Genomic DNA, 57,671 nt, shown 5'->3' with positions numbered 1-57,671 from the left:
AGAGATCACCGAGATGTGCCTCGATTTTGCGGTGCGCGCCCACAACGCTCTCGGGTGCCGGGGCGTAAGTCGAACTGATTATCGCTGGGATGAAAGCAAGGGCGCGGCTGGTCTTATCCTATTGGAGACCAACACACAGCCCGGAATGACCCCGACGTCGCTGACGCCTGAACAGGCGCAAGCGGCGGGTATCTCGTTTCCAGAGCTGTGTGCTTGGATGGTGGAGGATGCGTCGTGTCACAGGTGAACCGCCGATCTGATCCAGCCCCGTCCCGCTGGTCATGGCGCATGCAGCGCCTGATGCTTACGCCAGTGTTCCGGTTCGGACTGCGCGCTGGTCTGCCCTTTGCGATCACATTGGGTACGGCAACGTGGTTCCTGTCGGATCCGGTCAATCAGGCCGCCATCCGTGATACGGTGGCCGAGGCTCGCACAAGCATTGAACAGCGCCCCGAATTCATGGTGAACCTCATGGCCATTGATGGGGCCGACAATGCACTGGATGCTGCGATCCGTCAGGCTGTGCCGCTGGATTTCCCTGTCTCCTCATTCGACCTTGACCCCAATGCCATGCGGGCCCGTATCCTTGAGATGCCTCCGGTTAAAGAAGCGACCGTGCGTATCCGCCCCGGCGGAGTGCTGCAAGTGGACATCACCCCGCGGGTGCCCGTCGCGATATGGCGCACGGCCGAAGGGTTAACCCTTGTTGACGGAACGGGTGCCAAGGTCGGATTGATCGACCGCCGCGGGTTGCGCCCGGAACTGCCCGTAATTGCAGGTGAGGGGGCTCCGAAACATGTGGGCGAAGCACTGGCCCTGATGGAAGCAGGCGCGCCTCTTGGGGCGCGGTTGCGCGGACTAGTCCGGCTTGGGGATCGCCGTTGGGACGTGGTGCTTGACCGCGATCAACGCATTCTTTTACCCGCAGAAGATGCCGTTCGGGCGTTTGAACGCGCCCTTGCGCTGGATGCGGTCGATGAAATCCTGGCCCGTGATGTGGCGCGCGTTGACTTGCGCCTGTCGGACCGACCCACCGTCCGTATGAATGCCACTGCCACTGAAGAATGGTGGCGTATCCGGCAAATGAATTCCAACCAATGAGTAGCCTCAATGACTGACCTTTATGAAAACCAACGCAGCATGCGGAACATGCGTAAAATTGCGATGCAGCGGGGCGTTGTGGCCATTCTGGATGTCGGCAGCTCGAAAATCGCCTGCCTTGTTCTGCGGTTTGACGGCACGACCAAGCTGGGCGAAGAGGGCGAGATTGGCTCACTTGCCGGACAATCCGGTTTCCGCGTTATAGGGGCGGCCACCACGCGGTCGCGCGGTGTCCGCTTTGGCGAGATTTGCGCGATGCAGGAAACCGAACGCGCCATTCGAACAGCTTTGCAGGCGGCTCAGAAGATGGCCGGGATCCGCGTGGATCATGTGATCGCATGCTTTGGCGGGGCGGAACCGCGCAGCTACGGTCTGGACGCACAGGTGCAGTTGGACGGGCAGATGGTGTCCGAACAGGATGTTGCCCAAGTGCTGGCGCGCTGCGATGTGCCCGATTATGGCGAAGGACGCGAGGTACTCCACGCGCAACCTGTGAACTTTGCCCTTGATCACCGGTCTGGCCTATCTGACCCTCGCGGGCAGTTGGGTAATGAGCTGGCAGTGGACATGCACATGCTGACCGTGGATGCGGCAGCCGTGCAGCATCTGGCGCACTGTATCAAGCGTTGCGATCTGGAATTGGCTGGTATTGCCTCATCCGCATATGTGTCGGGCATTGCGTCGCTTGTTGAGGATGAGCAAGAGCTTGGTGCGGCCTGTATTGATATGGGGGGCGGGTCCACAGGCGTTTCCATCTTTATCAAGAAACACATGATTTTTGCGGATGCTGTGAGGATGGGGGGGGATCACGTGACCTCTGACATCTCCATGGGATTGCAGGTGCCGACGGCCAATGCGGAACGGATCAAGACCTTCTATGGCGGTGTACATGCGACGGGCATGGATGACCGGGAGATGATCGAGATCGGTGGCGAGTCCGGTGATTACGAACATGACCGGCGCACTGCGTCCCGAGCCGAGTTGATCGGCATCATGCGCCCGCGCGTCGAAGAGATTCTGGAAGAAGTGCGCCAACGTCTGGATGCGGCCGGATTTGACCACCTGCCGAGTCAACAGATCGTGCTGACAGGTGGGGCCAGCCAGATCCCCGGCCTCGACGGGCTTGCCAGCAAGATTCTGGGCCAGCAGGTGCGTCTGGGACGCCCCTTGCGGGTGCACGGGTTACCTCAAGCAGCGACCGGGCCTTCGTTTGCTTCGGCTGTCGGGTTAGCGTTGTTTGCCGCACATCCACAGGACGAATGGTGGGATTTTGACATCCCTCATGACCGACATTCGGCGCGCTCCTTGCGCCGCGCGGTCAAGTGGTTCCGCGAGAACTGGTGAGCCAAAGGCAGATCACTGGATCAATTTGTTTCCATTGAGCCGAAGAGACAGGAAATCCCTCTTTGTCGCGACTGAAACGGCCACTGCAGCGCGTCTTGAGAAATGGATTTTCAGGCATCGAATCGCTTGGGTTTTTGTGTGGCTTCGCATACACTTATCCACAAGGCCCGCGAGAGGCCCGGCGGCACTGTCGAGCAGTAGCCCCAGATTCTGAAACTACCATTGCGTGTATTGCGCAGTGTCCTCGTCATGGGTGATTTGCCTGTGCGCGTGGTAGCTTTGTCTTCTAAGCCCCCCACATCTGGCCATTTTTGCCAAATCACGTGTGCACTGGCAAAGCACCGCCTGTATTTTGTAGGGAAATTGCGTTTTTTAAGTGACCTTCGCGCGCTTCGGCGATAGGATTGGCGAAATTTAGGCACAAAAACACCCGCGAACGCGGCTAACATACAGGTGGAATTGACCCATGACGCTGAATCTCACGATGCCCGGCAATGAAGAGCTGAAACCCCGGATCACGGTCTTTGGCGTTGGGGGTGCGGGCGGCAATGCGGTCAACAACATGATCGAAAAGTCGCTGGACGGCGTTGAATTCGTTGTGGCCAACACAGACGCTCAGGCGCTGCAGCAGTCTTCCGCCGCCAATCGGGTGCAATTGGGCATCAAGGTCACCGAAGGTTTGGGGGCAGGGGCCCGGGCAACAGTAGGTGCCGCCGCCGCTGAAGAGAGCATCGAGCAGATCGTTGACCACCTTGCCGGCGCGCACATGTGTTTCATCACTGCAGGCATGGGCGGGGGCACTGGGACGGGTGCAGCGCCGATCATTGCGCAGGCCGCACGCGAGCTTGGTGTGTTGACCGTTGGTGTTGTCACCAAGCCCTTCCAGTTCGAAGGCGCCAAGCGGATGAAGCAAGCCGAAGACGGTGTCGAGGCCCTGCAAAAGATGGTCGATACGCTGATCATCATTCCCAACCAGAACCTTTTCCGCCTTGCCAACGAAAAGACAACCTTCACTGAAGCGTTTTCGTTGGCGGATGACGTCCTGTACCAAGGTGTGAAGGGTGTGACCGACCTGATGGTACGTCCAGGCCTGATTAACCTCGACTTTGCTGATGTTCGCGCCGTGATGGACGAAATGGGCAAGGCCATGATGGGCACGGGTGAAGCTGAGGGCGAAGATCGCGCCATTCAGGCTGCCGAAAAGGCGATCGCCAACCCGCTGCTGGACGAGATTTCCTTGCGTGGTGCAAAAGGCGTGCTGATCAATATCACCGGCGCCCACGACCTGACCTTGTTCGAACTGGACGAGGCGGCCAACCGCATCCGCGAAGAAGTCGATCCAGATGCCAACATCATCGTCGGTTCAACACTGGATACTGCTATGGAGGGCATGATGCGGGTGAGCGTTGTGGCCACAGGCATCGACGCAACCGACGTGCAGACTGATTTGCCGGTTCCGCGCCGTTCTATGGCAGCCCCGCTGCCTGCGTCCTTCTCGGCGGACGAAGCCGAAGAAGCGTCTGCGCCGATCCCGATGCCTGAACCAGCGCCCGCCCCGGTGGCCGCTGCCGCTGAAGAACCTTCGCTGTTCGAAGAGCTGGATGTGAATCAGGCTGCTGCTGCCGATATGGCCGAAGACATCTTTGCCGAAGAGGCACCTTCTACAGCAGATGACGATCTGCCACCGCCAGCCTATCAGCCAGAAGTAGCGGCGTTTGAGCCAACGCCAGAGCCCGAAAATTTTGTCGCTCCACAGGCGCCGGCTCCGGGGACACCTTCACCAGAGGCGCTTGCCCGTCTACGTGCAGCCACCCAAAAAGCTGCACCACACCGCGCTCCATTGGCCCCTGAAGAAGCGCCCGCAGCGGCACCAGCCGCAGCAGGTGAAAAGCCGCGTTTTGGCATCAATTCCCTGATCAACCGCATGACTGGTAGCCACGAATCTTCCGGTGGTGAGGCGCGCCCGGCGCGCCAGCAACCTCCAGTTCAGTCAGGTGCAGCCGCCGCGCCAGCGCCTGCACCAAAGCCTGCTGAGGCAGTGGACCCGGATCAGGAACGGATTGAAATCCCGGCCTTTCTGCGCCGTCAAGCGAACTGATTTATCTTACCTTAAGACAGAAAGGGCTGCTATTTGGCAGCCCTTTTTTTGTTTGAGAACAGCGTGTTGCACGACCTGATTCTTGACGTGACATCCATTGTGTCACGATGTTTCAGACCGTTGCAAAGATTGAGTTGTGAGTCTGGACCCCAGCCCATAGGTCTATTGCGTAACAAAGGTGTAACGGGGTGGGCCCAGTGCAGGCGACAGTCAAAGGACCAATCACATTTACAGGACGTGGGCTTCATTCCGGCAAGCCTGCACGCCTGACGATTCGTCCCGCGATGGCTGAGCACGGAATCTGGTTTTGCCGTACGGACATCGAAAATGGCGATACGATGATTCCTGCGCGATATGATGTTGTGCACCAGTCCCCGTTGTGTACCACGCTTGTGAATGAGGCAGGCGTGAGCGTGGGAACTGTGGAACATGTCATGGCGGCGCTTGCCGGGTGCGGTGTGCACAATGCACTGGTTGAGATCGACGGCCCCGAAGTGCCAATCCTCGATGGGTCCGCTGTGCCGTTTGTGCGTGGCATCATGCATCGCGGCCTGCGCCGTCTTCCCGCCCGCGTGCGCGCTTTCCAGGTGTTAAAGCCAGTGACTGTCACGCAAGGCGAAGCGACCGCGACCATTGCGACTTCGGATGTTCTGAAGATCGAATTCCACATTGATTTTGCGGATGCAGCAATTGGCCGACAATCCAAGACGCTGAATATGTCCAATGGCAGTTTTGCGCGCGAGTTGAGCGACAGCCGCACATTCTGCCGCAAAGGCGATGTTGAGAAGATGCAGGCGAGCGGTCTGGCCCTTGGCGGAACGCCGGGTGTGAACGCGGTTGTGTTCGACGGGGATCACGTGGCGAGCCCCGGTGGGTTGCGTCATCGGGATGAACCCGTACGTCACAAAATGCTTGATGCGTTGGGTGACATCGCATTGGCAGGTGCACCTCTGATCGGGCATTATACCGGCGTGCGCGCGGGACATACTCTGACCAACCAACTCTTGCGCAAACTGTTCGCAACGCCCGGTGCGGTGCGTATGGTGACATGCGATGCAGATATGGCAGCGCTTTTGCCCGGTGCGGGCCTTGTCTGGGACGAAATCCCGCAAGTCGCCTGACGCCCTTCGCGACGTGCTTGTGAAATCTTGCACTTAAAACTCCCAGTGACCTCAGAAGATCGGCAAGCAGAATTGCCTGCGCTTTTCTCAAAACGCTGTGCAGTAAGGCAAATCGGCATTTTATCCTTCCCTGACTTTGTGTTAAAGAAACCCAAACAGCCTGAAACAGGGCGGTGTTGAGCGTCGTTGGGGAAAAGCATGAACCGCGGGACATCCATATTGCGACTGGCGAGTGTACTGGTGCTGACCGGGTTTGTGGCGGCCTGCGGTTCCGACCGGCCCACGACCGGTAGTTTTCTGAATCAGCAGGAAGTCCCGCTCGAAAGCTTTACACCTCAGCAAATTTTCGAGCGCGGCGAGTTTGAACTTGAACAGGACGACCTAAGCGAAGCGGCGTTTTACTTTTCCGAGATTGAGCGGCTTTACCCTTATTCCGACTGGGCGCGGCGCGCATTGATCATGCAGGCCTTTGCATATCACCGGGATCGTGATTATCCCAACTCACGCTCTTCTGCGCAGCGGTTTATCGACTTCTACCCCGATGATGATGATGCAGCCTATGCGCAGTACCTGCTGGCGCTCAGCTATTATGATCAGATCGATGAAGTGGGGCGCGATCAAGGGTTGACGTTCCAAGCCTTGCAGTCCTTGCGGGAAGTCATTGAGCGCTATCCTGACAGCGAGTACGCCAAGGCGTCGATCCTGAAATTTGATCTGGCGTTTGATCACCTTGCGGGCAAGGAAATGGAAATTGGTCGCTATTATTTGCGCCGCGACAACTTTGCTGCCGCAATCAACCGTTTCCGCGTGGTGGTAGAAGACTTTCAGACCACGACCCACACGCCCGAGGCGTTGCACAGACTGGTCGAGGCCTATCTGTCACTTGGGTTGACGGATGAAGCGCAATCGGCGGGTGCCATCCTTGGCTACAACTATCAATCGACTGACTGGTATCAGGACAGTTTCAAGTTGCTGACCGGGCAGGGGCTGGAACCTCGTGTGCGTGGCGATAACTGGCTGTCACAAACTTACCGTCAGATGATTAAGGGCCGGTGGCTCTGAGGTGATGGCAGAGTGAACGCCGCCTTTAGGATGGGCCCTGATGCTGCGTACCCTTGATATCTCGGATATGCTGATCATTGACCGGCTGGAACTTGAGTTTCAGCCTGGCTTGAACGTGTTGACCGGCGAGACAGGGGCGGGCAAGTCGATATTGCTGGACGCGCTTGGCTTTGTCCTTGGTTGGCGCGGGCGGGCCGAACTGGTCCGGCAGGGGGCCGAGCAAGGCGAGGTGGTCGCGTCCTTTGATCTGAGCCCGGGTCATCCCGCCATCGCTGTGTTGGAAGAGGCGGGGTTGCCTGTCGATGATGAGTTGATCCTGCGCCGGGTGAACATGTCTGATGGTCGCAAGACTGCGTGGGTCAATGATCGCCGTTGTTCGGGCGAAGTGCTGCGCGCGTTGAGTGAGACGCTGATTGAATTGCACGGCCAGCATGATGACCGGGGCCTTTTGAACCCTCGTGGTCACCGCGCCATTTTGGATGCTTTTGCCGGGTGTGATGACGCGCGCGCTGACACTCGCGCACGCTGGCGAGAGATGGGGCAAGCCCGCAAGGCATTATCGGACGCAGAAGCTGTTATGGATGCGATTCGGGCGGAAGAGGAATTCTTGCGTCATGCTGTTGCTGAATGCGACGCCCTTGATCCCAAGGGCGGGGAAGAGGCCGAGCTAGACACACGCCGCCGCCAGATGCAGGGGGCTGAACGCATTCGTGAGGATGTCCAGCGCGCTTATCAGGGCTTGGGGCATGATGGGGCCGAAGGCGCGTTGAGCGACGCGATCCGCTGGCTCGACGGGGTGGCCGAGCAGGCCGAGGGAACGCTTGATGCGCCATTGGCCGCGTTGTCCCGCGCGCTTGGGGAGCTGGATGAGGCCAGCGACGGGATTGTCCGTGCCCTTGAGGCGATGCAGTTTAACCCGACAGACCTTGAAGAGACCGAAGAGCGTTTGTTTGCGATCCGTGCACTGGCGCGCAAACATGGGATCAGTGTGGATGTTTTGCCCGGCTTTGCCGGCGATTTGCGGACCAAACTTGCCGCGCTTGATGCTGGGGAAGCAGATTTGGGGCGCTTGCGTGCAGAATTGGCCGCTGCCGAGACCGCTTATGAGACCGCTGCGCAGACCTTGCGCGCGGCGCGTATCGCCGCGGCCAAAAATTTGGACACAGCCGTGATGCAAGAGCTTGCCCCGCTCAAAATGGAGCGGGCGGTGTTTACTACGCAAGTGGGGGATGAGGCGCCTGGCCCAGAGGGGTTCGACGCCGTTGCCTTTTCCGTGGCGACCAACCCGGGCGCCCCTGCGGGTGCGCTGAACAAGATTGCATCGGGTGGCGAACTTAGTCGGTTTTTGCTGGCGCTCAAAGTTTGCCTCACGCGCGAGCAGTCGGGTCTGACCATGATCTTTGACGAGATCGACCGGGGCGTCGGCGGTGCAACAGCCGATGCCGTCGGGCGCCGGTTGTCGACGCTGGCGGCGGGAGGGCAAGTGCTGGTCGTGACCCATTCCCCGCAAGTTGCGGCATTGGGCGCACATCACTGGCGGGTCGAAAAACGGGTGAAGGGCGAAATGACCACGTCAACTGTGGTCCCGCTGGCCAACGAAGCCCGGGTCGATGAAATCGCGCGCATGCTGGCCGGGGATACGATCACCAAGCAGGCGCGCGGAGCCGCGATTGCATTGCTGGCAGGGTGATATTTGCAAAGGACTCGCGTTTAGATTGAAATTCCGGGATTGCGGGGCTTTGCATAGGTTCCGGGGTTTCGCAGGTGCAGCATTTCGCCTAACCTTAGTTACGTCTTCACGCATTGTGACCCGCACCTGACCCATGGCAGAGCCCACACGCCCCTTTATTGCCAAGCAATATGGCCTTGCATTGAACGCATGTCGGGACGGGTGGTTGGTGCTACGCCAGCAGGGACCATCTCAAGTACAGTTCTGGTTTATCGCGTTGGCTGTCGGTATCGCAGCCGGGTCTGCGGCACTGTTTTTCCGCAAGGGAATCGAGGCTCTGCAAGCCTGGCTTTATGGCACCGAGGACGTTCAATACCTGCATAGCGCCGCGACCTATCTACCGTGGTACTGGATATTGGTTATTCCCATTGTCGGGGGGGTGCTGACCGGGCTGATACTGCACCATTTCACCCGTGACGGAGTTGCACGCAGTGTCGCGGACGTCATCGAAGGGGCAGCCTTGCGCAACGGACAAGTGGGCACGAAGGCTGGGATTGCGTCGGCTTTTGCCAGCTTCATCACTCTTTCGACAGGTGGATCAACCGGGCGGGAGGGCCCGGTGGTGCATATTGCAGCCGTCATTTCCACCAAAGTGTCGCGCTGGATCAGCGCAGATGGGATCACGGGGCGTGATCTGCTGGGGTGCGCGGTGGCCGCCGCTGTTTCTGCCAGTTTCAATGCCCCAATTGCAGGGGCCTTGTTCGCGCTTGAGGTGGTGTTGCGCCATTTTGCGGTCCATGCCTTTGCTCCCATCGTGATCGCTTCGGTGGCAGGTACAGTGATCAGTCGATTGGAATTTGGCGACGTGCGGGAGTTCACATCGCCAGAGACGAACGAACTGGTTTTTTACCAGGAACTACCGGCTTTCCTGTTGCTTGGCCTTGTCTGCGGATTGGTCGCGGTCGTTCTGATGCGGTCGATTTTCTGGACAGATGATGTTGGGACGGCATTTCAAAAACGCACCGGTATCCCGCGTTGGCTGCGCCCACCGATTGCAGGCGCTTTGCTGGGCGGCATGGCCATTTTCTATCCACACATCATTGGGGTGGGGTACGAAACCACCTTGCTGGCACTGAATGGGCAACTGGCCTTGAACGAAGTCACGGTGTTTGTGGTTCTTAAAACAGCCGCCGTGGCGATCACCATGGCGGGTCGTATGGGGGGCGGGGTGTTTTCGCCGTCTCTAATGATCGGGGCATTGTCCGGGCTGGCCTTTGGGCTGATTGCGACAAGTGTATTTCCGGATGTGTCGGGGTCTGTGTCGCTCTATGCACTGGCGGGCATGGGCGCTGTTGCGGCTGCGGTTCTGGGCGCACCGATTTCAACGACATTGATCGTGTTCGAACTGACAGGGGACTGGCAGACGGGGCTTGCTGTGATGGTTGCTGTGTCGATGTCGACCGCTTTGGCTTCGCGGCTGGTCGATCGGAGTTTCTTCCTTACCCAACTTGAGCGGCGTGGCGTGCATCTGGCCGCGGGGCCACAGGCCTATTTGCTGGCGATGTTTACTGTCAGCTCTGTCATGCGCAAACCGGACGACCCGCGCGCCGCGGATGAGGCGCGAAGTTGGGAGCTGATAGGAGATGGCATCTATGTGGATGCCGCGGCCACGCTCGAGGTCGCGTTGCCCATCTTTGATCGGACATTGGTGCCGTTCATTCCAGTGGTGACGTTGACTGGCAAGGATGCTGCCCCGGAGTTGAAAGGTTCGCTGTTCCACGTGGACGCGCTGAAGGCTTATAACCGGGCCTTGGCGGCGACGGCGGCGGAAGAGCACAGTTGAGGCCGGTGCCCGCTCTGTTTGCTGCGCTAAGGCGCCCACCCGCCGACCCATTAGGTGTTTTGGGGATCATTGGGTTCCATACTCATTGGATAGACGGTGTGGCCGACTGATTTTCTTTGAAAAGCAGTATTTTCCACCGGTTGCGATCACATAGGTGATCGCTCCTCAGATCTTTTCGACCGCGACGCCTTCGCTGGTATAAAATGCCAGATGGTCTTTGATCCGTGCAACGTTCTCGTTGGGCGCTTCATAACTCCAGACTGTGTTCTCAAGAGTTTGCGACTTTGTTACGACGGAAAAGTAGCTCGCGTCACCCTTGTGCGGGCAGTGCGTCACTTTGTCGGTTTTGTCCAGAAATGCCATCGCGATGTCGGAACGAGGGAAGTAGATGACCGGTGGATAGTCGCCCTCGCTCAGCTCCAGCGCGTTTGTGCTTTCGCCCAAAACAGCCCCGCCGGCGCGCACAGTCCAGGTGCCGTCTGCCTTACGAATCGTGATGTGGTCGGCCATGAAACGCCTCCTCTAAGTGGGCTGTGTGCGGTGATGGACGCAACGTGTAACAGATGCGTGACGGTGCTGCCAGAGCTAGAGCGGGCGGCATGCTTCGGCAAGCCAGGCGCGTGTTGGATCTGATACGCGCGGGCCAATTTTGGCCAGGGTTTCAGCATGATAGGCGTCAAGCCAAGCACGAGATGGAGCGTCCAGCATGTCCGGTACAATCAGGGTCCGGTCAATCGGTGCGTAGGTCAGAGTGCGCCAACTCAGCATCTCGCGATGTATGTCTCCACCCGCGGGCGGTGTGGCCTGTTCGACGACCAGCAGGTTTTCGATGCGAATGCCAAAGGCGCCTTCGCGATAGTACCCCGGCTCATTGGACAGGATCATTCCGGGCTGAAAGGGCACCGAGCTGGTGCGGGCTAGTCGCTGTGGACCTTCATGTACCGACAGGTAGGCCCCGACACCATGGCCCAGCCCGTGGTCAAAATCCTGATGTGCATACCAGAGTGGCGCGCGTCCGATCACTTCGATATCGCGGCCCGCCAGACCCTTGGGCCAGATCAGGCGCGACATTGCGATCATGCCCATCAGCACGCGCGTAAAGGCAGCACGGGCCTCTTGGGGCGGTGTGCCGATGGCAATGGTGCGGGTAATGTCTGTGGTCCCGTCCAGATACTGCCCACCACTGTCCAGCACGATCAACTGGCCGTCCTGTAGGGCGCTGTCCGTCTCTTCGGTTACGCGGTAGTGCATGATCGCGCCGTTCGGCCCGGTGCCCGCAATCGTTTCAAAGCTGATGTCTTGCAGGGCGTTGTCGCGCCGCCGGTACCCTTCCAATTCGGTGACCACTTGCGTCTCGCGCAAGCTGCCAGGCTCTTGTACATCGAGCCAGGCGAGCAGTTCCACCACCGCAGCTCCATCGCGCAAGTGCGCCTCCGCACTGCCCTCGATTTCAGCGGCATTCTTGCAGGCTTTGGGCAGAGCGCAGGGATCGCCCCCCCATTTGATGGCATCCCCGAGAGTGTCGGCCACAATCACAGGAGCCGACGACTTATCAACAAGGACTGGACCTTTTAGCGCGGCGAGTTCAGCCAAAAACGCATCCGGTCCATGGCTTGTGACGCTGTCTCCCAGATGGTCGCGCACGTCGTCGAGTTTGACCGGCGACATGAACAAATCCACCGCGCCAGTGCTGTGCAGAATGGCAAAACCCTGCACAATCGGATTGCGCGGGATATCTGCCCCGCGAATGTTGAGTAACCAACACAAGGAGTCTGGCAAGGTGATCACAGCCGCTTCAGCGCCCGCATCGATCAGGTCGGTCGCCAGTCGAGCGCGTTTATCCTCGTGGGGTTCTCCTGCAAATTCAAGAGGATGAACTTTAGCCAATTTAGCCGCCGGGGCAGGCTGGTCCGGCCAAATCCGGTCCACGAGGTTTTCTGATTGCACCAGTTCAATGCCGGTGCCTGCCAATGCGTCAAGCGCCTGTTCTATCTGGGCAGGGGTGTGCAACCAAGGATCAAAGCCGACGCGACCGCCGTCGGGCAATTGCTCTTTCAGCCATGCGCCAAGGCTCACATCTGGCCACGGCACTAGAGTATAGACGTCGGCTACTTGTGCCTTAACCTGTGTGCGATATCGGCCATCAATGAACACGCCGGCAACGTCAGTCAAAACCACGCAAAACCCTGCAGAACCAGTAAACCCAGTCAGCCACGCAAGACGCTCATCTCGCGCCGATACATACTCGCCCTGATGCGCGTCCGCGCGTGGCACGAGGAACCCGTCCAGTGCCTCGCCTTGTATGACGGCGCGCAAAGCCTCCAACCGGGGCGGGCCCTGTTCGGGTCGAGCCGTGACTTCAAACGACTGAAACATGCCGCATCCCCTTTATCTGGCCAGAAAGAATATTCCCTTGAAAGGGTGGCATCAACTGGCGCGCTTCATGCCCATCACACGCGCGCGTGCCCGTGGGTCACTGTCAAACAGAGCCGCCAGTTGTTCGGTCATCGCACCCGCCAGCTGCTCTACATCCGTGATGGTCACCGCGCGGTCGTAATAGCGGGTCACGTCATGCCCGATCCCGATCGCCAGCAATTCGACAGCGCGTTTGCGTTCGACCATGGCAATCACGTCGCGCAAGTGTTTTTCAAGGTAGTTGGCCGGGTTCACCGACAAGGTGCTGTCATCAACAGGCGCGCCATCCGATATGACCATCAGAATCTTACGTGCCTCGGGACGCCCGACCATGCGGCGGTGGGCCCATTCCAGCGCCTCGCCGTCGATGTTTTCCTTGAGCAGCCCTTCTTTCATCATCAGCCCCAGATTTGGGCGTGTACGCCGCCAAGGAGCGTCTGCGGATTTGTAGACGATGTGGCGCAGATCATTGAGCCGTCCCGGTTGCGCGGGGCGGCCATCGTTCAGCCACGCCTCGCGGGCAAGCCCGCCTTTCCACGCGCGGGTGGTAAAGCCGAGGATTTCGACCTTAACGTTGCACCGTTCCAATGTGCGCGCCAGAACGTCCGCGCAAATGGCCGCGATGGAGATCGGACGACCCCGCATGGACCCTGAGTTGTCCAAAAGTAGGGTGACGCAGGTGTCGCGGAATTCGGTGTCTTTTTCGACCTTGAAGGACAGGGGCGTTGTCGGGTTTGCCACAACCCGTGCCAGACGGCCCGCATCCAGAGTGCCTTCCTCCAGATCAAACTCCCATGACCGGTTTTGTTGGGCCTGAAGGCGGCGCTGCAATTTGTTGGCCAGACGGCTGACCGCCCCTTTGAGCGGTTCCAGCTGTTGATCCAGATAGGCGCGCAGGCGTTCGAGCTCGACAGGCTCGGCGAGGTCCTCTGCGGCGATCTCTTCGTCATGATCGCTTAGGTACACCTGATAGTTCGGGTCTGCCTCTGACATGGGTTGGGGTGGGGGCGGTTCCAGAGGGGCCTCGCCATCAGGCATCTCTGCCTCTTCCCCAAGCTCCTGATCGGCCATGTCGTCTATGGAGACCTGCGCCTGACTCGCGTCTTGTTGTTCTTCCTGACTGGACTCGGGGGAGGCGTCTTCATCCTCCTGATCCTGATCGTCCTGTCCGGTGCTGTCAGGATCCTGATCCTCGTCGCTGCCTTCTTCGGCCTCGTCTTCCTGATCTTCGTCGATCTGGTCGGGGTCATCGCCCAATTGGTCGCCATAGCCCAGATCAGTGATCACCTGCCGGGCGAAGCGGGCAAAGGCGGTCTGGTCGTCCAGAATGTCATCAATGCGATCCAGCGTTCCGCCGGCCTGATCCTCGATAAACCCGCGCCACAACTCCATCGCGTTCTGCGCACCACCGGGTAGGTCACGGCCTGTCGCTAGATGGCGCACAAGATAGCCCGCTGCGGCGGACAAGGGCACGTCGCTGGCCTGTTTGACCTGATCATAGCCACGGCGCATGGCGTCGTTCTTGATTTTGGCGTCGATGTTGCCCGCGGTTCCCGGCATATCGCGCGCGCCCATCGCTTCGCAGCGTGCGGTTTCCATCGCCTCATAGAGGTCCCGCGCCATGTCGCCTTGGGGCGAATAGCGGGCGTGGGTCTGGCCGTTATGATAGCGGCGGTGCAGCGCCAGCGCATCGGCTGTGCCCCGCGCCAGCATCACCTCATCGCGGGTCATGCGGCGGCTGACTTGTGGCAGGCGCATCGCATCGCCTGACACGCCCGATGGGTCCACTGAATAACTGACGTTCAACTCGGGGTCATTGGCCATGACTTTGGTGGCCTCGGCCAAGGCCTTTTTGAACGGATCTGCGGGGTTGTCATTGTTCTGCGCCATGCCCCTGAAATTGCCCTTATGGGCGGGAATGGCAAGGGGGAATTGGCCAGATTGCCAACGACAAGCGTTTCTCGCATCTGGATATGATGCTTTGCCTTTTCACGTGCACGATGGGCAAGAAAGCTTGCGGTCACAGAAACTGGCGCTGAGTAGACCGTTCCAATCGACGCTCAGCGCAGCGAGCTAATGATCACTTTATACCTATCTGGGTTTTTGATGCAGCTTGGACGGACGGCTAATCAACGCCCCATGCCATAGCAGAACCGGAATTGGCGACGTGCCTGCTTCACGAGAGGAAAAACAAAAGTCGTCACCGCAGCGCGCTGGTTTCGGGATGCATTTTGGCCAGCGTTTCGCAGGTTTCAGTTAGGTCTTCGAAGACGCGTTGGCTGGATCGGTCTCGGCGATAAACCACGGCATCCATCAACGAGATCGTATGGCTGCGTTGCTTTGCAATGAAAGTGTCAATTTCGGTCGGGGAGGCTGAGCCAATTCGAATTGCCACGGCGCGAAAGGCGTTGGCGCGTTCTATGTCCGCAGGGTTCACTTCCAGATATGCAGATAGCTGACCATAGTCATGATAGCCTAGCCAGAATCCGGCACACTGAGCAGCGGTTTGTGACTGCGCGTGCTGTTCCGCACAAAGCTGAAGGGGCCAGACCAAAAGTGCGAGACACTTAAGCGCGGGCATCACCCCAAGCTGACACTCGCCGCTGATTCAGGCAGTTCTTCGTCAAACAGGCGCTGATAGAACTCGGCAACGGTTTGCCGTTCCAGTTCATCGCACTTGTTGAGGAAGGACAGGCGGAAGGCATAGCCAACATTGCGGAAAATTTCGGCGTTTTGCGCCCATGCGATGACGGTGCGTGGGGACATAACAGTCGACAGATCACCGTTCATGAAGGCGGTGCGCGTAAGGTCGGCCACGGTCACCATCTGTTTGACCGTTTTGCGCCCCTCGGCCGTGTTGTAGTGTGGGTTCTTGGACAGAACGATCGCGGTCTCAGCATCAATGCTCAGGTAGTTGAGCGTGGCGACAAGGCTCCACCGGTCCATCTGGCCTTGGTTGATCTGCTGCGTGCCGTGATAAAGGCCCGTGGTGTCACCCAGACCAACCGTGTTGGACGTCGCAAAGATGCGGAAATAGGGGTGGGGTTCGATCACGGTATTTTGGTCAAGCAATGTCAGTTTGCCGTCCACTTCCAGCACACGCTGGATCACGAACATTACGTCAGCGCGGCCCGCATCGTATTCGTCAAAGACGATAGCGCAAGGATTGCGCAAGGCCCAAGGCAGGATACCTTCTTGGAAATCAGTAACTTGCTTGCCGTCGCGCAGTTTGATCGCGTCTTTGCCGATCAAGTCAATCCGGCTGATATGGCTGTCTAGGTTGACCCGCACGGCGGGCCAATTCAGGCGCGCGGCGACCTGTTCGATGTGGGTCGATTTCCCTGTGCCATGATACCCTTGGATCATCACGCGCCGATTGTGCGAAAAGCCTGCGAGGATGGCGAGGGTGGTGTCAGGATCGAACTTATAGGTGGTGTCGATGGCGGGTACGCGGTCGCTCGCATCGGCAAAGCCCTTTACGACCATGTCCGTATCAATGCCAAAGACTTCACGGACGGAAATCTCTTCGCTTGGTTTTGCATTGATATCCATCGCGCCGTCCGCCATTTCGCCGTTCCTTACAGTCAAGAGGTGCGCGCCTGTTCGGGCGCGACAAAGCTGGTCATGCGCCGCGTTTGGGCGCGTGGGACGTGGTGCAACATAACGCGGGGAAGGGCAAGGGGAAGGGGTACGCGAAGCCGTACAAACTGCGCGAACTCTGCAAAAGCTGCGCGGCTGGAATGCACAAATGGCTGTCATCCTGTGGCCAATCACAACAATAGGGCGAACAGAATGTCATTTTTTTCAATATATCAAAGAGTGCGCTGCACCGCTCTGATGGCCATTGCAGGTGGGGCGGTGGCTCAGGCCATGTCGCTATGGGGCGGCGATTTGGCACGGTTCATGCCGCCTTTTCCAGTCATGATCTGCGCAGGAGTTGCCGGGGCAGGACTTGCCGGGCTGATGCTGGTCGACGCATTCGGGCACAAAGGATGGCACGGAGCGCTTTGGTCCAGCCTTGGCTGGTCAATCGCCACTCTGTTCGGCGCAGTGGTTGGAGCAACCTTGGTCGCGGTGGAGGGGCCACAGTCCTCACTCCCGGATGTTATGCGAGCGCTCGGCTTTAGCGCATCACTCGGCGTAATTGCGATCACGAACAGCATCGTTACCAGCTCCGCCGTGGCCGGAGACTGGCTGTTGTCAGGGTTGGCGATGCACTATGGAGCGCGGATTGAAAGCCACTTAACTATTTGAAGTTACGGCTGTCCTTAATCTGATCCCAAGCCCAGACGACCTCTTGCAGCTGTTCTTCCTGGCTTCGGTCGCCGCCGTTCATGTCAGGGTGCAGGACCTTGATCAGCGCCTTGTATGACTTGCGTACGTCGGCCTTGGTTGCATCTGCAGTTGTTTCAAGGATCTCGATGGCGCGCTTTTCGGTGGGGGGCAGTTTCCGCGCGGCTGCATTGCCGCCACGGCCCGGGTTCTGGGTCGCGTTCTTGCCCAGCACCTGATGCGGGTCCTCGATGCCAAGGCGGGCCCAGGCTCGCGCCTCAGGGTCAGTCATCGGCTTTGTTGCGCGTTCCCATACTTTGTCCTTGGACTGCTGGGCGTTGATCTCGGCCTCGGTCGTTCCGTCAAAGAAACTCCACTTGCTGTTGTATTCACGTACGTGCTGTTGGCAGAACCAGAAAAAGTCATCCAGCACGTCAGGTGCCTTGGGCGCGCGGAACTTGCCAGCCTCATCGCATCCCTCGTGATCGCAAATCCGCGTCGAGGTTTCGGACGCACCAGACATGCCGCGACGACCGCGCGGGTTCTTCTTTTTGGCCGAAGAAACGGACATATCAAAACCAAAGGGATCAGACTTGCTCATGGGATGGTCCTTTTCGACTCAGGCGCTAGAGTTTAGGCTATGACAGCGAGGATTGAAGGGGGTCAGAGAAAAAAATGTCCGTACGGCAAGAAATAGAAGATGCATTGCGTGCTGCCTTTGACCCACGAGAGATAGATGTCGTGGATGACAGTGCAAGCCATTCCGGGCATGCAGGTGCTCCCGCCGCAGGCGAAAGCCACTTTAATGTCCGGTTGCGCAGCCTTGAATTTGAAGGAAAAAATCGAGTTTCTCGTCACCGCGCGGTGCATTCCGCCTTGGGGTCGGATCTCATCGGGCGCATACACGCGTTGGCGCTTGATCTGGACGTTTAAGGAGACCACTCAAGTCTCAGACTTGAACGTTTAATATTTGCCTGAGTGCATTCTCGCAGAGGCGGTTACGCTCAGAGTGCTCCTTGACCGTCCTATTTTTGCGCGTCGGTTTCGTTGGCCGTCGTTTCTGCGCTTGCCTCTTCGGTTTCGGCGGCGGGTTGCGTGATTGCCGTCATGGGCGGATCCGCTGGCTTTGACGACACAGCCGTATCCCGTGCAGGGGCTGGCAACAATTCGGGTTCGAAATCGTCCATCGCGGCGGCGACAGCCCGGCGAAAAACCAGAATATTTCGCCATTCTGTGGTGCTTCCGGTGAGGCCGGAGCGCTCAATTGATGGCAGGGTTTCGGCGCGCTGATATTCCCAACCTTCGCGGCCCATGTCGTTCATCAAGCTCTCAAGCGCATTTGCAAACCGCCCGTCGGGCCCTTTGACGCCGTGCGCCTTCGTGCCCTTGGTCGGGGCCGGGACAACTTTGTATTCCCAATTAGACATGACCGTACCTTTTTTCGCTTCTCTGGCGCGTATATCCGCGGTCGCACGGCATGAAAAGACCGTGACTGTTTTGGGTAAGTGCGCTCTATTTGCGCCGGATGCCAATGCTGGCGCCCACGCGGGAGGGCCGAGGCAGGCTGGCGTGCTCATCCGCCAGAGTGCGCACTTTGTTCAGCACATCATCGGGCATCGGAGCAACGCGTGGCCCGGATTGGTCCACATGCAGTGTCAGCGCTTCTCCTGTGGCGGCCAACCATCCATCCTGATGCCAGATTTCCTGATAGGAATGAAACCGTTTGGCATCAAAATCAATCAGTTGGAATGTCACTGTCACCGGGTCATTCACATGCAATTCGCGGACATAGGCCAGATGAAACTCGGCCACATAAGTGGTGTTGCCGGTGATCCTGTGATAGTCGGGGCCAAATCCAATCCGCTCGTAAACCTCATCCGCGCACTTATCGAACAGCACGTTGTAATAGGCCATATTCAGATGGCCGTTGTAGTCGATCCATTCGGGCCGCACGGTCATGATTGAAGAACGGAAAGGTGCGGTCACAGCAGTCTCCTGTTTGCGGTTCGCCCCAAGTTAGGGCAGAGCGGTGGAAGAGAAAAGTACGAGGCGCGGAGACAACATCATGAACGACGATGCGGTAAAGGCGCAGTACGAGGCCTATCCTTACCCTGAACGCAAACCGACAGACGAGCGCAAGCGGCTGATCACTGGGTCTCCGTCACTGCCGGTCGAAATGGATCATTGGCTATGGGGTGGCGCGCGCGACTGGACTCAGCCCTTGCGGGTCCTGGTGGCGGGCGGTGGCACAGGTGACGCGCTAATCCAACTGGCGCAGCTGTTGATGGACGCCAAGCGCCCTTACGACATCACCTATCTGGATATGTCCGTAGCTGCGCGCGCCTTGGCAGAAAAACGAGCGAATGTGCGCAAACTTGACGGCATTACATTTGTCACCGGCTCGCTGTTAGACGCCCAGAACTATGGCCCCTTTGATTACATCGATTGCTGTGGGGTGTTGCACCATCTCGAAGATCCACAGGCGGGTTTTGACGCACTGGCAGGCGCGCTGGCGCCGGATGGAGGAATGGGACTGATGGTTTACGCCCCGCACGGGCGTTCGGGCGTTTATCCATTACAGGCTGCGTTTGGACGGATGTTCGAAGGGCTGCCGCCTGAAAAACGCCTCAAGCAAGCCAAAGCGGTGTTCCGCGCGCTGCCCGATGCGCATCCGTTCAAGCGGAACAGACGGGTGGTGGATCATGAGCAGGGGGATGCCGGGTTCTACGACCTTTTGTTGCATGGGCGTGACCGACCATTCACGATCACCGAGGTTCATGAAGCGCTGGGGCAGGCGGGACTGGAATATGCTGGCTGCCCTGAGCCAATGCTTTACGATCCAATACCGATTGTGGGCGAACCACCTGAAGGACTGAGCGAAGTACAAGTGCAGCAACTGGCCGAGGATTTGCGGGGCACCTTCAAGACGCATGTGGTCTATGTGCGGGCCAAAGGCGCCGTCGTTCCGCCCTCGTTTGGGCATGCTGAGGCGGTGCCGCATCTGCGAGTTGTGGAGGCCGCTGATTTAGCGGCCCATGTTGCCAAAACGGGCGGAATAACGATCGATACAGCAGGTGAGACGTTTCACTTTGATGTGGCGCGCGAGGCTGGCCCGTTGATCGCGTTGGTCGATGGCAGACGGTGTCTGGGCGAAATCGGCATGGGGGTTGGAGAGTTTGACGGGCTTTGGTCTTCGGTCGAGGAGGCGCTGTGCGGGTCTGGTATGATGCACTATTCGCGGCTGCTGATCTGAACGAACGAGGCTCAATTGGCGATGTGCCGTCGTGTTGGCAAGCATTGCCACGCAACCACTATGTTTCGCTCGAGGGCACGTTCTGCCGGATTTCTCTAGTTGTTCTTGCATCCGAACTGAACGCCGAGGTCGCAATGTGCTTTCAGCCGTTCCGTATCCGCATCTGTCCAACCTACCGGTGCCGTCGTTTGGACCCATGGCGGAATGTAGTCCTGCGCATAATATGCATGCCCATGACCAGGCGGTGCGCCAAAGGCTAACGCCATATCAAGGGCAAGCTGAAACTGGGTCACGATAGGAATGAACTGGATGTGCTCCGAGGCGTCTGGCGCCGGTGGATCATTCATCCAGGGGGGTGCCCGCCACAGCGAGAACGGATCATAAAAGACAATGGGATCGCTGGAGTATTGCAGGAACACGATACGCATCTGGCCCCAATCGGCCTCAGCCTTGGATGCATCGGAATAGTGAGACGCATAGCGCACGAGCGATCCGTCATCGATGGTTGGTAAAACCCACGGACTGTCTGGCACTCGTGCATTCTGGACATAATTCCAGAAGTTGGAAGGAAAGGGAGGGCCAGCCCAGAACGCTCCGTTGATCGGATCGTCGACAAGGCGGAAAAGGTTGGTTGCGTACATGGATGACCATGCACCTAGGCTCAGGCCGTGTGCATAGAGCCGGGGTCGGTTATCCTTTGGTAAGGTCTTCCAGTAGTTGTGCACGATCTCGAGCAATGATGTGGCCTGATCCAACCCGGTTCGGGTTTCAAGGATCAATGCGAGGGGGGATTGCAGATAAGAATACTGCGCACCGACGGTCGCTATATCGCCATCATGCATATATTCGACGGGATCGTGCGACCCCGGATCCATCCACCCGGTGCCGGTCGGACTGGTGACAATCAAAACCTCACGGTCAAAAGCGCCAAGGCGTTTCAGTTCAGCCAGTGCCAGTTCAGAGCGTTCGCGTGGTGTCTCGCTCTGAGCGCGACCGACATAAACGCGGATTGGGGTTAGCGCAGGCCGTCCGGTAAAGGCTGAAATCGCGGCAGCGTCCGGACCAGTAGTCACAAAATCCCGCCCGGGCTGGCCCATGGAGGCCCAGTCAATCAGGGAATTGGCACCCCCAACAACGTTCGGATCGTCCGGAGGTGGGGGTGCTGCGTCGAACAACTCTTGCGCTGTCTCATAACTGGTGTCGAGAGCCCTAACGGTTTGATCAAAAAGACCATCGCGCGTGACCACGAACAAGAGTAGGCCAACGACGACTGCAGCCAGCACATTAGCGCGGCGTGGCGGCATGATCCTGTACAGCCGCTTTTGGACAATCCAAAATAGCCACTCAACAAGGCCCATAACAATAAAGACGACGGCAAATGTCAGGAACGCGGCGGTCAGGATGGAAATCAGATCGAGTGCATCTGCAGGTTCGAGGCCCATTTTGGTACGCAGGGCGTTTTGCCATTTCAGGCTGGACGCTACGGTCCAGCCCAGAAATGAGACAACCACGATTGTGAGGCCCCACATCGTCAGCCGAGCGGTTTGTCCCGACAGCTGTGGGAGGTCTCCGGCACGCCATAGTAGCCCTACGATTCTGGCGACAAGATACCCGAGCGCCATCACTACCCCGCCCAGAACACCCTGAACCATTGGCCCGCGCGGGATCAAAGACGGCGTGAGAGATGCTGCAAAAAATAGGAAGCCAAAGAGTAGGCAAGGGACTGAAAACGAAGCCAGAATTTTCTTGATAATATGCACTTTTGGTTCCCAACGGTGTGAATCGTAGCGCGAAGAATGAGACCCTTGGCGCAACTGTAAACTCGCCGAAACCGGGGCGCCACGCAAAACTATTATCCGTGTCTTGCGGCGCTTTCGGGTTGGGATGTCATGAACCCATGACAACGCAGTCCAGTATTACCTGATGCGCATCGTTGGAACGTCTATGCGGCGGAGAACCTTTTGGCCTGTTTGTTGGGGCTAAAGCCCGAGTTTGCCCGCAACTATCTCGTTCACTGCCTTGGGGTTGGCCTTGCCACCCGTCGCCTTCATCACCTGACCTACGAACCAGCCAGCAAGTTTTGGGTTCTCACGCGCCTTTTCGACCTGAGCGGGGTTGGCAGCGATGATTTCGTCAACCGCTGCTTCGATAGCGCCAGTGTCGGTCACCTGTTTCATGCCTCGCACTTCGACCACTTCGGCAGGGTCGCCACCGTCCGTGTAGATGATTTCAAACACATCCTTGGCGATCTTGCCCGAAATATCTCCCTTGGCGATCAAGTCTACGATGCCACCAAGTTGCGCGGGGCTGACCGGACTTTCGGTGATGTCGCGGTCGTCCTTTTTCAGTCGTCCAAAGAGCTCATTGATCACCCAGTTCGCCGTTGCCTTGCCGTCGCGGCCTGCGGCTACGGCCTCAAAATAGGCGGCTGTGTCGACCTCAGCCGTCAGAACGGATGCATCATAGTCCGTGAGCCCGAAATCGGCCATGAACCGTGCCTTTTTTTCGTCCGGCAATTCGGGCAGGGAGGCTTTGATGTCATCAACCCAGCTTTGTTCGATTTCCAACGGCAGTAAGTCGGGGTCAGGGAAATAGCGGTAATCATGTGCTTCTTCCTTGGAGCGCATCGACCGTGTTTCGCCCTTGTCCGGATCATAGAGACGCGTTTCCTGATCGACCTCTCCGCCACCTTCGACAATGGCGATCTGACGGCGTGCCTCTACGTCGATGGCTTGCTGGATAAAGCGCATGGAGTTCATGTTCTTGATTTCGCAGCGGGTGCCGAGATGGGAAAAGTCCTGCGTTTCCTGATACTTCTCGTACTGACCCGGTAAACAGATCGATACGTTCACATCTGCGCGCAGGTTACCGTTTTGCATGTTACCGTCGCACGTCCCGAGATAGCGCAGGATCTGCCGCAGTTTGGTGATGTAGGCGGCGGCCTCTTCTGGGCCACGGATGTCAGGGCGCGACACGATTTCCATCAGCGCGACGCCTGTGCGGTTGAGGTCGACAAAGGACATGTTGGGATCCATGTCATGGATCGATTTGCCTGCGTCTTGTTCCATGTGGATGCGTTCGATCCGTACCAAACGTTTTTTGCCTAGATCAGGGCCCGGACCCATTTCAACCAGCACTTCGCCTTCGCCGACGATTGGGTGGTAGAGTTGGGAAATCTGGTAGCCTTGCGGCAGGTCTGGGTAAAAGTAGTTTTTGCGGTCAAAGGCGGACGTCAGGTTGATGGCCGCCTTGAGGCCAAGGCCTGTACGCACTGCTTGTTCGACGCAGAATTCGTTGATCACCGGCAGCATACCAGGCATTGCTGCGTCCACAAAGGCCACGTTCGAATTGGGTTCTGCGCCAAAGGTGGTCGAGGCCCCGGAAAAAAGCTTGGCGTTTGAGGAAATCTGCGCGTGCACTTCCATCCCGATCACCAACTCCCAATCGTGCTTCGCACCGGCAATTGTTTTGATTTTTGGGGTCTCGTAGGTCAGGTCCAGCATCGGTTCTATCCGTGGGTAATGGCGCTGATGCGGGAATAGATCAGGCCATGATGCGCTGCAAGGGGGCGCGACGATTGCGCCTGTTGGCAGTCCGCGTGCATGTGGCATGATTTCAGACATGAAGGTCACCGAAACCGCTCTGCCCTCAGACAGTCTGATCGCACCCTTTGCTGAGCGGGAGGCGCATTAAACCGGTTGCTTTGAGGTGGCGTGCGCCGAGACCGTTGCCTTGCCCGATTTCATCACCGCGTTCTACACACAGCCTTTGTTTCGTGCTGAGCGTTTCGTGTTACGATGGGCGGCAGGCGCGCGCTCAACAGACGATAATGTGGCGACCCTGTCGCAAGGCTCGGCGACACACTTCGCGGTCTGGGAAGTCAGTGAGCGGCGAAACGACCAAGTTTTGCTGGCTCAAGTGGGCGGACGTACCTATTCGTGGCTACAGGCCGGTGATGGCAAGTTACGTTTTGGCTCTGTCGTGGTGCCGGTGCGAGGACGCGCTGGTATGCTGACCCTTGGGCCAGTGTTTCACAGCCTTTTGAGCGCGCATAAGTATTACTCCCGGGCATTGCTAGCGGGGGCTGCGCGCCGGTTGGCGTCTGTTTGATGTTCGCGGGCCGTTCTGTCATCCAACAGCCTCGAGGCCGCCTTGCGAAAACACGACGTGTTTGCCAGACGACAATTCGCGCCGGAATACGCTGCGCAGGAAATGCATCGCGTCGGAATGGCCAGAAGCTGCAAACCGCTCAGCACTGCGCACGCGCAGGGCATTGTCGAACCCGCGCGCAGCGTGGGCCCACAGCATCGGGTGCAGTTCGGTCAGGTGTTCACGCACGATCCAGTTTGCGGCTTGCGCAATTTGAGCGCGCACATAGTCGGCCTCGTCATTGCCAGTCTGGGTCGCGCTCATTGTATTGGCGCAGTAGGCCAGCAACAGATTGACGGTATGCTGGTCACTGGTGTGGCGAAGGATATCGCGCAACCCGTCCAGAAAGAACTCCAGATCAACGCGCGCGCACGCTTCGGTGTCGTTTGAGATCGCGTCGAACATGGTCCAGGTGTAGGCACCCGCACCCCAAACGTCGTGCATGCGGCCAGCCGTGCGGCGCGCCTCTAGTTCGAGTTGTTCGTAGGTGCCGTTCCAGCGGGGCAGCATCTGTGCGCCAAAAGCGCGGTAGGCCCGGCCATTGCGTGGGTCCAGATCGATCCAAGTTTCAAACTGGCGGGCGACCTGACGGGCAGGCAGTGTGCGCGCGGCACTGAGCGCGCATTTTGCCGCCGCAACAAGCGGGGAGTCTAGGCTGGTCGCGTCAAAATCGGACAGGATGCTGTCGGCACGATCGAAATGCGCACTGAACGCCTCAAGATTGCGCGCGGGCACTTCGATTTTCCACGCGGTGCCGCGCCAGGCCCAACCCAGATCCACGTGCGTCAGCGCTACAATACACGCAAGATAAGGGTTTTCGGGATGTTCGGACAATACATGTTCCAGTGCCTCGATCCCTGCCAACAGTGGAGCATCATGGGCTGGACGCCCATTCATCAGGGCATGCTCTACAGCGCTAACCACATCATTGCGCGCGCCATATGCGAGGATTTCGGCGACGGGCATTCCGCCGGGGGTTTTGAGCCGCGCCGCGTCGGCCGCCGCGATCTCTGCCGTCAGCTTTTCCCAGTCCTCAAGACGGGCCAGCTTCTGACCTCGCATCTGGTGGACGTCTCGGGCACGCTCTTCGGCCGTGGGATCAGGGCAGGGGATGGTCAACGCAGCTTTGAGCGGCTTAAGTGCGGCGCAAGGCTGAGGAACGTGATGCGCGGTATTCACCGGCTGCATCACGCCATCATGCGCCATTTCCATCCGTGGGGATTTGAGTTTGGTGCGCATTAGCGCGATTGGTGCCATGAGGCGTGATGCCAGTGCCATAGTAAATTCCGAACTTGTTACACCGGAATAGATGGCAGCCGATTGGGTCACAAACAGGGCGGGGGCGGTACATGTTCGCGCTTCTTCAGTGGAGATTTGGCGGTGGATTTTCGCATAAACGTGACAATTTGATCGATATCGGTGGATTGTTGCCCAAGACAGGTCAAATGGCGCTCAAAAGTGCCCTGTACTGGACACGAGGCAAACGGCTCGTTCATAGTTGAGCGCATGTTTTTGAACCGTGCCCTTTTTGTAATGTGTACTGCTGTCGGAGCGGCGATTATTTCGGCGCCTTCCATTGTGCAGGCGGAGGCGAGCATTCAGGCCGCTGATGTATTGCAATCTGAAGTGGAAACAACGACTTCTGAGGCGCAACTTAGTCTCGCCGATGTTCGGCCCCGGCTGCGAGAGCACGATATCCCAGCCACCCGCTGGGCCGGCAAACCGGACCATATGTTATGGAACCATGCCGCGCTGAGTGCGCTAAAAACTCACGCAGTGGCACTGGTTGAGGAAGTTCCCAAGGATATAGGGGCGTGGTGTCCTCTTTATCCGGACGCAACGGACGAGCAGCGCCGCAGCTTCTGGCTTGGGTTCATGTCTGCACTGGCCAAATTTGAAAGCACTTACAATCAGCGCGCCGTTGGCGGCGGTGGAAAATGGTTCGGTTTGTTGCAGATTTCGCCTGCCACCGCGCGCGGGTATGGATGCAATATCGGTTCTGGCTCGGCCCTCAAAAATGGGGCGGCCAACCTTAGTTGTGCTGCCCGCATTATGTCGGTGACTGTACCGCGTGATGGTGTGATCTATGCCCCCGGCGGGCGTGGTGTTGCGGCCGATTGGGGACCGATGCGCAGCCGGTCTAAACGTGCAGACATGGCAGGTTGGTTGCGTCGCCAAAGCTATTGCACGCCGCTTGCCACCACGCGCCCAGTGTTGCGGCCAGTACGTTTGGCCTCTGACTGAACGGCGCGCCCGACAGTAAATATGATGTTTCGACGGATCATCAACCTGACGCTCAGACAAGTCTTCAGCATCAAAACACGCCCGCCTTTATCCCAAGAGGGAAAAATGGTGACGTTCGACTTTGATGTTGCGGGCTTTCAATTCTTCTTCGAACGCGTCGGCATGGGGCGTGGCCTCCAGCGGAAGGCGTACTTTTCGCCCTGACACCAGCACTGCACTGGCGCGCACCGAAAAGTCGAGCCGGGTATCAAGCCGCATATGGCTGATTTTGTCCCACGTGATCTCACCGGTGCGTTTGCCTGCGAACCAGCGCAGCCTGTCTGGGCCGATATCTACCCCAGAACGGCGCCCAACAATCAGGTCGTATAAAGCGGGCAAAGTACACAGGCCGATGAGCCCAGCCAGCCAGAGCGAGGCATCGATTGTCATTACAGCTATGATGATCAGGGCCCAGACGACAACAAGTGCCACCAGCGTCTTGCGATTTCGCCCGCTTGTCTCATAGCTGTAAGGTGTCATGGGCGCTCTCAGCGCCCACCCGTGACGTCAAGCGTTGAACCGGTCACGTAGCTGGCATCTGGGGAGGCAAGCCACAGAATCGCGCGTGCAACCTCTTCGGCTGAGCCTTCCCGTTTCATTGGCACCATGTGGGCGAGCCGCTGCGCACGGCCGGGTTCGCCGCCCTTAGCATGGATTTCGGTGTCGATCAGACCAGGGCGGATAGACATGACGCGAATGTTGTCGCCCGCGACTTCATCTGACAGCCCCTTGGTAAAGATGTCGATGGCGGCCTTTGAGGCTGCGTAGTCTACATATTGGTTGGCTGATCCCAGCCGTGCGGCGGCAGACGAGATATTTATGATCGCTCCGCCGTCGCCCTGTGCCTGCATACGCATCACCGCTTCTTTGGCGACCAACATTGCACCGATGACGTTGACGTTCATCATCCGGGTCAGGCGGGCATGGGTGATTTCAGTGACTTTGGCGGTCTGGTCAACGATCCCTGCGTTGTTGATCAGCACGTCGATGCGGCCAAACTCATCATCGACCATCTTATATATGGCTGCGATGTCCTCTGGGTCAGCGACATCCCCTTGAGCCAGTATAGCGCGTGCGCCCAATGCTTCTGCTTCGGCCTTAACAGCCTCAGCTGCGCTTTGGTTGCTGCGGTAATTCAGAACGAGGTCATAGTCCGGGGCCGCCAGTCGCGCGCAGGCGGCGCCTATTCCGGCGGAGGCACCTGTGATCAGGCAGATTGGGCGCTGTGTCATGAAATATCACCTTAAGTCTTAGTGGCGCGTTGGTGAGGACGTATAGAGGTGGAAGCCATCCAGATCGCCTTTGCCCACATTCGCACCTGCGTGGCGCAAAGTGGCATAGCCAAGCGTCAGGTGGAACTGCGCATTTGGCAGTGCAAAGAGGAGTGCATAGTCTTTTCCGTTTTGGGTCAATGTTGCTTCGCCGGCATTATGGGTGATCTCGCGGTGTTCTGCATCGTGGAAATCATGGCGTGAGACGGTCTCAAGAAGGAACGTCATATCTTCGGACAGTGCCACGATCAGTCCGGGATCATTGTCAAAGGGCAGATCAGGGATGTCGCGCCCCACAAGCGGCAGGATCGTCCGCGCCACAAACCCAAGTGCGCAACAGAAGTGTTCTCCGGCGGTAAAGCTGTCAGGTGTCAGGCGCGCGGAAATCGGATCTTCGGTTTCCAAGCACGCAATCAGGCGAGGCACGGTTTTAGCAAGCCGTTTCAGCGGTGGGACGGTGGCGTCAAAGAAGTCCATGGGGGGCATTCCAAAGGTGTGGGAGCGAGGAGGGCAGCCCCTCGCGCTGCCAGAAGTGTACGTTGCAAGATAAAGCAGGAAAAGGTGTGAGAGGCGCTTACGCCTCTCTGATCCGCGTGATCATTTCGGTTGTGTCGCGGCTGAGGTCAGGTGTGCTGGCGATCCGGTCAAGTTCCTTGCTGATCATGGATTGGCGGATTGCATCATAGCGCCGCCACGTCTGAAAGGCTGAACACATGCGCGCTGTGGTTTGTGGGTTCACCGGATCGAGTGTGATCAGCCAGTCCGCCAGCAGCGCATAGCCCGACCCGTCTTTGGCGTGAAAGCCTGCGTGATGCGCGGCAAGTGCACCAAGTGTGGCGCGGAACCGGTTGGGGTTTTTCCAGTTGAAGCCTGCATGTTTGGTCAGTGCCTTGGCGGTGTCGGCGGCGTCATCGGGTTTGGCCTCCATCACTTGCAGGCCGAACCATTTGTCCATGACCAGCCGGTCATCCTTCCACTGCGCCTCGAACTGGGACAGGGCTGCATCGCCGCGTCCGGCCCGGATCAGGTTGGCCAGAGCGCTTAGCTGCTGGGTCATATTGTCGGCGGCGTCGTATTGCGCCTGCGCCTGATCGCCACCGTCCTGACGCGTGGTCAGCGAGAGTATGGCGTTGCCAAAGGCGCGCATGCCGGATTGAGCGGCGTCCGGGGCAAAGGGTGCTGTGACCTTATGGGCGGCGTACATCGCTGGCAGTTCTTCGCTGATTTTATCAGACAATGCCTGTTTCAGGGTGTTCACTGCGACCCAGATCGCGTCGGGATCGGGGATGTGTCCTGCGCGTTGAATTTCAGCGGCAAGTTCGGATTGGCCCGGCAGCCCCAACATCAGCGCGCGATAGGCCGGGTCAAGCGTGTCGTCACGCATCACGCTGGCGATCCCGTTGATCCAAGCCGCATCTGGTGCCGTCCCTTTCAGGATCGTGTTCATCAAAGATGTACGCGCTAGACTGCGTGCTGCTTCCCATCGATTGAACGGGTCGGTGTCGTGGGCCAGCAAGAAGGCGTAATCGGCGTCGTGGTCCAGCACGACTGGGGCGGAGAACCCGCGCAGGATCGATGGCACCGGTTTTGCGTTCAGACCGGGAAAGGTGAAGGTCTGCAAGGCTTGCGTCAGTTCGAGGATTTGGGTCGGCATCGCTTCGGACCCATCGGGTGCGATCAGGCCAACGGCGATCGGGATGACAAGCGGGGCAGGGTCGGGTGTGGTCGCGGAGGGCGGCGTGCTTTGGGTGAACTCTAGTGTATAGGTCCCATCGGCAAACGCCTCGGACACCGCCACATGCGGCGTGCCTGCCTGCGCGTACCAGCGCTGGAACTGACTCAGGTCGCGCCCGGTGGCGTCTTCGAATACCTTTAGCCAGTCCTCAATCGTGCAAGCCTGCCCGTCGTGGCGGTCAAAGTAGAGGTCGAGGGCCTTGGCATATGCGTCGTCGCCCACCAGGGTTTTGAGCATCGCAATGACCTCAGCCCCTTTTTCGTAGATAGTGGCGGTGTAGAAGTTGTTGATCTCCTGAAAGCTCTCGGGACGGACCGGATGTGCCAAAGGCCCCTGATCTTCGGGGAACTGGCGCGCGCGCAGGTCGATGACGTCCGAAATCCGTTTCACGGGAGCCGAGCGCATATCGGCGGTAAACTGGCTGTCGCGAAAGACAGTCAGTCCTTCTTTCAGGCACAGTTGAAACCAGTCACGGCACGTGATCCGGTTGCCGGTCCAGTTGTGGAAGTATTCATGGGCGATGATGGCTTCGATCCGCTCAAAATTTCCGTCTGTCGATGTTTCGGGGCTGGCCAGCACGGCAGAGGCGTTGAAGATGTTGAGCCCCTTGTTCTCCATCGCGCCCATATTGAAGTCGTCCACGGCCACGATGTTGAACACATCAAGATCGTAAGGACGGCCATAGACCTTTTCATCCCAGACCATCGAATCTTTCAGCGCTTGCATCCCAAAGGCGCATTTGCCCTCGTCACCGGGGCGCACGTAAAGGGCGAGGTCGACCTTGCGTCCTTCCATCGTGGTGAAGGTGTCGCGATGGGCAATCAACTCGCCCGCCACCAGCGCAAAGAGGTAGGCCGGTTTTGGCCACGGATCGTGCCATTCCGCCCAGCCATCGCCAGAGGCCACCGGGTTGCCATTGCTCAGGAGCGTGCCGTGGGGGCCGTTGATGCGAACCGTGAATGTACTCATCACGTCTGGGCGGTCGGGGTAGTAGGTGATTTTGCGAAACCCTTCGGCCTCGCATTGAGTGCAGTACATACCGTTGGACAGATAAAGCCCTTCGAGCGCTGTGTTGCCCGCTGGATCAATCTGCACCTCGGCCTCCCACGTAAAGGGCATGTCCGGCACGTCGCAGGTCAGCCCCTCATCTGTGAGTGTGGGTTTGACAGCTTCACCGTCGATCTTGGCAGAGATCAGCGATAGGTTTTCACCGTTTAGAAAGAAGGTGCGATCCGCGGCGGCGCGGTCGGGCACAAATCGGATACGCGCCGTCACGCGCGTGGCGGATGGCGCCAGATCAAAGGTAAGGTGCACGTCCTGCACGGCAAAGCCGAAGGGGGCGTAGTCCTTGAGGTAGATCGTTTGGGGGGACGCATCGCGCATATGGGGGCCGCCTTTGGTGGGAAGGAGTTTCGACGTGAGGGTAGTGCTGCGGCGTCAGTGCTTCAAGCGGTGTTGGAGCCCAGACGGGATTAAGCCAGAAGCGCGCAGCCTTTGACTGTTGAGCAAGTCCGATTAACTGGTGACCCATGACAACAGTACTGTGGTTCAAACGGGATTTAAGGGTGCACGATCACCCGGCGCTGGCGCGGGCCACGGCGTGTGGTGATGTGATCCCTCTGTATGTGTTTGAGCCTGAATATTGGGCCGAACCTGATGTGTCTGGCCGGCAATTTGCCTTTGTGCGTGAAAGTGTGGCCGAGCTGGGCTCGGCGCTGTCTGCTTTGGGTGTGCCGCTGGTGGTGCGTGTGGGGCGGGTGAGCGACGTCTTGGGCAGTCTACCCGCCTTTGATCGGCTAATCAGCCACCAAGAGACGGGCAACGCCTGGACCTATGCGCGCGACCGCGATGTGGCTGCGTGGTGCGGGGCGCAGAGCGTTGTATGGGAAGAGCTGGCGCAGTCGGGCGTCGTGCGCCGTCTCAATGGACGTGATGGCTGGGCCAATCAGCGCAACGCATATTTGCGCCAGCCTGTAGCAGCTGACCCAAAGTCGCTGAGTGGGTCGTCCTTGTTGTCCGATTCTGTTCCCGATCTCGTCCCGCACGATCACTGCCCCGAAAGACAAATTGGCGGAAGGAGTGCGGGTGAGGCCCTGCTGACCTCGTTCCTCGAAACGCGGGGGCAGACCTATCGCCGCGATATGTCCTCGCCTGTTACGGGCGAATGGTCTTGTTCGCGTCTGTCCCCCTATCTGGCTTTTGGGTGCCTTTCGGGACGCGAAGCATCGCAAGCCACGGCCGCTCGCCAACGCGCCGTCAAGGGAACACGCACAGGATGGGGCGGGTCGCTCAAGTCGTTTCAGGCCCGGCTCGCTTGGCGTGATCATTTCACGCAAAAGCTTGAGGATGAGCCGGGACTGGAGTCCCACTGTTTGCACCGCGCCTACGAAGGGCTGCGCCCGCGCACGCCGGATGCCGAGCGGTTGGCTGCATGGGAAAAGGGCGAAACCGGCATTCCCTTTGTTGATGCGTGCATGCGCTATCTGGCCGCGACGGGATGGATGAATTTTCGAATGCGCTCGATGTTGATGGCGGTGGCCTCATACCATCTTTGGCTGGACTGGCGTGTGACCGGACTGCATCTGGCACGTCAGTTCACAGATTTTGAACCAGGTATTCACTGGCCGCAGGTGCAGATGCAGTCCGGGACGACGGGCATGAACACGGTCCGCATTTACAACCCGGTTAAACAAGGCAGGGATCAGGACCCGTCAGGCGCATTCACGCGCCGTTGGTGCCCCGAACTGGTGGATGTGCCGGATGCGCATCTGCAAAGCCCGTGGACGTGGGAGGGGGCCGGGTCGCTTTTGGGACGTTACTATCCAATGCCGATTGTGGATGTGGCTGAGGCCGCGCGGGAGGCCCGCCAAAAAGTGTGGGCTGTGCGCAAGGGCAGCGTCTTTCGCACCGAAGCGGCGCGCGTGGTGCAAAAACACGCCAGCCGTAAAGATCCTCAAGGTCATTTCGTGAATGATCGGGCGCCGGGGCCGCGTAAGGTGCGCGCCATACCCGCCAAAGACACGCGCCAAATGGGTTTTGATTTCTGACATGGGACGGATGCGCAAAAAGTCTGACTTACCGGAAAAGGTGTGCCCGATCTGTGCCCGCCCATTCACATGGCGCAAGAAGTGGGCGCGCGTCTGGGATGAGGTGAAGTATTGCTCAGATCGGTGTCGCAGTGCGGCGCGCGGGTGATCTGAACGTCGATTTAGAGGTTTTTTGGGCAGTTCGGTAAATTTGGTAAAATTATTTGACCAATGCTGTTTACGATAGGAAACTTTTTCTCTAACCGTCCCATCGAAGATCACACCAAAGTCAGGAGAGCATGCAATGGCGACTTATGTTGAACGGGCAGAGCTACGTGTGGCGGACACGCTGGCACAGTTTATCGAAACCGAAGCCCTACCGGGCACTGGCGTGGCCTCGGCTGATTTTTGGGCGGGTCTTTCGGCAATCGTGCACGATCTGGGTCCAAAGAACCGCGCCTTGCTGGCAGAGCGGGAAGAAATGCAGGCCAAAGTTGATGCGTGGCACATTGCGCACCGTGCGAGCCTGCATGACGCGGCAGCGTACACCGATTTTCTGAAGGAAATTGGCTATCTCGTGCCAGAAGGCGATGACTTCGAAATCGAGACAGAGAACGTGGATCCGGAAATCGCATCGATCCCCGGCGCACAGTTGGTGGTGCCGATCACTAATGCCCGCTTTGCACTGAATGCTGCAAATGCACGGTGGGGCAGTCTTTATGACGCGCTTTATGGCACGGACGCGCTGGGCGACCTGCCAACAGGCAAGGGATATGACGAGGCCCGCGGAACGCGCGTCATCGCGTGGGCCAAGGCGTTTTTGGATGAAGCGGTGCCGCTGGCTGGGGCCAAGTGGGCCGACGTTGACTATCTTGGTCGCGAAGGCAACGCGCTTGTGCTGCGTGCGGATGGGGCGTCTGTTGCTCTTGCAGACCCAACCCAATTTGTGGGCTCGGCGACGGTTGAGGATTGGGGCAAGTACCTTTTCAAAAACAACGGTCTCGGGGTCGAAGTTCTGGTCAATCGTGACAACCAGATCGGCAGTACTGATGCCGCAGGGATCGCCACAGTGAACCTTGAATCAGCTATGTCGACCATCATGGACTGCGAAGATTCTGTTGCTGCGGTCGATGCCGAAGACAAGGTGCTGGCCTATGGCAACTGGCTGGGCCTGATGAAAGGCGATTTGCAAGAAACGTTCGAAAAGGGTGGCAAATCCATCACTCGCAAAATGCACGACGATTTCACCTATACCGGTCCGGATGGTGCGCCTGTTTCGGTGAAGTGCCGCAGCCTGATGCTGGTGCGCAACGTCGGGCACCTGATGAGCAACCCTGCCATTCTGGACCGCGATGGAAAAGAGATCGGCGAGGGGCTGATGGATGCAATGGTGACGACACTGATCGCCATGCATGACCTGCAAAAGACGGACGGTCTGCGCAACTCGGTCAAAGGCTCGGTCTATGTGGTGAAGCCTAAAATGCATGGTCCAACCGAAGTTGCCTTTGCCGACGAGATTTTCACACGCGTCGAAAAGGTGCTGGGTCTGCCCGCCAACACGGTCAAGCTGGGCATCATGGATGAGGAACGCCGCACCTCTGTTAATCTCAAAGAGTGCATCCGCGCTGCCAAATCCCGCGTGGCCTTTATCAACACCGGCTTCCTTGATCGTACCGGCGATGAAATCCACACTTCGATGGAAGCGGGGCCGATGGTGCCAAAGGGCGAGATGAAAGGGGCGGCATGGATCTCCTCGTATGAGGATCGCAATGTCGATATCGGTCTGGAATGTGGTCTGAAAGGGCGCGCGCAGATCGGTAAAGGTATGTGGGCGATGCCGGACCTGATGGCCGACATGCTGGAGGCCAAGATTGGCCACCCCCAAGCGGGCGCCACCTGTGCATGGGTGCCTTCGCCAACGGCGGCCACTTTGCACGCCACGCATTACCACAAGGTTGACGTGCTGGCCCGTCAGGACGCCATCAAGGCAGGTGGTCCGCGTGGCAAACTCGAGGACTTGCTGTCGATCCCTGTTGCTGTGGGTCGCAATTTTTCCGACGCCGAAATCACGCGCGAGTTGGAGAACAACGCTCAAGGTATCCTTGGCTACGTTGTCCGCTGGGTCGATCAGGGCGTGGGCTGTTCCAAAGTGCCGGACATCAATGACGTTGGTCTCATGGAAGACCGTGCGACCTGCCGTATCAGTGCTCAGGCTATGGCGAACTGGCTGCACCATGGTGTTGCCAACGAAGAGCAGATCATGGCCGCAATGAAGAAAATGGCTGCCGTGGTGGATCGCCAGAATGCGTCTGACCCGTCCTATCTGCCGATGTCCCCGGGTTTTGACGGGATTGCGTTTCAGGCGGCTTGCGATCTGGTCATCAAAGGCCGGGTGCAGCCGTCGGGTTACACCGAACCTGTGCTGCATGCCCGCCGTTTGGAATTCAAGGCGGCGTAAGCACGAGATGAGACGGTGGGACCGAGGGGCCAGCCCTTCGGGCTCCCCGTGGTATTTTTAGTAAAGAGAAAGGAATGGGCGCGGATTGACCCGTTCCACGTAAGGAGACGACATGGGAATTACATTGGATCAGGCGCGCACGATGATTGCCGCCACTCTTGAAACCGGCCACGAGATGGGGCTGAAGCCGCTTTCTGTGGTGGTGTTGGATGCTGGCGGCAACGTGCAGGCGTTTGAGCGCGAGGATGGTGCAGCACCGGGGCGCTTTGCGATTGCGCATGGCAAGGCCTATGGGTCCGTTATGTTGGGCATGGCGGGCACGGCCCAAATGGCGCGCGCCGAGGCGCAGGCTTATTTCATGGGCGCTGTGAATGGTTTGTTCGGCGGCCAGCTGGTTCCTGTGCCCGGCGGCGTTTTGGTGCGCGATGCAAGTGGGGCGGTTGTTGGAGCGGTTGGCGTCACAGGTGATACGTCCGACAATGACGCAGCTGCAGCACAAGCCGGGATCGCTGCTGCTGGCCTTGTGGCGGAAATTTAAGCGTTTGACGGTTTGCGGCTGAGCGCACAGTGATCTGCGCGCTCAGCCGCACTAGGCGATCCCTTCCATGCTGTTTATACGTTAGCTCACAGCGCGACTTATGAGGACAGCATGGTACGGCCCGTTATTGGCATCATTTCGAACCAGCACATCATCAACGACGAATATGAGGTGCAAGCCGCCGGCGTGATCAACGTCTCGGCGGTTGCCGAAGTGGCAGAGGGCTTGCCGCTGATGGTGCCCGCAGATCCAGAAAAAGTACCATTGGCAGATTTGTTGGAGGCGTGCTCGGGTTTTGTCTTTACCGGTGGGCGCGCCAACGTGCATCCCGAAGAATATGGCGAAGAAGAAACGCCAGCCCACGGCGCCTTTGATCGCAACCGCGACCGCGTGGTCTTGCCACTGATCCGTGCGCTGGTCGAGCGGGGCCAACCACTGCTTGGCATCTGCCGTGGGTTTCAGGAAATGAATGTTGCGATGGGTGGCACGCTCTACCCTGAGATCCGGGATTTGCCGGGCCGCGACAATCACCGCATGCCCCCGGATGGAACACTCGAAGAGAAATTTGCCCTGCGCCACAATGTGGAGTTTTCGCAAGACGGCGTTTTCCATCAACTGATGGGGTCACAGTCGGTTTTGACCAATACGTTGCACGGGCAGGGGATCAAGTCGCCTGGGCCTCGTGTTGTAGTGGATGGTCATGCGCCTGACGGGACAGCTGAGGCGATTTACATCGACGGCGCACCTGGGTTCACGCTTTCGGTGCAATGGCATCCTGAGTGGAACGCCAAGGCGGATCCGGTTTCCCGACCGCTGTTTGAAGCTTTTGGTTCGGCTTGCCGGGACTGGGCTGACGGGCGTCGTGCCCGTCCGATGCTGCGCAGCGCCTGAGCCCTTTAACGCTGCTTTAACCATGTTGGCATAGCCTTTTGGCATGGCCAGATGTGTTCAATCCACCGCACAATCTGATTCCTATTTCTTTACGGCCCGTGCCGCACGGAATGGGGATGACCTGTTCACCCGACACATTGATGTTTTGCGCCAAGCCTTTCGAAAGACACGCGAAACACGCCCTTTCATCATAGATGAAATCGTAGTGCTTCCCGACGTGATCCACACTCTTTGGACCCTGCCCGAGGGGGACGCTGATTTTTCGCAGCGCTGGCGGATGCTCAAGAGCCTCTTTTCGCGCGCCGTGGATGGCCCGAAAGATACATGCACATTGCGGCTGCGCCCCGGAGAAAAGGGGCTTTGGCAGCGGCGGTTTTGGGAACATAAAATCAGGGACGCAGACGATTTGGCCGCGCACCGCCATTTGATATTCAGCGCCCCTGTGCAGGCAGGTCTGATCAAGCGACCCGAGGCTTGGCCATATTCATCCATCCACCGCGCCATTGCGCGCGGCACACATGTGCCGCAGCCATCGGTTGGGGCCGCCACTCATCGACGGGTGCCTCCGGAGCGGATTGCACCCCAGCCCAACGGGGTTGCGTAAGATGAGCGCATCCTGCGTCCTGTTCAGGCGCATTTGACCCAAGCGCTGTTTCCTTTCACAATTGCGGCACGCTATGCTCTGTTGCAACGCACAGCAGGCGGAGCAATGCCATTGAAAGACCTCATTGACATTCCCCCGGTCTGGCTGGTCCTTGCCATCATCGTTGCATGGTTGCAGGCGCACTTGCTGCCTTTGGGGCTGACGTTGGAAGGCGCTGTGACGGATGCTTTGGCGGGTCTCATGATCGGCGCGGGCGCCTTCCTGATTCTGGCGGCAGCACTGGCGTTTCGCCGGGCGCGGACCACCATCCTTCCACATCAGACCCCGGCGGCGCTGATCACGACGGGCGTTTTTGCACGGACCCGTAATCCCATCTACCTTGCCGACGTATTGATCCTCACCGGGTTTATCTTGCGCTTTGATGCCGTGGCCTCCTTGGTGCTGGTGCCGATCTTTGTTTGGTGGATCGAACGGCACTTCATAGTCCCCGAAGAAAACCGCATGCGCCGCACCTTTCGCGCAGATTTTGCCGCATACGAACGCAAAGTGCGCCGCTGGGTCTAACCCTTTGTGATTATTGCGCACCTATGTGCGCCGCATGCTTGTAACTCTGCACCGGTCCCGGTAACTGAACACGCGGGCGGTAAATGCCGTTCTGCCAGTGCGGCACGACGCCGCCAGTTGTCTGCCATGACTGCCAAGGGGGGAGCGCTTCGCATGAAGATCGGGACACCAAAGGAAACTTTTGTCGGAGAGCAACGCGTCGCGATGACGCCTGAAAGTGCTTTGGCGCTTCAAAAGCTCGGGCACACCTGCGTAATCGAGGCCGGTGCCGGCGGTGCGGCGGGTTTTGCCGACAAAGCCTACAAAGAGGCAGGCGTTGAAGTGGTCAAGACCGCCGCCGCCTTGTGGAAAGCCGCTGATGTGGTCGCCAAGGTGCGCGTGCCCGATGACGGCGAGATGAAGCGCCTTCGCGCAGACCAAACCCTCATTTCATTCTTCAGCCCCGTCGCTGATGAGGACAAGATGCAGGCCGCCGCCAAGAAAGGCGCCACTGTCGTTGCGATGGAAATGATCCCGCGTATCAGCCGCGCGCAGAAGATGGATGCGCTGTCTTCGATGGCCAATATCGCGGGCTACCGCGCAGTTATCGAGGCAGGCAACAACTTTGGCCGCTTCTTCACCGGTCAGATCACGGCTGCGGGCAAAGTGCCCCCAGCGAAAGTTCTGGTTGTTGGGGCAGGAGTTGCAGGATTGGCCGCGATCGGCACATCCACTAGCCTTGGCGCGATCACTTATGCCTTTGACGTGCGCCCAGAAGTGGCCGAGCAGGTCGAGAGCATGGGCGCCGAGTTTGTCTATCTCGACTTTGAGGAAGAGCAGACAGATGGAGCCGCTACCGGTGGTTATGCCTCTGTGTCGTCCCCTGAGTTCCGCGAGGCACAGCTCGCCAAGTTCCGCGAACTTGCGCCCGAAGTCGACATTGTCATCACCACCGCTCTGATCCCCAACCGCGATGCACCTGAGCTTTGGACCGAGGACATGGTCAAGGCGATGAAGCCGGGATCAGTCATCGTGGACCTTGCCGCAGAAAAAGGCGGCAACTGCAAACTGACGGTGATGGACGAAAAGATTGTTACGGCCAATGGCGTCACCATCATTGGTTACACGGACTTCCCAAGCCGTATGGCGACGCAGGCCTCCAGCCTTTATGCGACGAACATCCGCCACCTGATGACGGACCTGACGCCGGAAAAAGACGGCGAAATCAACCATAATATGGAAGACGACGTGATCCGGGGCGCCACCATCGCGCACGGGAAAGAAGTCACCTTCCCACCGCCGCCACCCAAAGTGGCGGCCATTGCGGCGGCTCCCAAGAAAGAGCCTGCCAAGGAACTGACGGCGGAAGAAAAGCGCGCAGCCGAAGACGCTGCCTTCAAGCAGCAGACCCGCAATCAGGTCACTTTGCTGGGTGTTGGTGCAGCCCTCGTGTTGGGCGTGGGTTTGATCCCCGGGATGCCGGCCAGCTTCATGCAACACTTGATCGTTTTTGTGTTGAGCGTGTTTATTGGCTTCCAGGTCATCTGGAACGTGGCGCATTCGTTGCACACACCACTGATGGCGGTCACCAACGCGATTTCGTCCATTATTATTTTGGGGGCGTTGATCCAGGTTGGATCTTCAAGTCTACTCATAACGTTGCTTGGGGCCTTGGGGATATTCATGGCGTCCGTCAACATCTTTGGCGGCTTCCTCGTGACACGGCGTATGCTCGCCATGTTCCAGAAATCTTAAGGCGGGGCAGGGACTTATGGAAAACGCATTCACCATCGCGGCCTATGTTGTCGCAGCCATCCTCTTTATCCTCAGCCTTGGCGGTCTGTCCGGGCAGGAAAGCGCCAAGCGGGCCGTTTGGTACGGCATTGTGGGCATGGCCATCGCTGTTCTGGCCACGTTGATTGGCCCCGGTTCGGGCCTGTGGTTTGCCTCGCTTGTTCTGATCGCTGGCGGCGCGGCTGTTGGGTATCAACTCGCCACCAAGGTCGAGATGACCCAGATGCCCGAACTGGTGGCCATCATGCACTCGCTGGTTGGTCTGGCAGCGGTCTTTGTTGGCTTCAACGCGGACCTGATGATCAACTACATTGGCGGAGTGTATGAAGCTGAGGGCCTTGTGATGGGCGCCGTGGACGCAGGTGGCGTCAAGGCAATTGGACTGACCAAAGAGGTCTATGAAGGCTTGTCAGCCTTTGGGCAGTTGATCGCGAAGAAATCCAGCGTTGAAATTGGTATTCTGCGCGTTGAACTGGTGCTTGGCATCTGGATCGGGGCCGTGACCTTTACAGGGTCCGTGATCGCGTATGCCAAGCTTGCTGGGTCCTCCTCGAAGCTGCCTTTCGACATCGACACAAGCGCCAAGAAACTGCCTGGCGGCCACCTGCTGAACGCTGGGGCTGCGGCCCTGTCTGTACTGCTTTTAATCGTTTACCTCGGCGGGAGCGGGTCATGGGCGCTGGTTCTGCTTACTCTCGCGGGGCTCTTCATCGGCTATCACCTGATCATGGGGATTGGCGGAGCTGATATGCCTGTGGTTGTCTCCATGCTGAACAGCTATTCCGGCTGGGCGGCGGCGGCGATCGGCTTCTCGCTTGGCAATGACCTGTTGATTGTTGTGGGCGCGCTTGTGGGCTCCTCCGGTGCGATCCTGTCCTACATCATGTGTAAGGCTATGAACCGCTCTTTCGTGTCCGTGATCCTGGGCGGCTTTGGTGGCCCGGCAGGCGAGCAAATGGCCGTTGAGGGCGAACAGATCGCCATCGAAGCGGATGGAGTTGCCGCGGCCTTGAATGAGGCCGACAGCGTTGTCATCATCCCCGGCTACGGTATGGCGGTTGCACAAGCCCAGCAGGGCGTGGCCGAATTGACGCGAAAATTACGCGCCGCAGGCAAAACTGTCCGGTTCGCCATCCACCCTGTGGCTGGCCGTTTGCCCGGGCACATGAACGTGCTCCTGGCCGAGGCAAAGTTGCCTTATGATATTGTGCTGGAAATGGACGAGATCAACGATGACTTCCCTGATACGGATGTCGCCATCGTTATTGGATCCAACGACATCGTAAACCCGGCTGCACAGGACGATCCAAACTCGCCTATCGCAGGGATGCCGGTCTTGGAGTGCTGGAAAGCGAAACAGGTGTTCGTGTCCAAGCGTGGGCAAGGCACTGGATATTCCGGCATCGAAAACCCGCTCTTCTTCAAGGACAACACGCGGATGTTCTATGGTGACGCCAAGGCTTCCATCGACAAACTGTTGCCGATCATCGACTGATACTGAGTGTTGGCGACCTCTGTCGTCGGCCTTCTCGGAAAAGCGCACCGTCCCTGGCAATAAGGGGCGGTGTTTTTTGTTTGTGAGTGTGTGGTGTCGTCTTGGTGTATGCCGTTTTGTGTCGTGTTTGGTGATACGGGCCACCAGCCTGTTTCCGTCGCGTCGGGTACCGCGGTCGGCCAAAATAGTTTTTTAGGAGCAGGCAGCCAATTGCGGGTTACATGTGGAGCGTTTGCCGCGAAGGGTATGAATTTCCATCAGCTTTTGGCGTTTAAGGGCCGCGCTTGGGCTGGGGGATCGCCCATTGCATACCGTTGCATTCCATTAACGCATTGAAATGCCATAAAAAATGGTTTTGCTTTGCTGCGTATTAGGATTATTTCGCTGCAAAAGAAGTCGGAGCAGTCATGTCCCCTGTCCAAGATCACCCACTACGCTACCAGCTGGCCAACGAGTTGCATGCGCGTCCCTTTCCGTCGATGCAGGCCCCAAGTGCTGCCGCCTATGTGGCGTTCAAGCAGGCTGAAATGGCTGCCAACCGAGACCGTAACGCGGACATAGAGCATTTGCACAAGTTGCTTGACCGGCACGGTGCCCAGCATCCGCAACCCGGTGCGACCCACTATTACGGCCAGATCGGCAAGCATTGGCTGAAATGGGAACAGCACACAGAATTTGTCACCTACACAATCTTTTCTGAAGGAGTCGAAGAGCGACCCTTTGATCCACGCGCCTTTGATCCGTTCCCACAAGACTGGCTGGCCGAGGCTCCGGGCCAGCGGGTGACCTCCATCCTCGTGCGCGTGGAGGAGCGTGGATCGGAGGACGACATTCAAGCCCGCCTGCGCGAATGGTTCGTCCCTGAAAGCCTCGCAGCCAGTTCAGTGCTGGAAGACGCGGCCATCATGGCGGGCGACTTCCGCATTGATCAGAACGGGCACATGCGTTTTGCACTGTTTGCCAGCCCCAGTACCGGCGAACACCGTATGGGCCGTATCGTGCAGCGTCTGTGTGAGATCGAGACATACAAGTCCATGTCGATGCTCGGCTTTGCCCGGGTGCGCAGTATGGGGGCACAACTGGGCGCACTGGATACGCGGTTGACTGAACTGGTGGAATCCATGTCGGTCGGAACGTCCAAAGCCGAGGACACGCTGGATGCACTGCTGGAGATTTCAGCGGAATTGGAGACGTTGTCGGCACAATCCTCGTTCCGCTTTGGCGCCACATGGGCCTACGAGGCCATTGTGACAGAACGGATAGCGGCCCTGCGGGAAGAGCGGTTTCACGGGCGTCAGACGTTTCGAGAGTTTATGGTGCGACGCTATCAGCCTGCCATGCGCACGGTGCGCTCGGCCCAGGGACGTCTGGATGCAATGAGTGCGCGCGGTGTGCGGGCTGCCAACCTGCTCAGAACACGCGTCGATGTGGAACGCTCTGCCCAGAACCAGAACCTGTTGGAAAGCATGGACAAGCGCGCTGATCTGCAACTGCGATTGCAGCGCACAGTCGAGGGGCTGTCTGTGGTTGCGATCAGCTACTACGCTGTGTCGCTGGCCAGTTATCTTCTTTATCCACTGGAAGCGCCAACGGGGTTCTCCAAGGGCTTGTTGACCGCGCTGATCACCGTCCCGGTGGTTGTGCTGGTATGGGCTGCTGTGCGGCGATTGCGGCGCGCGGTAGAGAAGTAGGGTGGATCAATTTCGCACGTGCACGAAGTAAGTGTTGGCTTCGAACCTGCAGAGATCTGTGCCGCGCAGCGAATGGTTGCTTCGAGACCACGTTGACTGCGATAGATCACGTGGCTAGGTTTTTTTCGTGAGCAGGGACTATCAACTTTCCGGAGATTCGGGCCGCGCGGCCATTGAGAACGGAACCGCCAATCCAAAGTGGTTCCGTCCCGATGTCGATCCTAAAGCTATCCGCGATCTGATGCAAAAATCCAATACCATTGCCTTGCGCGACACCGTGATATGGCTCGGTGCGATGTGTGTAAGCGCTGCCGTTGCGATCGCTCTCTGGCCGTCTTTGTGGTCGGCGCCATTCTGGCTGATATATGGCGTTCTCTATGGGTCGGCGGGGGACTCGCGTTGGCATGAATGCGGCCATCGAACGGCGTTCAAGACCGCTTGGATGAACGATGCTGTCTACCAGATCGCCAGCTTCATGATGATGCGCAACCCTGTTGTTTGGCGCGCCAGTCACGTCAGGCATCACACGGATACGATCGTCGTGGGGCGTGATCCCGAAATCGTTGCGATGCGCCCGCCCGATCTGGCGCGCATCGCGTTGATGTTCGTCGGAGTCATGGATGTCTACACCGCCTTCAAACGGATGTTCCTGCACGCCAGCGGTCGCCTGGGCCCTGACGAAGCGATGTATGTTGCCCCGAAAGACCGCGCCAAGGTCTTCAGGATCGCCCGGATCTGGCTTGCGATCTATGCCTGTACCATCGTCGTCTCGATCGTGATGGCATCCATTTTACCGCTGATGCTGATCGGTCTGCCGCGTCTTTACGGGGCATGGCACCATGTCATGACGGGTCTGTTGCAGCACCTTGGCCTCGCCGAAAATGTCTCGGATCACCGCCTAAATACGCGCACTGTGCTGATGAACCCTGTCAGCCGCTTCATCTATTTGAACATGAACTATCATCTGGAACACCACATGTTCACAATGGTGCCGTACTACAACCTGCCCAAGTTGCACGCATTGATCAAACACGATGTCCCTCTGCCGGACCGTTCCATTGGTGCGGCATTCAAACGCTTGGCGCCGGTGCTGATCAAACAGCTGAAATATCAGGACGCTGTCATTGTCCCGGATCTACCTTCAGGGGCAGCGCCCTACCGGCCAGAGGTCGAAAAGCTCCGACCCCATGCAGTCTGACGGGAAATAAACCGAAGGACTGTTTTGTCCGCAAAGCAGACGTTTGTGCAAATCCTTCACCGCCCCCTGATCCGTGGATCCAACGCGTCGCGCAGGCCGTCGCCAAGGTAATTCACTCCGAGCACCGTCAGTGAAATCAACAGGCCGGGCAGGATCACCCGTTCGGGGTATTGCTCCATCCGCTGAACGGAATCCGCCAGCAATTTGCCCCATGTTGGGAAGTCGGACGGGAAGCCGACACCGAGGAAGGACAACGCACTTTCAGTGATGATCGCCGTGGCCAGCCCCAATGTCGCTGACACCATGATGGGCGAGATCACGTTGGGCAGCAGGTGGCGCAGAATGATTGAGCCGGATGTCGTTCCGATAGAGCGGGCGGCAAGGATGAACTCGCGTTCTTTCAGGGCAAGGATGTCGCCACGTACGATACGCGCGGTCTGCATCCATGAGGTCAGGCCAATCACGCCAACGATCAGGATGAACATTCCTCCCTCCGGACCGAAGTTGGCGCGCAGGGGCTGGCGGAACAGGGTCACGGCGACCAGTAGCAGGGGCAGGATAGGCAGTGACAAAACAAGGTCCGTAAAACGCATCAGCCAGAAGTCGGCCTTTTTGAAGTAGCCAGAGACAACGCCAACGGCTGTGCCGATCAGAAGCGCGAGGACCATGGCGGCCCAACCAACTGCCATGGACGCGCGCCCGCCCGCAATCAGGTTGGCGAGGATGTCGCGCCCCAGATTGTCGGTACCCAGCGGGTTGCCCCAGCGTACGGCGGCCGTGCCGTCCCAGATGGCGGTGTAGATTGGGCGCAGGTCCTTGTTGCGAATATCCAGCTTTTGCGGATCGACCTGCCACACCCACGGGCCGACAAGCACCGCAAGCGTGATGAAGATCAGAAAGCCTCCACCAAACAACGCACCCTTGTGGTGTTTGAACTGGTCCCAGACGTCTTTCCACTGGCTGCGCGGCGCCTTGGGGGGCTCTTTGTCCTGAAGGGCCGCGTAGGGGTCGATGGGTGCGGTATCAGTCATAGCGGATCCTCGGATCGAGCACGCCGTAGAGCACGTCTGCGATCAGGTTGAAGAGCACAATCAGTATGGCGAAGATGAAGGTCAGCGTCATCACCATGGGGATGTCATTGGCAAAGAGCGCGGTGAGCAGCAGTTGCCCGATCCCGTTCACTTTGAACACGTTCTCGGTGATGATCGCACCGCCGAAGATGGCCGGGATGCCCAGGGCAATGACTGTGATCACCGGGATCATCGAGTTGCGCAGCACATGCTGCATGACCACCACGCTTTCTTTCAAACCTTTGGCACGGGCGGTACGCACATAGTCCTGGCCAAGGTTGTCGAGCATGGAGGAGCGCATATAGCGTGATATCTGAGCCGTGGTTTGAAGCGCCAGCACCATCACAGGCATCACCATCTGCATGAACTGGACTTTAAAACTGGCCCAATCTGTCACGACGTGCGTCGTGTCGTAGATCGACGGCAGCCAACCCAGTTGCACGGAAAAGATCACGATTAGCAGCGGGCCAGTAAAGAAGGGCGGGATCGAAAAGCCGATCATCGTGATGAACGTGCCCGACTGGTCGAAGACGGAATACTGTTTGTAGGCCGAATAGATGCCGATCGGCAGGGCGATCAGGATACCCACGACATAAGACAGGCCAACAACCCAAAGCGTCTGCGGGATGCGCTGTACCACGATGTCCATAACGGGGCTGCGTGTCTGCCACGAAATCACACGCTGTTTGCCTTCGGCGAAGGTCGTGCCAAACCAGTGATCGATCAGAACCTGCGGTTCGATCCAGAAGAACTGCACGATCCATTTCCAGTATTGGACGTGGATCGGTTGGCCAAGGCCAAGAGCCTCGCGCATCTTTTCTTTGACTTCGGGTGGGACCGTCAACGGCACTTGGGCCATTGGGTCGCCCGGGGCGAGCTGCAAGAGCAGGAAAATCACAAGGCTGATGAACAAAAGCGTCGGGATCGAAAGGATCAACCGGCGGATTGTGAATGTCAGCATGGGCAGGCCGTTCCTTTTTCGGAGGTCTTGTTGTTGTTTGGCGGTGGGCGGATGCCGGCTCCGCCTTTCGGGGTGGGTGCCTTCTGGCAGGCGTTAAGTGTCAGCCTGCCAGAAGAGAGGGTGAGACGGACGTGTCGTCCGCCTCGCCTTGGTTAGTCAACGCGGTACCAGTCGGCCACGTTCCACAGTTCGCTGTCCCAGACGTTCAACTTTACGCCGCCAAGCGAGTTGGCGTGTGCCGATACACGACCACGGTGCACAAGTGGCACGATGGTGTAGGTGTCTTTGGTCAGCATGTTGTTCATCTTGATCGCGATTTCTGCGCGTTTCTCGATTTCACCGGTGCGTCCCAGTTCGTCGATCAAAGCGTCATACTCCGGATCACAGAAGCGGTTGATGTTCTCACCCTGCCACTGGCTGGAAGGCTTGGGTTCGTTGCCACAACGGTAGGCCGACAGGTACGCCTGTGGGTCTGTTCCATCGAAGGTGTTGGCATACATCTCTACGTCCGCATAGAACTTCTGGAACGTGTCAGGCGAACCTGGGTCACCACCAAAGAACACGGATGCATCAAGGTTACGCAGTTCGGTTTCAACACCGATCTCGCTCCACCACTGTTTGATCAGGGCTTGGAAGTCCTGACGCACAGCGTTGGTCGATGTCTGATACAGGATCGACAGTTTCACGCCGTCCTTGTCACGCACACCATCACCATCGCTATCGGTCCAGCCGGCTTCGTCCAGCAGGGCCTTGGCGCCATCAATGTCCTGTGTGGCGCAGTGCATGTCGCCGGAGGCGAACATTGCAGGGGCAGGGACCAGATCGCAGGAAACTTTGCCAGCCTGACCATAGCCGACTTCAACCAGCAGCGGGCGGTCAATTGCCAGCGACAGTGCTTTGCGCACGTTGATATCTGTCAGGAACGGGTGAGGCTCGGCCACAGTTGCGCGTGTTTCAGGCGGCAGGTCTGGCGACGGGTTCGTCATGTTCATTTCCAGACGTTCGATCAGTGGGCCAAAGCCTGCGATCGCGACACCTTTGCCGGCTGCTTCCATGCGCGCGATTACGTCGGGTGCAAGCTGCAGGTTCCAAGCGTAGTCAAACTCGCCCGTTTCCAGAACAGAACGGCCAGCCGCTGCGGCATCGCCGCCACCTTTAAACGTCAGCGACGCAAATGCGGGTTTCGCCGGATCGCGGTAGTTCGGGTTTGCCGACATCTGGATCACGTCATTGGGGCGGAATTCGTCCACAACAAATGGGCCGGTGCCGATCGGACCAAAGTTCGCGTCCGTGCACTCGGGCGCCTTGGCACCTGTGCAATCAGCAAACTGCGCGGCCTGAATGATCGGGGACTGACCACCGACAAAGGGACCATAGGGGTTCGGCTTGGGCTGGTTGAAGGTGACGACGATGGTTTGCGCATCTGGCGTCTCAACATTTTCGACGCCGTCGAACTTAGCCAGCTGGGCACATCCGCCTTCAGGGTTCATGCAGTAATCAGCCGTGAATTTCACATCAGCAGACGTCACGGGCGAGCCATCAGACCAGACAAGGCCATCTTTCAGCTTCCATGTGATGGTTGTGAGGTCTTCGCTCACGCCGCCATTGCCGACGGTCGGGATTTCCGCGGCCAGCCATGCGGTCAACTCGCCAACTTCGTTGTAACGCGCAAGCGGTTCGATCACGAGGCTGGAGGATTCGATGTCCTTGGTGCCGCCAGACAGATAGGGGTTCAGGATCGAGGGGGCTTGCCAGTAGATGATGCTGACTTCGCCATCTGATCCGCGTTCAGCAAATGCTGCAGGCGCAAGCGCCGCTGTTGCGACAGCACCCATAAGCAGGGATTTGAGGGTCATATGTTACTCCTTGTTGGACGGCATGAGCGCACCCAATACCGTCAATCGCATGCCGCGTTGACCGCCGCACATTTTTCGACGCGTGGGGAGTTCGAAGCACATTTGACGACATAACCTACGGTTTGGTCGACGTTTTTGCCTTTTTACCCCAAGCGCACTGAGAACATCGAAACAGACTTTGGGGAAATTGCAAGCCTTGCGTTCGGTCAACATGGCATTTCGAGCATCTAAAGTTTGACAGTGCCTTGAGGTTCGACCACTCTTTTTTCAACTGCCGGTCAAACCGGCGCGCTGCGGGGATGCATATGCTTGATCACACCGAAAAAACGCCCATTGCCGACATTCAGGAATTGCGCGTGGCCTTTCAAACAAAGGACGGTCCGGTGCTTGGGGTCGAGGACGTGTCCTTCTCCATCAATTCAGGTGAAACTGTGTGCGTGGTCGGAGAATCCGGATCGGGCAAATCGGTGTCTTCGCTTTCCCTAATGCGTTTGGTCGAATTTGGAGGCGGAGAAATTGCTGGCGGGCGCCTCATTTTTAATCGCAAGGATGCAGATCCGATCGATCTTGCTGACGCCGAGCAGGAGTTGATGCGCACAATCCGCGGCAACGAGATCGGGATGATCTTTCAAGAGCCTATGACGGCGCTGAACCCGGTGTTTACGGTTGGACGTCAGTTGACTGAAGGGCTGCGTTTGCATCGCGGAATGAGCAAGAGCGAGGCCGAAGCGCGTGCGCTTGAGTTGATGAATCAGGTCCGTATCCCAGAACCGGAACGTCGCCTGAAACAGTACCCGCATGAGCTGTCCGGCGGGATGCGCCAACGTGTTGTCATCGCCATGGCGCTTGCGTGCAAACCACGCCTGTTGATCGCGGATGAACCCACAACCGCTTTGGACGTGACTATTCAGGCCGAAATTCTTGCCCTCATGGATCGTCTCAAACGCGAAACGGGCACGGCGGTGATGTTCATCACCCATGACATGGCTGTGGTGGCGCAAATGGCCGACCGCGTCGTTGTTATGTTCCGCGGCAACAAGGTCGAAGAGGGGACGGTCGAAGAGATATTTGAAAATCCGCAGCACCCATACACCAAAGCGCTATTGGCCGCTGTCCCGAAACTGGGCGAGATGCGTGGTAAGGCTGCGCCCGAGCCGATGAAGCTGATGGGGCGCGATCAGGCTGAGATCAAACCGATCCCCGGCACGGACGAACCCTTGCTCAAAGTCCAGAACCTGACGACCCGATTCCCGGTGCGCGGCGGATTTTTTCGCCGGTTGGTGGCTAACGTTCACGCCGTGGAGGATCTGTCGTTCACCATCAACAAGGGCCAGACGCTTAGCCTTGTGGGTGAGAGCGGGTGCGGCAAATCCTCGGCTGGTCGTTCCATCCTGCGGCTTGTTGAGCCGCAATCTGGCCAAGTGGTGCTGGATGGCAAGGACATCATGGCGCTGAATGATCGGGACTTGCGCACGGCGCGGCTCGATATGCAGATGATCTTTCAGGACCCTTTTGCGTCGCTCAATCCACAGATGCAGCTGGCCGATCAGGTGGCTGAACCGATGCAGAACTTCGGCATGTTCAAAGGCGAAGAGGGCCGCAAGCGCGTCGAGATGCTGTTTGACCGGGTCGAACTGCCGCGCAGTTTCATGCGCCGCTTTCCGCACGAGCTGTCCGGCGGACAACGCCAGCGGGTCGCCATCGCGCGCGCTTTGGCGCTGAATCCCAAACTCATCATCGCCGATGAAGCCGTGTCGGCACTCGACGTATCAGTGCAGGCGCAGGTGCTGAATCTGATGATGGAGTTGCAGGCCGAGTTGGGTCTGTCCTTCCTGTTTATCAGCCACGACATGGCCGTGGTCGAACGCGTCAGCCACCATGTGGGCGTCATGTATCTGGGACGGATCGTCGAAATGGGCCCACGTGCCCGCGTTTTTGAAAACCCACAGCACCCTTATACGCAGGCTCTGATGAAGGCCGTGCCGATTGCTGATCCGCGTCAGCGCAAGGACGAAAAAGACCTAAACTTCAAACCCATCCCATCACCGATTCATCCGGTGAGCTACTCGCCCGAACCCTCCGCATACAACGAGGTTGAGCCGGGACATTTGGTGCTGACGACAGACAGCGGGTATTGATCCGTTGTGACTGACAAGAAACGGCGCAAAACGGTTTTGGTCACGGGAGGCGCGCGTGGGATTGGTGCGGGCATAGTTGCGGCGTTGCGCGGCACCCATGACGTCATGGTGCACTACAACACAACGATACCGAATCATGATGCGGTGGTGCAGGGAGATCTGACCGATCCTGAAACGCCCGCCCGTTTGATCGCTGCGACCTTGGAAAGCTTTGGTCAACTGGACGGAGTGGTGCACAATGCAGGCGACATTTCAGTGTCTCCGCTGGTTGCATTCACGCCAAAGGCTTATCACGAGATGTTCGATGTGAACCTGTTTTCTGCCCAGGGTCTGCTTTCTGCCGCTATGCCCCATTTGTCGCGCGGTGCGGCCATGGTGAACATCTCGTCTGTGAATGCTGTTTTGCCGCCAAAAGGGGCCGCAATGTATGGCGCGAGCAAGGCGGCCCTTGATTTGTGGACGCGCGGTGCGGCCAAAGAACTGGGCCCTCAGGGTATTCGGATCAACGCGGTAGCCCCCGGCGCAATTGACGTCCCTGATGCGGGGCGAGATGATGATCTGAAACAAGCATTTGTTGATATGACCGCATTGGGGCGCATGGGCACGCCTGCGGATATCGCTGGTGTTGTGGCCTTTCTACTAAGCGATGCGGCGTCGTTTATCACTGGCGAAGTTTTGACTGTTTCCGGAGGTTACAGGCTGTGAGTGCGCGTTTAACCCAAGTCACACCTTTTGTGCCCTGCACAACGCTTCAGCAGCAAATTGGGTTTTATCGGGATATTCTGGGTTTTTCGGTGGGATTTCAGGCGGAGAACTACGCATTCGTTCGTCGTGACGATGTGGCCTTGCGGCTTGTCGAAGTCTGGGAAACGGTGGATCTGTCGCACCCCGAACGAGAGGGCTCGTTTTATGTGGATGTGGTGGGGCTTGATGATCTTTTTGCTTTGATGAAGCCAAAACTCGACACGCTTGCCGACGGCCGGGTGCGAGCGCCTTTTGATCAAGACTATGGCCAGCGTGAGTTTCACGTCAAAGATGAGGATTGCACATTGATATTCTTTGGAGAAGCGTTGTGACCACCCGCCTTACACCACTGCAGTTGATGACCAAGCTCATCAGCTTTCCGACGGTCAGCCGTGACTCAAATCTGCCGTTGGTGGACTGGGTCGAGGAGTACCTGAGCGGCCACGGGATAACCTGCCACCGCTATTATCATCCTGACCAGCCCAAGGCCGCGCTTTTTGCTCATGTGGGTCCTGAGGTCGAGGGTGCGGTTGTACTGTCTGGGCATACGGACGTTGTGCCTGTTGATGGCCAGCCGTGGGATACGGACCCGTTTGTCGTCACCGAAGTTGGGGGCAAATATTTCGGGCGTGGCACCTGCGACATGAAGGGTTTTGACGGGCTCGCCATCTGGGCGCTGGTCGAGGCGCATTATGCGGGCAAGGCGATGCAGATCGCGCTCAGCTTTGATGAAGAGATTGGGTGTCTTGGTGCCCCGCCAATGATTCAAGCCATGCAAGGGGTGGTGCCCAAGGGCGGGCCAGTGATTGTGGGCGAACCCTCGATGATGAAGGCTGTGACAGGACACAAAGGCGGGCAGGGGTTTGACACCCATGTGGTTGGCTTCGAGGTGCATTCCTCGCTGCTTCCCACCGGCGTCAGTGCCATTCTGGAAGGCGCCAAGATCATCGATTTTGCTAATCACCGCAACACTGAGAATATGGCCGCAATACCTTCGCCGCTGGCTGCGATGTTCGATCCGCCCTTTACCACTTGGCATGTCGGGCAAGTGTCGGGGGGCACCGCGCACAATATCACAGCCAAGGATTGCCGGTTCTCGATGGATTTCCGCGCGGTACCTGGCGACGATGTGGTCGCGCTGAAAGAAGCGTATCTTGCGCATGTGGAAGAGGTCGAGGCGGGGATGCAAAAGGTGCATCCTGACACGCGCGTCGAGATCGAGACCCGTTTTGACGTCCCACCATTGAAACCCGAAGCAGACGGCGTCGCCGAGGCGCTGGTGCGTGGAATCACCGGTGACAATGCTGGCCACGTGGTGAGTTATGGTACAGAGGCCGGGCAGTTTCAGGCCGCAGGTTATTCTGCTGTTGTGTGTGGTCCGGGCGATATAGCACAGGCGCACCAGCCGAATGAGTTCATTACCGTTGCACAATTTGAGGCGGGCCATGCCTTTATGCGCGATCTGGTGGCGCGACTTTGAGGGTCACCTGTCGGGACTGTTTTGAGCTTGGCTCAAAAGGCGCCTGCCCGCCGACCCGCCGAAGTATCTGACAATGCAGTTTCCAATCCATGAGGGCACGCCCATCACTTGGCCCGGTCCGCACCCGAGCGAAGCAGACGTTGTCGTTATCGGTGCCGGAGTCATCGGGGTTTGTACAGCACTGTATCTCGCCCGCCTTGGTCAGCGTGTCGTCCTGTTGGAAAAGGGCCGGATTGCGGGCGAGCAGTCATCACGTAACTGGGGCTGGATTCGCCAGCAGGGCCGCGATCCGGACGAATTGCCGATCATGGTTGAGGCCGCACGTTTGTGGCGCGATCTGGCCAGTGAAACGAATGTGGACATCGGGCTGAAGACGGGGGGCGTCACCTACCTGGCTGCAACAGAAAAATCGATGGCGGGCTATGCCAATTGGCTGCCCCATGCGCAGGCCAATGGGGTAGACAGTTGCCTTTTGAGCAAGGCGCAGTTGTCTGAGTTGATCCCAGGAATGGCGCGCAAATATGTTGGTGCGCTTTATACAGCCTCGGACATGCGAGCCGAACCATGGGTGGCAGTGCCTGCTCTGGCCGGTATCGCTGCGCGAGCGGGTGTGTCGATCGTTGAGAACTGCGCCGTGCGTGCGTTGGATATTGCGGCTGGCCGTGTGGCCGGTGTGATCAGTGAACAAGGGTGCATAAAGGCTCCGGAGGTGGTGCTCGCCGGGGGGGCATGGTCCAGCTTGTTTTTGCGGCGGCATGGCGTGGCGCTGCCTCAGTTGTCGGTGCGTGCTACAGTCGCTGCAACCGAAACCTTACCGATGGTGTATCCCGGCGGCGCCGCAGATGACGACATCGCTTTTCGCCCGCGTGCAGATGGAGGATATTCACTCGCGGCAGGTGGATTTCATGAACTGTTTGTGGGGCCGGACGCCTTTCGTAGGTTGCCAAAGTTTCTGACCCAATTGCGAGCTGACCCATTCGGGACGCGTTTCCTGCCGAGTGCCCCGCGTGGATTTCCCGATGCGTGGGGCACGTCGCGCAGCTGGACAGCAGACGAGATCAGCCCATTCGAGAAAATGCGTGTGCTGAACCCCAAACCGAACAAGGGAAAGGTCAAAGCGCTTACCCGCGATTTCGCTGCATTGTTCCCTGATATCGGTCCCGTGCGCATCAAAACTGTTTGGGCGGGCATGATCGACACCATGCCAGACGTGGTGCCTGTGGTGGATCGGGTCGCGACTTTGCCCGGGCTAACTGTCGGCACAGGAATGAGCGGTCACGGCTTTGGCATAGGTCCGGGCATCGGAAAGGTGCTGGCTGCTCTGGTCACTGGGGCCGAGGTGGGGCATGATCTGCCACGCTTCCGCCTCGCTCGGTTTTCGGACGGCTCGCCTGTGCGGCTCGGCCCGGCCCTGTGACATCCAGAAAGGACATGTGATGCCGATCAAGAATCGTCTTGCTGAAACCCACGCTGAAATAACCGGCTGGCGTCATCACCTGCACGCCCATCCCGAACTGGGGTTCGAAGAACATGAGACAGCCGCCTTTGTGGCAAAAAAGCTGGGTGAGATCGGTGTAGACAAGGTCGAGACAGGCGTGGCCCAAACCGGCGTCGTGGCGGTGATCAAGGGGCGCACGGACAGCAAGGGCCGCGTGATTGGCCTCCGCGCGGACATGGACGCCTTGCCCATTCTTGAGGCCAGCGGCGTGGATTACCCATCGCAAAATACCGGAGTTATGCACGCCTGCGGCCATGACGGGCATACTTCCATCCTTTTGGGGGCCGCGCAGTACTTGGTAGAAACGCGTAATTTTGACGGAACCGTGGTGTTGCTGTTCCAGCCTGCAGAAGAAGGCGGCGGGGGTGGCCGCGTCATGGTCGAAGAAGGTGTGCTGGACCGCTACGGCGTGCAAGAGGTCTATGGGCTACACAACATGCCGGGCTTTCCCACCGGGCAGTTTGCGATCCGTCCCGGCGCGCTGATGGCCTCGGCGGATGAATTTTACATAACAGTGACTGGCAAAGGCGGGCACGGCGCTGCGCCGCATCAATCCATTGATCCTAATGTCACGGCGGCTCACATCATTCTGGGGCTGCAAAGCATCGCCAGCCGCAATGTGGACCCGCTCGAATCGACTGTTGTTTCAGTCTGCGCACTGCATTCGGATGTGGATACGCACAACGTCATCCCCCAGCAAACCAGAATGACTGGCACCGTGCGTGCATTGAATTCTGAGGTGCGCGATATGGTCGAGGCGCGGGTCAAGTCCATCGCCAAAACCATAGCGGAGGCCTATGATTGCGTGGCTGAGGTGGATTACCGGATTGGGTATCCGGTGACCGTAAATGACCCCACTCATACCGAATATGCTGCGGCCGCTGCCCGTGTCGTTGCAGGGGGCGTTGACATGGAAACGCCGCCCATCATGGCTGCCGAAGATTTCTCTTTCATGCTGAATGAACGGCCCGGCGCGTACATCTTTTTGGGCAACGGCGACGGGCCCATGGTGCATCATCCCGCTTATGTCTTTGACGATAATGCCATACCAGCCGGGTGCAGTTGGTTCGTGGAACTTGTCGAACAACGCATGCCAGCTCAGTAACAATCAAACAAAGAACTGTCTGCCGGTTGTGTCGGAACATTCCAGACGATTGGCGCAGTTTCATCTCAATACTCCAAAACCCTGACAGGAGGCCACGATGCCGATCAAAAACCGTTTTGCCGAAATGCAGGCCGACATTACAGCATGGCGCCGCGACATCCACGAACACCCGGAAATCCTGTTCGAAACGCACCGTACAAGCGCGTTGGTGGCCGACAAATTACAGGCATTCGGTTGTGACGAAGTGGTAACCGGAATCGGTCGCACAGGCGTCGTGGGGGTGATCCAAGGGCGTGGCACGGGATCTGGCAAAGTCATCGGCCTGCGCGCGGATATGGACGCGCTGCCGATCCACGAACAGACGGGGCTCGACTATGCCTCCAAGACCCCGGATGCGATGCACGCCTGTGGGCATGACGGGCATACGGCGATGCTGCTTGGTGCGGCGCAGTATCTGGCGGAAACACGTAACTTTGACGGCACCGTCGTCGTAATCTTTCAGCCGGCCGAAGAAGGTGGCGGCGGCGGGCGCGAGATGTGCAACGATGGCATGATGGAGCGCTGGGGCATCGACGAAGTCTATGGCATGCACAACTGGCCCGGCAAACCCGTGGGTGAGTTTGCGATCCGGTCGGGTGCGTTCTTTGCGGCCACAGACCTGCTCAACATCGAATTCGAAGGTTTGGGTGGGCACGCGGCTAAGCCGCAGGAAACCATCGACACGACTCTGATGGCGTCTCACGCCGTCACGGCGCTGCAATCCATCGTCAGCCGGAACGCAGATCCTATCGATCGCATCGTGGTATCGATCACATCGTTCGAGACATCGTCAAAAGCCTTTAACGTCATTCCGCAAAAGGTTCAGATCTTCGGGACCGTGCGCACGATGTCCGCAGAAATGCGCGATCTGGCGGAAAAGCGGGTCATCGAGATTTGCAACGGAGTTGCGACCACTTTTGGCGGTGTCGCGCGGGTTGAATACCAGCGCAACTATCCGGTGATGGTGAACCACGACGAACAGACCGAGTTTGCGGCCGAGGTCGCTCGCTCCGTGTCGGGGCAGTGTGAAGAGGCGCCACTTGTGATGGGAGGCGAGGACTTTGCCTTTATGCTCGAAGAGCGCCCCGGGGCCTATATTTTGGTTGGCAATGGCGACACGGCCATGGTGCATCACCCAGAATACAACTTTAACGACGAGGCGATCCCGGCGGGCTGTTCGTGGTGGGCCGAGATTGTCGAGCAAAGGATGCCGATGGCGGGGTGACGTCGTCTGACGCTCCGGCCTTTGGCAGATTGCCGCACCCGCCGTCCCTTAAGCCGAAGTAGGCATTGGTCTGGCGCGTGCAGTTCAACGCATCGCATCTGCAGCGCGGTCGCTCGCCAAATCAAAAAGGCGGGCGGCGAGCCCGCGTCTGGCCATTTCCTGTGTTGGCTGGTCGGAAAGGTCTTTCTGGGCGCTCATCTGCGCCATCTCCAACCCCAAGTCGCGTAAGTGATTGCGGCTGGCTACGTCCCGGCACAGGGCCATCCGGATGCCGCGCACCACATAACCCGCAGTGGCAGGAAAGCGTTTCCAACCTTGCGCGCTCGCGTCCGGCAGGTGAGTATCCAGCAGCGCAACCGGAATGCCCGCGTCCGCGCAGCCATCCAACAAGACCGGCCACAGGTCCGAGTTCACAAGCACACAAAGATCGGGCCGCCAGTGATGCAGGAAGCGGCGCAGGGGCCCGAATCCCTCTAGCGGGCTGAACTGATGGTGTGTGCGTGCGGGCAAGCGGTCGGCCAGCGCTTGGGCTGCGGCGGCAGTGTTTGTTGTCAGCAGCAAGGCGGCTTCGGGATGGGCGCGAGCGATATCATTGATCAGGGGCAGAACGGAATTCATCTGATCCACGTCCGCTGCCTGAACCCAGATCAGTGGTCCGGCGCGCCGGTCCGCGGTGGCGTGGCCAAGGCGTTCATGGGCGCTATCCACCGATACGCCCGCCCGGCGCAGCCTGTTGACGGATGCACGTGCAATGAAGGGCAGGGCAAGGGAGGTGGCAGCTCTGTATAGGTAAAACAGGGCCGTGGGCCGCCGCATACTGGCTATCCGCCCGTATGACTCATATGTCGGGGCATCTGGCCATCAAGGCGCTGGCGCGAATAGTCAAAGTCATGCCCTTTGGGCTTGGCCCCGATGGCGGCGCGGATGGCGTTTTCCAGCGGCACATTGTCATCGGGATGTGCACGCAATGGTGCACGCAGGTCGGCCATGTCCTCTTGGCCGAGGCACATGTAAATCTCACCCGTGCAGGTCAGACGCACACGGTTGCAGCTTTCACAGAAATTGTGGCTGAGTGGGGTGATGAACCCAATCTTTTGGTCCGTCTCTTCTAAACGGACATAGCGGGCGGGGCCGCCGGTGCGTTCGGCCAGATCGGTGACGGTATAGTGATCTGCATAGCGCGCGCGTACATCTTTGAGCGACCAGTACTGGCTCAGACGGTCCTCGTTTCCAAGATCGCCCATCGGCATGACTTCAATCCAGGTGAGGTCCATGGATCGCTCAGCACACCAACGCGTCATCGTCTCCAATTCGTCTTCGTTGAAGTCTTTGAGGGCAACGGCGTTGATTTTAACTTTCAGACCAGCGGCCAGCGCGGCATCTACGCCACGCAGCACTTGGGGCAGGCGGCCCCAACGGGTGATATCCGCGAATTTCTGCTCGTCCAGCGTATCAAGCGAGATGTTCACGCGACGCACGCCTGCGGCATAAAGTTGATCGGCAAAGCGCTCAAGCTGGCTGCCATTGGTGGTCAGCGTCAGTTCTTTGAGTGTACCCGCTTCAAGATGACGGCCCATCGCGTTGAAAAACGTCATTATATCGCGACGCACCAGCGGCTCACCGCCCGTGATACGCAACTTTTCCACGCCCAGACCGATAAAGGTCGTGCACATGCGGTCCAGCTCTTCGAGGGTCAGAAGT

The 57,671-nt window shown here is 58.4% G+C and carries 51 protein-coding genes (2 of these 51 running past the window's edge); 31 read left to right on the top strand and 20 right to left on the bottom strand.

The features are described 5' to 3' along the window. The 8 genes from ABJD00_RS08355 to ABJD00_RS08320 all read left to right on the top strand — a co-directional run. Nucleotides 1-247, top strand: the final stretch of a protein-coding gene (locus ABJD00_RS08355) for a D-alanine--D-alanine ligase (protein WP_413829613.1). 680 nt of this gene lie to the left of the window's left edge; the window shows 247 of its 927 coding nt (coding positions 681-927); its start codon lies off the left edge, out of view; the stop codon is at nucleotides 245-247. Continuing rightward, the gene (locus ABJD00_RS08350) at nucleotides 235-1,101 is read left to right on the top strand and encodes a cell division protein FtsQ/DivIB (protein ID WP_413829611.1); all 867 of its coding nucleotides are present in this window, start codon (nucleotides 235-237) and stop codon (nucleotides 1,099-1,101) included. The genes ABJD00_RS08355 and ABJD00_RS08350 overlap by 13 nt, the downstream gene beginning before the upstream one ends. A 9-nt stretch (nucleotides 1,102-1,110) precedes the next feature. Continuing rightward, nucleotides 1,111-2,445 carry a cell division protein FtsA gene (ftsA, locus tag ABJD00_RS08345; RefSeq protein WP_413829609.1) on the top strand — a complete coding sequence of 445 codons (1,335 nt, stop codon included), beginning with the start codon at nucleotides 1,111-1,113 and terminating at the stop codon, nucleotides 2,443-2,445. 466 nt (nucleotides 2,446-2,911) lie between these two features. Beyond that, nucleotides 2,912-4,543 (top strand): cell division protein FtsZ, encoded by a 1,632-nt coding sequence (gene ftsZ, locus ABJD00_RS08340; protein ID WP_413829607.1) that lies wholly within the window; start codon nucleotides 2,912-2,914, stop codon nucleotides 4,541-4,543. Nucleotides 4,544-4,740: 197 nt separating this feature from the next. Further along, nucleotides 4,741-5,664 carry a UDP-3-O-acyl-N-acetylglucosamine deacetylase gene (lpxC, locus tag ABJD00_RS08335; RefSeq protein ID WP_413829661.1) on the top strand — a complete coding sequence of 308 codons (924 nt, stop codon included), beginning with the start codon at nucleotides 4,741-4,743 and terminating at the stop codon, nucleotides 5,662-5,664. A gap of 198 nt (nucleotides 5,665-5,862) precedes the next feature. After that, entirely contained in the window at nucleotides 5,863-6,726 is an 864-nt protein-coding gene (locus ABJD00_RS08330) for an outer membrane protein assembly factor BamD (RefSeq protein ID WP_413829605.1), read from the top strand. A gap of 40 nt (nucleotides 6,727-6,766) precedes the next feature. Further along, complete coding sequence (gene recN / locus ABJD00_RS08325; RefSeq protein WP_413829603.1) at nucleotides 6,767-8,416, top strand: DNA repair protein RecN; 1,650 nt, start codon at nucleotides 6,767-6,769, stop codon at nucleotides 8,414-8,416. 133 nt (nucleotides 8,417-8,549) lie between these two features. After that, nucleotides 8,550-10,238, top strand: a complete 1,689-nt coding sequence (locus tag ABJD00_RS08320) for a chloride channel protein (protein ID WP_413829601.1) — start codon at nucleotides 8,550-8,552, stop codon at nucleotides 10,236-10,238. Nucleotides 10,239-10,403: 165 nt separating this feature from the next. Here ABJD00_RS08320 and ABJD00_RS08315 read toward each other — a convergent pair whose 3' ends face one another. From ABJD00_RS08315 to cobS, 5 genes are all read right to left on the bottom strand, one after another. Then, nucleotides 10,404-10,748: a DUF427 domain-containing protein gene (locus ABJD00_RS08315; protein WP_413829599.1), complete on the bottom strand. Its 345-nt coding sequence runs from the start codon at nucleotides 10,746-10,748 to the stop codon at nucleotides 10,404-10,406. Nucleotides 10,749-10,823: 75 nt separating this feature from the next. After that, the gene (locus ABJD00_RS08310; RefSeq protein ID WP_413829597.1) at nucleotides 10,824-12,614 is read right to left on the bottom strand and encodes an aminopeptidase P family protein; all 1,791 of its coding nucleotides are present in this window, start codon (nucleotides 12,612-12,614) and stop codon (nucleotides 10,824-10,826) included. Nucleotides 12,615-12,665: 51 nt separating this feature from the next. Beyond that, nucleotides 12,666-14,543 (bottom strand): cobaltochelatase subunit CobT, encoded by a 1,878-nt coding sequence (cobT, locus tag ABJD00_RS08305; protein ID WP_413829595.1) that lies wholly within the window; start codon nucleotides 14,541-14,543, stop codon nucleotides 12,666-12,668. A gap of 310 nt (nucleotides 14,544-14,853) precedes the next feature. Then, nucleotides 14,854-15,234 carry a hypothetical protein gene (locus ABJD00_RS08300; protein WP_413829593.1) on the bottom strand — a complete coding sequence of 127 codons (381 nt, stop codon included), beginning with the start codon at nucleotides 15,232-15,234 and terminating at the stop codon, nucleotides 14,854-14,856. Continuing rightward, nucleotides 15,234-16,220, bottom strand: coding sequence for a cobaltochelatase subunit CobS (cobS, locus tag ABJD00_RS08295; RefSeq protein WP_413829591.1), 987 nt, complete (start codon nucleotides 16,218-16,220; stop codon nucleotides 15,234-15,236). Before cobS ends, ABJD00_RS08300 begins: the two co-directional genes overlap by 1 nt. A gap of 225 nt (nucleotides 16,221-16,445) precedes the next feature. Between cobS and ABJD00_RS08290 the strand changes: the two genes are divergently transcribed. Continuing rightward, nucleotides 16,446-16,907: a hypothetical protein gene (locus tag ABJD00_RS08290; RefSeq protein ID WP_413829589.1), complete on the top strand. Its 462-nt coding sequence runs from the start codon at nucleotides 16,446-16,448 to the stop codon at nucleotides 16,905-16,907. Here the strand turns inward: ABJD00_RS08290 and ABJD00_RS08285 are convergent. Then, complete coding sequence (locus ABJD00_RS08285; RefSeq protein ID WP_413829587.1) at nucleotides 16,900-17,526, bottom strand: J domain-containing protein; 627 nt, start codon at nucleotides 17,524-17,526, stop codon at nucleotides 16,900-16,902. The two genes, ABJD00_RS08290 and ABJD00_RS08285, sit on opposite strands and share 8 nt — an antisense overlap. A gap of 74 nt (nucleotides 17,527-17,600) precedes the next feature. Here ABJD00_RS08285 and ABJD00_RS08280 point away from each other — a divergent pair, with 74 nt between their 5' ends. Further along, nucleotides 17,601-17,858: a BolA family protein gene (locus ABJD00_RS08280; protein ID WP_413829585.1), complete on the top strand. Its 258-nt coding sequence runs from the start codon at nucleotides 17,601-17,603 to the stop codon at nucleotides 17,856-17,858. A 92-nt stretch (nucleotides 17,859-17,950) separates the two neighbouring features. On the opposite strand, the gene ABJD00_RS08275 is transcribed toward ABJD00_RS08280, so the two are convergent. Both ABJD00_RS08275 and ABJD00_RS08270 read right to left on the bottom strand, forming a co-directional pair. Then, a complete protein-coding gene (locus ABJD00_RS08275; RefSeq protein WP_413829583.1) occupies nucleotides 17,951-18,352 on the bottom strand; it encodes a DUF4177 domain-containing protein in 402 nt (133 codons plus the stop codon). A gap of 85 nt (nucleotides 18,353-18,437) precedes the next feature. Further along, the gene (locus ABJD00_RS08270; protein ID WP_413829581.1) at nucleotides 18,438-18,911 is read right to left on the bottom strand and encodes a thioesterase family protein; all 474 of its coding nucleotides are present in this window, start codon (nucleotides 18,909-18,911) and stop codon (nucleotides 18,438-18,440) included. 79 nt (nucleotides 18,912-18,990) lie between these two features. On the opposite strand from ABJD00_RS08270, the gene ABJD00_RS08265 reads away from it, so the two are divergent. Next, on the top strand, nucleotides 18,991-20,178 hold the full coding sequence (locus ABJD00_RS08265) for a class I SAM-dependent methyltransferase (protein ID WP_413829580.1): 1,188 nt from the start codon (nucleotides 18,991-18,993) through the stop codon (nucleotides 20,176-20,178). A 95-nt stretch (nucleotides 20,179-20,273) separates the two neighbouring features. Here ABJD00_RS08265 and ABJD00_RS08260 read toward each other — a convergent pair whose 3' ends face one another. Further along, nucleotides 20,274-21,938: an alpha/beta hydrolase gene (locus tag ABJD00_RS08260; protein ID WP_413829578.1), complete on the bottom strand. Its 1,665-nt coding sequence runs from the start codon at nucleotides 21,936-21,938 to the stop codon at nucleotides 20,274-20,276. A gap of 219 nt (nucleotides 21,939-22,157) precedes the next feature. Further along, nucleotides 22,158-23,681 carry an Asp-tRNA(Asn)/Glu-tRNA(Gln) amidotransferase subunit GatB gene (gene gatB, locus ABJD00_RS08255; RefSeq protein WP_413829576.1) on the bottom strand — a complete coding sequence of 508 codons (1,524 nt, stop codon included), beginning with the start codon at nucleotides 23,679-23,681 and terminating at the stop codon, nucleotides 22,158-22,160. Nucleotides 23,682-23,910: 229 nt separating this feature from the next. On the opposite strand from gatB, the gene ABJD00_RS08250 reads away from it, so the two are divergent. Then, a complete protein-coding gene (locus ABJD00_RS08250) occupies nucleotides 23,911-24,288 on the top strand; it encodes a hypothetical protein (RefSeq protein WP_413829574.1) in 378 nt (125 codons plus the stop codon). Between the two features lie 18 nt (nucleotides 24,289-24,306). On the opposite strand, the gene ABJD00_RS08245 is transcribed toward ABJD00_RS08250, so the two are convergent. Then, entirely contained in the window at nucleotides 24,307-25,605 is a 1,299-nt protein-coding gene (locus tag ABJD00_RS08245) for a hypothetical protein (protein WP_413829572.1), read from the bottom strand. Between the two features lie 228 nt (nucleotides 25,606-25,833). On the opposite strand from ABJD00_RS08245, the gene ABJD00_RS08240 reads away from it, so the two are divergent. Further along, nucleotides 25,834-26,571 (top strand): transglycosylase SLT domain-containing protein, encoded by a 738-nt coding sequence (locus ABJD00_RS08240; protein ID WP_413829570.1) that lies wholly within the window; start codon nucleotides 25,834-25,836, stop codon nucleotides 26,569-26,571. 87 nt (nucleotides 26,572-26,658) lie between these two features. Here ABJD00_RS08240 and ABJD00_RS08235 read toward each other — a convergent pair whose 3' ends face one another. The 4 genes from ABJD00_RS08235 to pepN form a co-directional block, all read right to left on the bottom strand. After that, nucleotides 26,659-27,090 carry a hypothetical protein gene (locus ABJD00_RS08235; RefSeq protein ID WP_413829568.1) on the bottom strand — a complete coding sequence of 144 codons (432 nt, stop codon included), beginning with the start codon at nucleotides 27,088-27,090 and terminating at the stop codon, nucleotides 26,659-26,661. A gap of 8 nt (nucleotides 27,091-27,098) precedes the next feature. After that, entirely contained in the window at nucleotides 27,099-27,842 is a 744-nt protein-coding gene (locus tag ABJD00_RS08230) for an SDR family oxidoreductase (protein ID WP_413829566.1), read from the bottom strand. 18 nt (nucleotides 27,843-27,860) lie between these two features. Continuing rightward, on the bottom strand, nucleotides 27,861-28,358 hold the full coding sequence (locus tag ABJD00_RS08225; protein WP_413829564.1) for a DUF1993 family protein: 498 nt from the start codon (nucleotides 28,356-28,358) through the stop codon (nucleotides 27,861-27,863). A gap of 97 nt (nucleotides 28,359-28,455) precedes the next feature. Further along, nucleotides 28,456-30,999 carry an aminopeptidase N gene (pepN, locus tag ABJD00_RS08220; RefSeq protein WP_413829562.1) on the bottom strand — a complete coding sequence of 848 codons (2,544 nt, stop codon included), beginning with the start codon at nucleotides 30,997-30,999 and terminating at the stop codon, nucleotides 28,456-28,458. Nucleotides 31,000-31,145: 146 nt separating this feature from the next. On the opposite strand from pepN, the gene ABJD00_RS08215 reads away from it, so the two are divergent. The 11 genes from ABJD00_RS08215 (at nucleotide 31,146) to ABJD00_RS08165 (ending at nucleotide 43,854) form a co-directional block, all read left to right on the top strand. Continuing rightward, nucleotides 31,146-32,663, top strand: a complete 1,518-nt coding sequence (locus ABJD00_RS08215; RefSeq protein ID WP_413829560.1) for an FAD-binding domain-containing protein — start codon at nucleotides 31,146-31,148, stop codon at nucleotides 32,661-32,663. A gap of 1 nt (nucleotide 32,664) precedes the next feature. Next, the gene (locus tag ABJD00_RS08210; RefSeq protein ID WP_108837518.1) at nucleotides 32,665-32,811 is read left to right on the top strand and encodes a DUF2256 domain-containing protein; all 147 of its coding nucleotides are present in this window, start codon (nucleotides 32,665-32,667) and stop codon (nucleotides 32,809-32,811) included. A 135-nt stretch (nucleotides 32,812-32,946) separates the two neighbouring features. Continuing rightward, nucleotides 32,947-35,100, top strand: a complete 2,154-nt coding sequence (locus tag ABJD00_RS08205) for a malate synthase G (protein ID WP_413829558.1) — start codon at nucleotides 32,947-32,949, stop codon at nucleotides 35,098-35,100. A gap of 112 nt (nucleotides 35,101-35,212) precedes the next feature. Then, the gene (locus ABJD00_RS08200; RefSeq protein ID WP_108837520.1) at nucleotides 35,213-35,638 is read left to right on the top strand and encodes a GlcG/HbpS family heme-binding protein; all 426 of its coding nucleotides are present in this window, start codon (nucleotides 35,213-35,215) and stop codon (nucleotides 35,636-35,638) included. A 111-nt stretch (nucleotides 35,639-35,749) separates the two neighbouring features. After that, the gene (locus tag ABJD00_RS08195) at nucleotides 35,750-36,529 is read left to right on the top strand and encodes a gamma-glutamyl-gamma-aminobutyrate hydrolase family protein (RefSeq protein WP_413829556.1); all 780 of its coding nucleotides are present in this window, start codon (nucleotides 35,750-35,752) and stop codon (nucleotides 36,527-36,529) included. A 43-nt stretch (nucleotides 36,530-36,572) separates the two neighbouring features. Further along, nucleotides 36,573-37,133, top strand: coding sequence for an REP-associated tyrosine transposase (locus ABJD00_RS08190; protein ID WP_413829554.1), 561 nt, complete (start codon nucleotides 36,573-36,575; stop codon nucleotides 37,131-37,133). 105 nt (nucleotides 37,134-37,238) lie between these two features. Then, nucleotides 37,239-37,697 carry a methyltransferase family protein gene (locus ABJD00_RS08185; RefSeq protein WP_413829552.1) on the top strand — a complete coding sequence of 153 codons (459 nt, stop codon included), beginning with the start codon at nucleotides 37,239-37,241 and terminating at the stop codon, nucleotides 37,695-37,697. A gap of 153 nt (nucleotides 37,698-37,850) precedes the next feature. Then, nucleotides 37,851-39,431: a Re/Si-specific NAD(P)(+) transhydrogenase subunit alpha gene (locus ABJD00_RS08180; RefSeq protein ID WP_413829550.1), complete on the top strand. Its 1,581-nt coding sequence runs from the start codon at nucleotides 37,851-37,853 to the stop codon at nucleotides 39,429-39,431. Between the two features lie 16 nt (nucleotides 39,432-39,447). Beyond that, a complete protein-coding gene (locus ABJD00_RS08175; RefSeq protein ID WP_413829548.1) occupies nucleotides 39,448-40,965 on the top strand; it encodes an NAD(P)(+) transhydrogenase (Re/Si-specific) subunit beta in 1,518 nt (505 codons plus the stop codon). Nucleotides 40,966-41,372: 407 nt separating this feature from the next. Next, nucleotides 41,373-42,656, top strand: a complete 1,284-nt coding sequence (locus tag ABJD00_RS08170) for a DUF3422 family protein (RefSeq protein WP_413829546.1) — start codon at nucleotides 41,373-41,375, stop codon at nucleotides 42,654-42,656. Between the two features lie 127 nt (nucleotides 42,657-42,783). After that, the gene (locus tag ABJD00_RS08165; RefSeq protein WP_413829544.1) at nucleotides 42,784-43,854 is read left to right on the top strand and encodes a fatty acid desaturase family protein; all 1,071 of its coding nucleotides are present in this window, start codon (nucleotides 42,784-42,786) and stop codon (nucleotides 43,852-43,854) included. 56 nt (nucleotides 43,855-43,910) lie between these two features. On the opposite strand, the gene ABJD00_RS08160 is transcribed toward ABJD00_RS08165, so the two are convergent. The 3 genes from ABJD00_RS08160 to ABJD00_RS08150 form a co-directional block, all read right to left on the bottom strand. Further along, nucleotides 43,911-44,885, bottom strand: a complete 975-nt coding sequence (locus ABJD00_RS08160; protein ID WP_413829542.1) for an ABC transporter permease — start codon at nucleotides 44,883-44,885, stop codon at nucleotides 43,911-43,913. Beyond that, nucleotides 44,878-45,885: an ABC transporter permease gene (locus ABJD00_RS08155; protein WP_413829540.1), complete on the bottom strand. Its 1,008-nt coding sequence runs from the start codon at nucleotides 45,883-45,885 to the stop codon at nucleotides 44,878-44,880. Before ABJD00_RS08155 ends, ABJD00_RS08160 begins: the two co-directional genes overlap by 8 nt. 152 nt (nucleotides 45,886-46,037) lie before the next feature. Then, on the bottom strand, nucleotides 46,038-47,741 hold the full coding sequence (locus ABJD00_RS08150) for a peptide ABC transporter substrate-binding protein (protein ID WP_413829538.1): 1,704 nt from the start codon (nucleotides 47,739-47,741) through the stop codon (nucleotides 46,038-46,040). A gap of 305 nt (nucleotides 47,742-48,046) precedes the next feature. On the opposite strand from ABJD00_RS08150, the gene ABJD00_RS08145 reads away from it, so the two are divergent. The 7 genes from ABJD00_RS08145 to ABJD00_RS08115 all read left to right on the top strand — a co-directional run bounded on the left by ABJD00_RS08145 (nucleotide 48,047) and on the right by ABJD00_RS08115 (nucleotide 55,970). Continuing rightward, nucleotides 48,047-49,879, top strand: a complete 1,833-nt coding sequence (locus tag ABJD00_RS08145; protein ID WP_413829536.1) for a dipeptide ABC transporter ATP-binding protein — start codon at nucleotides 48,047-48,049, stop codon at nucleotides 49,877-49,879. A 6-nt stretch (nucleotides 49,880-49,885) separates the two neighbouring features. Beyond that, nucleotides 49,886-50,584 (top strand): SDR family NAD(P)-dependent oxidoreductase, encoded by a 699-nt coding sequence (locus tag ABJD00_RS08140; RefSeq protein ID WP_413829534.1) that lies wholly within the window; start codon nucleotides 49,886-49,888, stop codon nucleotides 50,582-50,584. Further along, a complete protein-coding gene (locus ABJD00_RS08135; RefSeq protein ID WP_413829532.1) occupies nucleotides 50,581-50,955 on the top strand; it encodes a VOC family protein in 375 nt (124 codons plus the stop codon). Before ABJD00_RS08140 ends, ABJD00_RS08135 begins: the two co-directional genes overlap by 4 nt. Beyond that, a complete protein-coding gene (gene argE / locus ABJD00_RS08130) occupies nucleotides 50,952-52,103 on the top strand; it encodes an acetylornithine deacetylase (RefSeq protein ID WP_413829530.1) in 1,152 nt (383 codons plus the stop codon). Before ABJD00_RS08135 ends, argE begins: the two co-directional genes overlap by 4 nt. A 73-nt stretch (nucleotides 52,104-52,176) precedes the next feature. Next, nucleotides 52,177-53,520, top strand: a complete 1,344-nt coding sequence (locus ABJD00_RS08125; RefSeq protein ID WP_413829528.1) for an NAD(P)/FAD-dependent oxidoreductase — start codon at nucleotides 52,177-52,179, stop codon at nucleotides 53,518-53,520. Between the two features lie 19 nt (nucleotides 53,521-53,539). Continuing rightward, nucleotides 53,540-54,706, top strand: a complete 1,167-nt coding sequence (locus ABJD00_RS08120; RefSeq protein ID WP_413829526.1) for a M20 aminoacylase family protein — start codon at nucleotides 53,540-53,542, stop codon at nucleotides 54,704-54,706. A gap of 97 nt (nucleotides 54,707-54,803) precedes the next feature. Further along, nucleotides 54,804-55,970 (top strand): M20 aminoacylase family protein, encoded by a 1,167-nt coding sequence (locus tag ABJD00_RS08115; protein ID WP_413829524.1) that lies wholly within the window; start codon nucleotides 54,804-54,806, stop codon nucleotides 55,968-55,970. A gap of 84 nt (nucleotides 55,971-56,054) precedes the next feature. Here ABJD00_RS08115 and ABJD00_RS08110 read toward each other — a convergent pair whose 3' ends face one another. Together ABJD00_RS08110 and moaA are read right to left on the bottom strand one after the other, a co-directional pair. Then, nucleotides 56,055-56,786, bottom strand: coding sequence for a 3-deoxy-D-manno-octulosonic acid transferase (locus ABJD00_RS08110; protein ID WP_413829522.1), 732 nt, complete (start codon nucleotides 56,784-56,786; stop codon nucleotides 56,055-56,057). 5 nt (nucleotides 56,787-56,791) lie between these two features. Further along, nucleotides 56,792-57,671 carry the 3' portion of a GTP 3',8-cyclase MoaA gene (gene moaA / locus ABJD00_RS08105; RefSeq protein ID WP_413829520.1) on the bottom strand. 128 nt of this gene lie beyond the right edge of the window, so the window shows 880 of its 1,008 coding nt (coding positions 129-1,008); its start codon lies off the right edge, out of view — the gene reads right to left on this strand; the stop codon is at nucleotides 56,792-56,794.

This window comes from Tateyamaria sp., from assembly GCF_039945315.1.
Taxonomy (GTDB): Bacteria; Pseudomonadota; Alphaproteobacteria; order Rhodobacterales; family Rhodobacteraceae; genus Tateyamaria.
Note: the sequence above shows the minus strand (reverse complement) of the source record. Positions and strands in the feature narration are given on the sequence as shown.

Coding starts and splice junctions, on each gene's coding strand:
- ftsA (WP_413829609.1), top strand. CDS start 1,111: ATGACTGACCTTTATGAAAACCAACGCAGCATGCGGAACATGCGTAAA.
- ftsZ (WP_413829607.1), top strand. CDS start 2,912: ATGACGCTGAATCTCACGATGCCCGGCAATGAAGAGCTGAAACCCCGG.
- ABJD00_RS08330 (WP_413829605.1), top strand. CDS start 5,863: ATGAACCGCGGGACATCCATATTGCGACTGGCGAGTGTACTGGTGCTG.
- recN (WP_413829603.1), top strand. CDS start 6,767: ATGCTGCGTACCCTTGATATCTCGGATATGCTGATCATTGACCGGCTG.
- ABJD00_RS08320 (WP_413829601.1), top strand. CDS start 8,550: ATGGCAGAGCCCACACGCCCCTTTATTGCCAAGCAATATGGCCTTGCA.
- ABJD00_RS08315 (WP_413829599.1), bottom strand. CDS start 10,748: ATGGCCGACCACATCACGATTCGTAAGGCAGACGGCACCTGGACTGTG.
- ABJD00_RS08310 (WP_413829597.1), bottom strand. CDS start 12,614: ATGTTTCAGTCGTTTGAAGTCACGGCTCGACCCGAACAGGGCCCGCCC.
- cobT (WP_413829595.1), bottom strand. CDS start 14,543: ATGGCGCAGAACAATGACAACCCCGCAGATCCGTTCAAAAAGGCCTTG.
- ABJD00_RS08300 (WP_413829593.1), bottom strand. CDS start 15,234: ATGCCCGCGCTTAAGTGTCTCGCACTTTTGGTCTGGCCCCTTCAGCTT.
- cobS (WP_413829591.1), bottom strand. CDS start 16,220: ATGGCGGACGGCGCGATGGATATCAATGCAAAACCAAGCGAAGAGATT.
- ABJD00_RS08290 (WP_413829589.1), top strand. CDS start 16,446: ATGTCATTTTTTTCAATATATCAAAGAGTGCGCTGCACCGCTCTGATG.
- ABJD00_RS08285 (WP_413829587.1), bottom strand. CDS start 17,526: ATGAGCAAGTCTGATCCCTTTGGTTTTGATATGTCCGTTTCTTCGGCC.
- ABJD00_RS08280 (WP_413829585.1), top strand. CDS start 17,601: ATGTCCGTACGGCAAGAAATAGAAGATGCATTGCGTGCTGCCTTTGAC.
- ABJD00_RS08275 (WP_413829583.1), bottom strand. CDS start 18,352: ATGTCTAATTGGGAATACAAAGTTGTCCCGGCCCCGACCAAGGGCACG.
- ABJD00_RS08265 (WP_413829580.1), top strand. CDS start 18,991: ATGAACGACGATGCGGTAAAGGCGCAGTACGAGGCCTATCCTTACCCT.
- gatB (WP_413829576.1), bottom strand. CDS start 23,681: ATGCTGGACCTGACCTACGAGACCCCAAAAATCAAAACAATTGCCGGT.
- ABJD00_RS08245 (WP_413829572.1), bottom strand. CDS start 25,605: ATGGCACTGGCATCACGCCTCATGGCACCAATCGCGCTAATGCGCACC.
- ABJD00_RS08240 (WP_413829570.1), top strand. CDS start 25,834: ATGTTTTTGAACCGTGCCCTTTTTGTAATGTGTACTGCTGTCGGAGCG.
- ABJD00_RS08235 (WP_413829568.1), bottom strand. CDS start 27,090: ATGACACCTTACAGCTATGAGACAAGCGGGCGAAATCGCAAGACGCTG.
- ABJD00_RS08230 (WP_413829566.1), bottom strand. CDS start 27,842: ATGACACAGCGCCCAATCTGCCTGATCACAGGTGCCTCCGCCGGAATA.
- ABJD00_RS08225 (WP_413829564.1), bottom strand. CDS start 28,358: ATGGACTTCTTTGACGCCACCGTCCCACCGCTGAAACGGCTTGCTAAA.
- pepN (WP_413829562.1), bottom strand. CDS start 30,999: ATGCGCGATGCGTCCCCCCAAACGATCTACCTCAAGGACTACGCCCCC.
- ABJD00_RS08215 (WP_413829560.1), top strand. CDS start 31,146: ATGACAACAGTACTGTGGTTCAAACGGGATTTAAGGGTGCACGATCAC.
- ABJD00_RS08210 (WP_108837518.1), top strand. CDS start 32,665: ATGGGACGGATGCGCAAAAAGTCTGACTTACCGGAAAAGGTGTGCCCG.
- ABJD00_RS08205 (WP_413829558.1), top strand. CDS start 32,947: ATGGCGACTTATGTTGAACGGGCAGAGCTACGTGTGGCGGACACGCTG.
- ABJD00_RS08200 (WP_108837520.1), top strand. CDS start 35,213: ATGGGAATTACATTGGATCAGGCGCGCACGATGATTGCCGCCACTCTT.
- ABJD00_RS08195 (WP_413829556.1), top strand. CDS start 35,750: ATGGTACGGCCCGTTATTGGCATCATTTCGAACCAGCACATCATCAAC.
- ABJD00_RS08190 (WP_413829554.1), top strand. CDS start 36,573: ATGGCCAGATGTGTTCAATCCACCGCACAATCTGATTCCTATTTCTTT.
- ABJD00_RS08185 (WP_413829552.1), top strand. CDS start 37,239: ATGCCATTGAAAGACCTCATTGACATTCCCCCGGTCTGGCTGGTCCTT.
- ABJD00_RS08180 (WP_413829550.1), top strand. CDS start 37,851: ATGAAGATCGGGACACCAAAGGAAACTTTTGTCGGAGAGCAACGCGTC.
- ABJD00_RS08175 (WP_413829548.1), top strand. CDS start 39,448: ATGGAAAACGCATTCACCATCGCGGCCTATGTTGTCGCAGCCATCCTC.
- ABJD00_RS08170 (WP_413829546.1), top strand. CDS start 41,373: ATGTCCCCTGTCCAAGATCACCCACTACGCTACCAGCTGGCCAACGAG.
- ABJD00_RS08160 (WP_413829542.1), bottom strand. CDS start 44,885: ATGACTGATACCGCACCCATCGACCCCTACGCGGCCCTTCAGGACAAA.
- ABJD00_RS08155 (WP_413829540.1), bottom strand. CDS start 45,885: ATGCTGACATTCACAATCCGCCGGTTGATCCTTTCGATCCCGACGCTT.
- ABJD00_RS08150 (WP_413829538.1), bottom strand. CDS start 47,741: ATGACCCTCAAATCCCTGCTTATGGGTGCTGTCGCAACAGCGGCGCTT.
- ABJD00_RS08145 (WP_413829536.1), top strand. CDS start 48,047: ATGCTTGATCACACCGAAAAAACGCCCATTGCCGACATTCAGGAATTG.
- ABJD00_RS08125 (WP_413829528.1), top strand. CDS start 52,177: ATGCAGTTTCCAATCCATGAGGGCACGCCCATCACTTGGCCCGGTCCG.
- ABJD00_RS08120 (WP_413829526.1), top strand. CDS start 53,540: ATGCCGATCAAGAATCGTCTTGCTGAAACCCACGCTGAAATAACCGGC.
- ABJD00_RS08115 (WP_413829524.1), top strand. CDS start 54,804: ATGCCGATCAAAAACCGTTTTGCCGAAATGCAGGCCGACATTACAGCA.
- ABJD00_RS08110 (WP_413829522.1), bottom strand. CDS start 56,786: ATGCGGCGGCCCACGGCCCTGTTTTACCTATACAGAGCTGCCACCTCC.